Source organism: Pseudonocardia nantongensis (assembly GCF_046546495.1).
Classification (GTDB): Bacteria; Actinomycetota; Actinomycetes; order Mycobacteriales; family Pseudonocardiaceae; genus Pseudonocardia; species Pseudonocardia nantongensis.
Genome location: NZ_JBKGXT010000020.1, coordinates 56,908 through 99,442, shown reverse-complemented (window position 1 = coordinate 99,442; position 42,535 = coordinate 56,908). Strand labels below are relative to the sequence as shown.

The 42,535-nt window shown below is 73.1% G+C and carries 39 protein-coding genes and 3 tRNA genes (1 of these 42 cut by a window edge); 25 read left to right on the top strand and 17 right to left on the bottom strand.

The features are described 5' to 3' along the window. Positions 1–306: 306 nt before the first annotated feature. Entirely contained in the window at positions 307–1,050 is a 744-nt protein-coding gene (locus tag ACLFMI_RS21000) for an ANTAR domain-containing protein (protein ID WP_410949631.1), read from the top strand. Here ACLFMI_RS21000 and ACLFMI_RS20995 read toward each other — a convergent pair. Further along, positions 1,047–1,826, bottom strand: a complete 780-nt coding sequence (locus ACLFMI_RS20995; RefSeq protein WP_410949630.1) for an isocitrate lyase/PEP mutase family protein — start codon at positions 1,824–1,826, stop codon at positions 1,047–1,049. The genes ACLFMI_RS21000 and ACLFMI_RS20995 overlap by 4 nt on opposite strands. Positions 1,827–1,940: 114 nt before the next feature. Here ACLFMI_RS20995 and ACLFMI_RS20990 point away from each other — a divergent pair, with 114 nt between their 5' ends. The 4 genes from ACLFMI_RS20990 to ACLFMI_RS20975 all read left to right on the top strand — a co-directional run bounded on the left by ACLFMI_RS20990 (position 1,941) and on the right by ACLFMI_RS20975 (position 4,411). Further along, positions 1,941–2,354 (top strand): hypothetical protein, encoded by a 414-nt coding sequence (locus tag ACLFMI_RS20990; protein ID WP_410949629.1) that lies wholly within the window; start codon positions 1,941–1,943, stop codon positions 2,352–2,354. A 65-nt stretch (positions 2,355–2,419) separates the two neighbouring features. Continuing rightward, complete coding sequence (locus ACLFMI_RS20985; RefSeq protein WP_410949628.1) at positions 2,420–3,121, top strand: SDR family NAD(P)-dependent oxidoreductase; 702 nt, start codon at positions 2,420–2,422, stop codon at positions 3,119–3,121. Positions 3,122–3,164: 43 nt separating this feature from the next. Then, the gene (locus ACLFMI_RS20980; RefSeq protein WP_410949627.1) at positions 3,165–3,911 is read left to right on the top strand and encodes an SDR family oxidoreductase; all 747 of its coding nucleotides are present in this window, start codon (positions 3,165–3,167) and stop codon (positions 3,909–3,911) included. 104 nt (positions 3,912–4,015) lie between these two features. Further along, entirely contained in the window at positions 4,016–4,411 is a 396-nt protein-coding gene (locus ACLFMI_RS20975; protein WP_410949626.1) for a VOC family protein, read from the top strand. A gap of 6 nt (positions 4,412–4,417) precedes the next feature. Here the strand turns inward: ACLFMI_RS20975 and ACLFMI_RS20970 are convergent, their stop codons facing one another. Together ACLFMI_RS20970 and ACLFMI_RS20965 are read right to left on the bottom strand one after the other, a co-directional pair. After that, positions 4,418–6,028 carry a peptide chain release factor 3 gene (locus ACLFMI_RS20970; protein ID WP_410949625.1) on the bottom strand — a complete coding sequence of 537 codons (1,611 nt, stop codon included), beginning with the start codon at positions 6,026–6,028 and terminating at the stop codon, positions 4,418–4,420. 68 nt (positions 6,029–6,096) lie between these two features. After that, complete coding sequence (locus tag ACLFMI_RS20965; RefSeq protein ID WP_410949624.1) at positions 6,097–6,489, bottom strand: ankyrin repeat domain-containing protein; 393 nt, start codon at positions 6,487–6,489, stop codon at positions 6,097–6,099. A gap of 71 nt (positions 6,490–6,560) precedes the next feature. Here ACLFMI_RS20965 and ligA point away from each other — a divergent pair, with 71 nt between their 5' ends. Both ligA and ACLFMI_RS20955 read left to right on the top strand, forming a co-directional pair. Continuing rightward, the gene (ligA, locus tag ACLFMI_RS20960; protein WP_410949623.1) at positions 6,561–8,918 is read left to right on the top strand and encodes an NAD-dependent DNA ligase LigA; all 2,358 of its coding nucleotides are present in this window, start codon (positions 6,561–6,563) and stop codon (positions 8,916–8,918) included. Between the two features lie 205 nt (positions 8,919–9,123). After that, positions 9,124–9,843: a 3-keto-5-aminohexanoate cleavage protein gene (locus tag ACLFMI_RS20955; RefSeq protein ID WP_410949622.1), complete on the top strand. Its 720-nt coding sequence runs from the start codon at positions 9,124–9,126 to the stop codon at positions 9,841–9,843. 82 nt (positions 9,844–9,925) lie between these two features. Here the strand turns inward: ACLFMI_RS20955 and ACLFMI_RS20950 are convergent, their stop codons facing one another. After that, entirely contained in the window at positions 9,926–10,582 is a 657-nt protein-coding gene (locus tag ACLFMI_RS20950) for an ACT domain-containing protein (protein WP_410949621.1), read from the bottom strand. Between the two features lie 387 nt (positions 10,583–10,969). Between ACLFMI_RS20950 and gatC the strand changes: the two genes are divergently transcribed. The 3 genes from gatC to gatB are packed head-to-tail and all read left to right on the top strand — an operon-like array spanning position 10,970 to position 14,297. Beyond that, positions 10,970–11,293 carry an Asp-tRNA(Asn)/Glu-tRNA(Gln) amidotransferase subunit GatC gene (gene gatC, locus ACLFMI_RS20945; RefSeq protein ID WP_410949620.1) on the top strand — a complete coding sequence of 108 codons (324 nt, stop codon included), beginning with the start codon at positions 10,970–10,972 and terminating at the stop codon, positions 11,291–11,293. Continuing rightward, the gene (gene gatA, locus ACLFMI_RS20940) at positions 11,290–12,795 is read left to right on the top strand and encodes an Asp-tRNA(Asn)/Glu-tRNA(Gln) amidotransferase subunit GatA (RefSeq protein WP_410949619.1); all 1,506 of its coding nucleotides are present in this window, start codon (positions 11,290–11,292) and stop codon (positions 12,793–12,795) included. The genes gatC and gatA overlap by 4 nt, the downstream gene beginning before the upstream one ends. Beyond that, positions 12,792–14,297: an Asp-tRNA(Asn)/Glu-tRNA(Gln) amidotransferase subunit GatB gene (gene gatB / locus ACLFMI_RS20935; RefSeq protein WP_410949618.1), complete on the top strand. Its 1,506-nt coding sequence runs from the start codon at positions 12,792–12,794 to the stop codon at positions 14,295–14,297. The genes gatA and gatB overlap by 4 nt, the downstream gene beginning before the upstream one ends. Positions 14,298–14,329: 32 nt before the next feature. Here gatB and ACLFMI_RS20930 read toward each other — a convergent pair whose 3' ends face one another. Together ACLFMI_RS20930 and ACLFMI_RS20925 are read right to left on the bottom strand one after the other, a co-directional pair. Continuing rightward, complete coding sequence (locus tag ACLFMI_RS20930) at positions 14,330–15,325, bottom strand: hypothetical protein (RefSeq protein WP_410949617.1); 996 nt, start codon at positions 15,323–15,325, stop codon at positions 14,330–14,332. A 115-nt stretch (positions 15,326–15,440) separates the two neighbouring features. Continuing rightward, positions 15,441–16,562: a PQQ-dependent sugar dehydrogenase gene (locus ACLFMI_RS20925; protein ID WP_410949616.1), complete on the bottom strand. Its 1,122-nt coding sequence runs from the start codon at positions 16,560–16,562 to the stop codon at positions 15,441–15,443. 55 nt (positions 16,563–16,617) lie between these two features. On the opposite strand from ACLFMI_RS20925, the gene ACLFMI_RS20920 reads away from it, so the two are divergent. The 3 genes from ACLFMI_RS20920 (at position 16,618) to ACLFMI_RS20910 (ending at position 19,158) form a co-directional block, all read left to right on the top strand. Then, positions 16,618–17,553 (top strand): 2-hydroxyacid dehydrogenase, encoded by a 936-nt coding sequence (locus ACLFMI_RS20920; protein ID WP_410949615.1) that lies wholly within the window; start codon positions 16,618–16,620, stop codon positions 17,551–17,553. A 67-nt stretch (positions 17,554–17,620) separates the two neighbouring features. Further along, positions 17,621–18,232 carry a DoxX family protein gene (locus ACLFMI_RS20915; protein WP_410949614.1) on the top strand — a complete coding sequence of 204 codons (612 nt, stop codon included), beginning with the start codon at positions 17,621–17,623 and terminating at the stop codon, positions 18,230–18,232. Beyond that, positions 18,229–19,158, top strand: a complete 930-nt coding sequence (locus tag ACLFMI_RS20910; RefSeq protein WP_410949613.1) for a phosphotransferase — start codon at positions 18,229–18,231, stop codon at positions 19,156–19,158. Before ACLFMI_RS20915 ends, ACLFMI_RS20910 begins: the two co-directional genes overlap by 4 nt. A gap of 20 nt (positions 19,159–19,178) precedes the next feature. On the opposite strand, the gene ACLFMI_RS20905 is transcribed toward ACLFMI_RS20910, so the two are convergent. From ACLFMI_RS20905 to ACLFMI_RS20895, 3 genes are all read right to left on the bottom strand, one after another. After that, the gene (locus ACLFMI_RS20905) at positions 19,179–20,162 is read right to left on the bottom strand and encodes an aldo/keto reductase (protein ID WP_410949612.1); all 984 of its coding nucleotides are present in this window, start codon (positions 20,160–20,162) and stop codon (positions 19,179–19,181) included. Positions 20,163–20,250: 88 nt separating this feature from the next. Then, complete coding sequence (ilvD, locus tag ACLFMI_RS20900) at positions 20,251–22,092, bottom strand: dihydroxy-acid dehydratase (RefSeq protein WP_410949611.1); 1,842 nt, start codon at positions 22,090–22,092, stop codon at positions 20,251–20,253. A gap of 180 nt (positions 22,093–22,272) precedes the next feature. Further along, complete coding sequence (locus tag ACLFMI_RS20895) at positions 22,273–22,710, bottom strand: PH domain-containing protein (RefSeq protein ID WP_410949610.1); 438 nt, start codon at positions 22,708–22,710, stop codon at positions 22,273–22,275. 295 nt (positions 22,711–23,005) lie between these two features. Between ACLFMI_RS20895 and ACLFMI_RS20890 the strand changes: the two genes are divergently transcribed. Genes ACLFMI_RS20890 through ilvC form a run of 3 tightly spaced genes read left to right on the top strand, consistent with a single transcriptional unit; the run spans position 23,006 to position 26,513 of the window. Then, positions 23,006–24,958 (top strand): acetolactate synthase large subunit, encoded by a 1,953-nt coding sequence (locus tag ACLFMI_RS20890; RefSeq protein WP_410949609.1) that lies wholly within the window; start codon positions 23,006–23,008, stop codon positions 24,956–24,958. Beyond that, positions 24,955–25,464, top strand: coding sequence for an acetolactate synthase small subunit (ilvN, locus tag ACLFMI_RS20885; RefSeq protein ID WP_410949608.1), 510 nt, complete (start codon positions 24,955–24,957; stop codon positions 25,462–25,464). Before ACLFMI_RS20890 ends, ilvN begins: the two co-directional genes overlap by 4 nt. A 44-nt stretch (positions 25,465–25,508) precedes the next feature. Further along, on the top strand, positions 25,509–26,513 hold the full coding sequence (ilvC, locus tag ACLFMI_RS20880; RefSeq protein ID WP_410949607.1) for a ketol-acid reductoisomerase: 1,005 nt from the start codon (positions 25,509–25,511) through the stop codon (positions 26,511–26,513). 170 nt (positions 26,514–26,683) lie between these two features. On the opposite strand, the gene ACLFMI_RS20875 is transcribed toward ilvC, so the two are convergent. Continuing rightward, positions 26,684–27,037 (bottom strand): HepT-like ribonuclease domain-containing protein, encoded by a 354-nt coding sequence (locus tag ACLFMI_RS20875; protein WP_410949606.1) that lies wholly within the window; start codon positions 27,035–27,037, stop codon positions 26,684–26,686. Beyond that, entirely contained in the window at positions 27,015–27,320 is a 306-nt protein-coding gene (locus tag ACLFMI_RS20870) for a nucleotidyltransferase family protein (protein WP_410949605.1), read from the bottom strand. Before ACLFMI_RS20870 ends, ACLFMI_RS20875 begins: the two co-directional genes overlap by 23 nt. Positions 27,321–27,837: 517 nt before the next feature. Between ACLFMI_RS20870 and serA the strand changes: the two genes are divergently transcribed. After that, positions 27,838–29,451: a phosphoglycerate dehydrogenase gene (gene serA / locus ACLFMI_RS20865; protein WP_410949604.1), complete on the top strand. Its 1,614-nt coding sequence runs from the start codon at positions 27,838–27,840 to the stop codon at positions 29,449–29,451. A gap of 260 nt (positions 29,452–29,711) precedes the next feature. Continuing rightward, positions 29,712–30,758: a 3-isopropylmalate dehydrogenase gene (locus ACLFMI_RS20860; protein ID WP_410949603.1), complete on the top strand. Its 1,047-nt coding sequence runs from the start codon at positions 29,712–29,714 to the stop codon at positions 30,756–30,758. A 42-nt stretch (positions 30,759–30,800) separates the two neighbouring features. Here the strand turns inward: ACLFMI_RS20860 and ACLFMI_RS20855 are convergent, their stop codons facing one another. After that, positions 30,801–31,109, bottom strand: a complete 309-nt coding sequence (locus tag ACLFMI_RS20855; protein WP_410949602.1) for an EthD family reductase — start codon at positions 31,107–31,109, stop codon at positions 30,801–30,803. 124 nt (positions 31,110–31,233) lie between these two features. Here ACLFMI_RS20855 and gltX point away from each other — a divergent pair, with 124 nt between their 5' ends. The 4 genes from gltX (at position 31,234) to ACLFMI_RS20835 (ending at position 33,152) form a co-directional block, all read left to right on the top strand. After that, entirely contained in the window at positions 31,234–32,727 is a 1,494-nt protein-coding gene (gene gltX, locus ACLFMI_RS20850) for a glutamate--tRNA ligase (RefSeq protein ID WP_410949601.1), read from the top strand. Between the two features lie 81 nt (positions 32,728–32,808). Then, positions 32,809–32,880, top strand: a tRNA-Gln gene (locus tag ACLFMI_RS20845). Positions 32,881–32,936: 56 nt separating this feature from the next. Further along, positions 32,937–33,012, top strand: a tRNA-Glu gene (locus ACLFMI_RS20840). 67 nt (positions 33,013–33,079) lie between these two features. Beyond that, a tRNA-Glu gene (locus ACLFMI_RS20835) sits at positions 33,080–33,152 on the top strand. Between the two features lie 86 nt (positions 33,153–33,238). Here ACLFMI_RS20835 and ACLFMI_RS20830 read toward each other — a convergent pair. Both ACLFMI_RS20830 and ACLFMI_RS20825 read right to left on the bottom strand, forming a co-directional pair. After that, complete coding sequence (locus tag ACLFMI_RS20830; RefSeq protein WP_410949600.1) at positions 33,239–35,143, bottom strand: Hsp70 family protein; 1,905 nt, start codon at positions 35,141–35,143, stop codon at positions 33,239–33,241. A gap of 109 nt (positions 35,144–35,252) precedes the next feature. Then, positions 35,253–35,957, bottom strand: a complete 705-nt coding sequence (locus ACLFMI_RS20825; RefSeq protein ID WP_410949599.1) for an IclR family transcriptional regulator — start codon at positions 35,955–35,957, stop codon at positions 35,253–35,255. A 69-nt stretch (positions 35,958–36,026) separates the two neighbouring features. Here ACLFMI_RS20825 and leuC point away from each other — a divergent pair, with 69 nt between their 5' ends. The 3 genes from leuC (at position 36,027) to ACLFMI_RS20810 (ending at position 38,976) form a co-directional block, all read left to right on the top strand. Beyond that, complete coding sequence (gene leuC / locus ACLFMI_RS20820; RefSeq protein WP_410949598.1) at positions 36,027–37,457, top strand: 3-isopropylmalate dehydratase large subunit; 1,431 nt, start codon at positions 36,027–36,029, stop codon at positions 37,455–37,457. Then, positions 37,457–38,047, top strand: a complete 591-nt coding sequence (gene leuD / locus ACLFMI_RS20815) for a 3-isopropylmalate dehydratase small subunit (protein ID WP_410949597.1) — start codon at positions 37,457–37,459, stop codon at positions 38,045–38,047. Before leuC ends, leuD begins: the two co-directional genes overlap by 1 nt. Positions 38,048–38,184: 137 nt before the next feature. Then, positions 38,185–38,976, top strand: a complete 792-nt coding sequence (locus ACLFMI_RS20810) for an HU family DNA-binding protein (RefSeq protein WP_410949596.1) — start codon at positions 38,185–38,187, stop codon at positions 38,974–38,976. A gap of 66 nt (positions 38,977–39,042) precedes the next feature. Here ACLFMI_RS20810 and ACLFMI_RS20805 read toward each other — a convergent pair whose 3' ends face one another. From ACLFMI_RS20805 to ACLFMI_RS20795, 3 genes are all read right to left on the bottom strand, one after another. After that, on the bottom strand, positions 39,043–39,501 hold the full coding sequence (locus ACLFMI_RS20805; protein WP_410949595.1) for a hypothetical protein: 459 nt from the start codon (positions 39,499–39,501) through the stop codon (positions 39,043–39,045). 63 nt (positions 39,502–39,564) lie between these two features. Then, positions 39,565–40,533 (bottom strand): NUDIX hydrolase, encoded by a 969-nt coding sequence (locus ACLFMI_RS20800; RefSeq protein ID WP_410949594.1) that lies wholly within the window; start codon positions 40,531–40,533, stop codon positions 39,565–39,567. Continuing rightward, positions 40,533–42,535, bottom strand: partial view of an RNA degradosome polyphosphate kinase gene (locus ACLFMI_RS20795; RefSeq protein WP_410949593.1) — the 3' portion only. Its footprint extends 250 nt past the window's final position; the window shows 2,003 of its 2,253 coding nt (coding positions 251–2,253); its start codon lies beyond the right edge, outside the window — the gene reads right to left on this strand; its stop codon occupies positions 40,533–40,535. Before ACLFMI_RS20795 ends, ACLFMI_RS20800 begins: the two co-directional genes overlap by 1 nt.

Sequence of the window (42,535 nt, the reverse complement as noted above, 5' to 3'; positions counted from 1 at the left end):
GCGACGCCGGCGCCGGTGAGTCCTGCCGCGCGCAGGAAACGGCGCCGATCCATCGGGTTCTCGGCGGAGCGCTCGATCGAGTCGTTCAGGAACTTCTTGGTGAAACCGGGGAACACGAGTACTCCTCGTGCCGGGGCTCGTCGGGCGGCCGGGTCCGGGGCCGCCGGGGGACGAGCCGTCACTGAGGTGGCGACGACCGCCCCTCTGCTCCACTCAACGACACGCCGTACCGATCAGACATTGCTCCTTTCGGGTGGCATGGCGGAGGAGTGAACCGCGTCGTCATGGCAGCCGAACATCCCGCTGATGCGAGAACCAGCGACGGCGGGCATCGCGCCCGCGCTGCTCGACCTGAGCGTCGCGCCGCCCGGTCCGGGGGCGCCCCGCCGGGTCCTCGACGGGCTCGTCGACAGCACGTCCCGGCTGCTCGGCCTGCCCGCCGGCGCCGCCCTGATCGACGACGCCGGGGCCGTGCACGGCGTGACGGCCGCCGCCCCGGACGGTCTGCGGGACGCGCTCGCCGCCGGCTTCGGCCAGGGCCCGGGCGGGGACTGTGCGCGGAGCGGTCGCCCGATCCACTGCGACGACCTGAGCACCGTGCGGCCGCGCTGGCTCTCGTTCGTGGCGAAGGCGTCCGCAGCCGGAGTGTCCGGGGCGTGGGCGCTGCCGGTGCGCCGGGACGGCGACATGTTCGGCGCGCTGGTGCTGCTCGGCCCCTCCGGCACGACCCGGCCCGACCTGGGGACCGCGGGGTCGCTCGCCGAGGCCGCCGCGATCGCCGTGCGGCACGCCCGCTCGCTGCGCCTGGCCGAGGACGAGACCGAGCACCTGCGCGTCGCCCTGCGCAGCCGGGTCGTCATCGAGCAGGCGAAGGGCGCCCTGGCGCTGCACGCGGGTGTCGGCGTCGACGCGGCGTTCGACGCGCTGCGCGGGCACGCACGCCGGCGGGGCAGCCCGCTCGCCGAGATCGCCCGCGGCGTGGTCGACGGCGACCTGGATCCCGGCGCGGTGCTCCCGCCGCGGGAGCGCCGCGCCGCGAGCGGAGGTTAGTTCAACTTGCGGGTGTCGCCGGGCAGGCCGCCGCCGTGGTGGACGTCCTCGGCCAGCTTCGCCAGCGCGGTGAGAGCGACGTTCTGGCTCCACGGCCCGTAGGACACCCGGGCGACGCCGAGCTGCTGCGCGGTCTTCAGCGGGATCGACCCCGGGATGCCGATCAGGTTGACCTTCCGCTCGCCGAGGGCCTCGACCAGGCGTCCGACCTGGGTCTCGTCCAGCTTGCCGGGCACGAAGACGTTCGACGCCCCGGCGTCCAGGTAGGCCCGGCCACGCTCGATCGCGTCCGCCAGCACGGCCTCGGGGTCCCGGTCGCCGGCCCGGAGGAAGGCGTCGGTGCGGGCGTTCAGCACGAAGTCGACGCCGGCCCTCTCGCCCGCCGCGACGACCGCCTCGACGGCCGCCACGGACTCGGCGAGCGGCTTCATCTGGTCCTCGAGGTTGCAGCCGACGATCCCGGCGTCGATGGCCCGGGCCACCATGCCGCCCGGGTCGCCGTAGCCGGCCTCGAGATCCGCGGTCACCGGGAGGTCTCCGGCCGTCCGGGCGATCAGCCCGACCGCGGCGATCATCTCGTCGCGCGGGATGTTCTCCCCGTCGTCGTAGCCGTGCGCGGCGGCGATGCCGTGACTGGCCGTCGCGAGTGCCGTCGTCCCGGGGGTCTCGGCGACCACCTTCGCGGTGATCGCGTCCCACACGTTCACCACGAGCAGCAGCTCCGGCGCCGCGTGCAGCTCCTGCAGGGTCCTGGCCTTGTCGGCGGTGGAGGTCATGGGAGCACCGTAGGGCGGCCGGACGGTCGGGGCGCCGGCCGCGGTGTACCCACAAGTGAGGATCTCCGGCACTGCTGCGGGCGGCCGGGGTCCGCGCCCGGCGATGCTGGTGTGGTGGTCCGTATCCGTCCCGGTGTCTCCGGCCTCCCGTTGCCGTGCCGCGACCCCGGTGCGTCGGCGCTGGTCCTGGGTGGGATCGGCGCGCTGCTGGTCGTCGCGGCGACCGTCCTCACCGTGACGACGCGGTTCACGGTGAGCGGGCTCGTACTCGCGTCGACCGGGGTGGTGTTCGCCCTTGCGGGGCTGGCGCTCGGCACGACCGGGGCGATGCGCGGGTATCCGCGCGCGAGCCGGCTCGCGATCTCCGGTGCCGGGCTCGCAGTCGTCGGGCTGGCGGGGGGACTGGTGTGGATCGCCGCCTTCATCCTGACGACGATCACCGGGCCGCCGGTGGACCCCGGCTTCGCGCCGGTGGGGCCGGTGACCTCGCCGGCCTGCGCGACCGGCACCTGCCCCGGATCGCCCTGACCGACCGGCGTCGCGACTGAGCGACTCAGGATGCGGAGTGCGCCCGGGAACGGGACGATCACCCCGTGTCCGGACGACTCGGGGGGAAGCGGGTGCTCGTCACCCACGCCGACCGCTACATCGGGCCCCCGGTGGTGGACCTGTTCCGCCGCGAGGGCGCCGACGTGGTCGCGGACGAGACCGACTGCACGACGGGCCCGGAGGTGGCCGGCGAGGTGGTGGCCGCGGCCGGCGCCGTCGACGTGCTCGTCGCGAACTTCGCCGGGCCGCACCGGCGGATGCCGGTCACGAGCATGATCGGCGACGTCACGGCGTTCGCCGACGAGGAGTTCCAGGACTACCTCGACGAGCTGGTCTGGCCGCTGCTGCGGGTGGTGCGCGCGGCGCTCCCGGCGATGATCGAGCGAAGCTCGGGCAAGATCGTCGCGGCGACGAGTGCGACCCCGGAGCGGGCCATCCCGGGGTTGGCCGTCTACTCGGCGGCCCGGGGCGCGCAGAACGCGTTCGTCCAGGTCGCCGGGGCCGAGGCCGCACCGCACAACGTGCAGGTCAACGCGCTCGGACCGGCCCACATCAAGAACAACATGTACTACACCGACGCCATGCTGGCCGACGACGCGGTGCGCGAGTCGTTCGAGTCGCAGATCCCGGCCGGGCGGCTGGGCGAGGGCCGCGAGGCCGCCGAGCTGGCGCTCGCGCTGGCCTCTGGGGCGAGCGATTTCATGGCCGGCCAGGTCGTCCCGGTCTCGGGTGGCTGGGCGACCTGACCGTGACATGAGTCGGTTCCTCCCGGACGGGTAATCGAGTCGCGTGCAACCGATTCCCGACTCCGACGACGCCGAGCAACTCCAGCCGCACGAGGACGAGCACATCCGGCTGCCCGACTGGGGAGGGACCGTGCCGAGCGTGTTCGTTCTGGGAGCAGGCCCCGGGATCGGGGCCGCGGTGTCCCGGCGCTTCGCCGTCGACGGATTCGCCGTCGGGCTGCTCGCTCGGTCGTCGTCGACCGTCGAGCGGATCGCGGCGGAGCTGCCCGGGACCACGGCGACCGCCACGGCGAACGTCGCCGACGAGGACGGCTTGCGTACCGCGCTGGACGAGCTGGTGCACGCGCTCGGCGTGCCCGCCGTGCTCGTCTACAACGCCGGTATTGTCCGGACCGATGGGCCGGGGTCGCTGGACGCGGCCACCCTGCAGGCGACGCACGCGGTCAACGTCGGGGGTGCGCTGACCGCCGCAGCCGCGCTGCTGCCGCGGATGGCCGCCGCCGGCGGCGGCCGCTACCTGCTCACCGCCGGCATGCCCGCGCCGTTGCCGCAGCTGACCAGCCTGTCGCTGGGCAAGGCCGGGCTGCGCGCGCTCGCCGAGCTGCTGGACCGCCACTATGCCGGTGACGGCGTGCGGACCGCGACCGTCACGGTCTGCGGCCCGGTCGCGCCGGGCACCCGTTACGACCCGGACGACATCGCCGACCGGTACGCCGAGCTGCGCGATCGCCCGGACCCGGGCTGGGTCCACGACGTGCGGTTCGGCGATCCGGCCGACGCCGCCGGCTGACCGTGGCCCGGTCGTCGCCGGTTGACCGCCGCGGTGATCGGGAACCCCGCGCATGCACGCCGCGCCATGGGCGCGGCACGATTCGATCCCGACAGGAGACCGCCGTGCCGACCTTCCCCGCGATCCACCACCTGGCCCTCTCGGTCACCGACCTCGACGTCAGCGAGCCCTGGTACACGAGGCTGATCGGAGCCGAGCCGGCGATGACGCTGTCCGACGGGCCGTTCCAGCGGCGGGTGTTCGCGCTGCCGTCCGGCCAGCTGCTCGGCCTGACGCGGCACGACACCGTCGAGGCCGGGGACACGTTCACGCCGTCCCGGCCGGGGATGGACCACGTCGGGTTCGGCGTCGCGGACCGCGCCGAGATCGAGCAGTGGCGCGACCACCTCGACGCGGTCGGCGTCGGCCACTCCGGGGTCGTCGAGGCCGACTACGGCCTGGCCCTGTCGTTCAAGGACCCGGACGGCAACGCGCTGGAGTTCTTCGTGCTCTCCGCCTGAACAGCCTCAGGACACCGACGACCCGGCGGGCATGGCCTCCAGCCGCAGGTCCGGGAACTTGCGCGCGATGATGTCCATCCGCCACTTGTTCGAGAACAGCGCCAGGTACTCGCCGTCGGAGTCGCGGCGCAGCACCTCGCACTCGGACTGCGAGGACAGCAGCTCGACGGCCTCGGGGTCGGTGAGCCGGGCGACCTGGTAGGGCAGCCGGTCCAGGGTCACCGGCGCGCTGAACTCGGTCTCCAGCCGGCCGGTGACGACATCGAACTGCAGCGGCCCGACCGCCGCCAGCACCGGCGCCTGGTCACCGCGCAGGTCCGAGCGCAGGATCTGGATGACCGCCTCGTTGCCGAGCTGCGCGATACCCTTGCGGAACTGCTTGTACTTGCCGGCGTCCCGGGCGCGGACGACCGCGAAGTGCTCCGGCGCGAACGCCGGGATGGTCGGGAACTCGACCGGCCCGGACGCGTAGAGCGTGTCGCCGGGGCGCAGCGCGGTCGCGTTCACCAGGCCCACGATGTCGCCGGGGAACGCCTCCTCCACGGTGCTGCGCTCGTTGCCGAACACCGACTGGGCGTACTTGGTGGCGAACGGCTTTCCGGTGGTGGCGTGGGTGAGCACCATGCCGCGCTCGAACCGGCCCGAGCAGATCCGCAGGAACGCCATCCGGTCCCGGTGCGCCCTGTCCATCCCGGCCTGCACCTTGAACACCAGCCCGGAGGTGGGCGCGTCCAGCGGCCGGTCGTGCCCCTCGGTGTCCGGCCGCGGCGCCGGGGCGGGAGCCAGGTCGACCAGCGAGTCCAGCAACCGGGCGACGCCGATGTTGGACAGCGCCGCCCCGAAGAGCACCGGCGTCGCGATGCCGGCCAGGAAGTCCTTCTCGTCCCAGTCCGCGCCGATCTCGTCGAGCAGGCCCAGCTCGTCCTGCGCGGCCTGCCAGTACTGCGGCTCCTGCGCGGCGATGGTGTCCGCGTCCACCTCGGTGGCGGTGGCCTTGGTCGCGCCGCCGGCCGCTCGGCTGAACGCGGTGTAGGCGCCGGACTCGCGCTCGATCAGGCCCTTGAACTCGCCCGCGATCCCGAGCGGCCAGGTCAGCGGCATCGGCCGCAACCCGATGGTCTGCTCCACCTCGTCCAGCAGCTCGAGGGCCTCGCGGCCGGGCCGGTCCCACTTGTTCACGAAGGTGACGACCGGGACGCCGCGGGAGCGGCAGACGTCGAACAGCTTGAGGGTCTGCGGCTCGAGGCCCTTGGCCGCGTCCAGCAGCATCACCGCCGCGTCGACCGCGGCGAGCACCCGGTAGGTGTCCTCGGAGAAGTCACCGTGGCCCGGCGTGTCCAGCAGGTTGATCACGCAGTCCCGGTAGGCGAACTGCAGCACCGCCGAGGACACCGAGATCCCCCGGGCGCGCTCCATCTCCATCCAGTCGGACGTGACGCCCTTGCGGCCCGACTTGCCGTGCACCGCCCCCGCCGAGTCGATGACCTCGGCGTGCAGCGCGAGGGCCTCGGTGAGGGTGGACTTGCCGGCGTCCGGGTGCGAGATGACGGCGAAGGTGCGCCGGCGCGCGGTCTCGCCGAGTACGCGGGTGGCTCTGGCGTCCTGCGGGGCGGTCACGGTGTCCAGGATAGGTGCGACCCCCGACGGTTTCCGCCACGCCCGTGGTCCGGCTCCGGATCCGCAGCCTACCGGCCGGACGGCGCGTGCCGCTCCAGTACCTCTCGCATGTCCGGGAGGTCGAAGTGCTCGACGGTCGCCCACGCCGACGGGCTGCCGTGGTGCGGGTCGGCGCCGGCCTCGAGCAACGCGGTCACCGACTCGGCCGAGCGGGCGAACAGCGCGGCCGCGATCGCGGTCTGGCCGCGGTCGTTGGTCCGGTTCGGGTCGGCCCCGCGGGCGAGCAGGTCGGCGACGAGCGCGTCGTTGCCGTAGTAGGAGGCCAGGATCAGCAGGGTGTCGCCCTTCGGATCGGTGATCTCCACCGGAACGCCGGCCTCCAGGTAGGCGGTCAGCTCCGACGACCCGTCCCGGGCCAGGTCGAACATCCGGTGCGCGAGTTCCACCGTGGCGTCGTCCATGACCGTCACGGTAGGCGCGCGGGACCGTTCCCGCCCGGTCGCTGTCGGGGGTCGCGGCTAACCTCCCCGTCGTGAGTTCCCAGTCCGACCGGCAGGCCCGCGAGCGGCACGCCCAGCTGGCCGCCGAGGTGGCCGACCACCAGTTCCGGTACTACGTGCTGGACTCCCCGGTCGTCTCCGACGGCCAGTTCGACGAGCTGTGGCACGAGCTGCTGGCGCTGGAGGAGGCCCACCCGGACCTGGTGACGCCGGAGTCGCCGACCCAGCAGGTCGGCGGCACGTTCTCCACCGAGTTCACCGCGTACGACCACCTGGAGCGGATGCTCTCGCTGGACAACGCGTTCTCGGCCGAGGACCTGCGTACCTGGCAGGAGCGGGTGACCCGGGAGGCCGGGGAGAACCTGCACTACCTCTGCGAGCTCAAGATCGACGGCCTGGCGGTGAACCTGCTCTACGAGGACGGCACGCTCACCCGCGCGCTGACCCGGGGTGACGGGCGGACCGGCGAGGACATCACGCTCAACATGCGCACCCTGGACGAGGTGCCGGTCACGCTGACCGGGACCGACGAGTTCCCGGTCCCGAAGCTGGTCGAGGTGCGCGGCGAGGTCTACTTCCGGCTGGAGGACTTCGACCGGCTCAACGCCTCGCTGGTCGACGCCGGCAAGGAGCCGTTCGCGAACCCGCGCAACACCGCGGCGGGCTCGCTGCGGCAGAAGAACCCGCGGGTCACCGCCTCGCGCAACCTCAAGCTGATCTGTCACGGGTTCGGCAGGCGGGACGGGTTCACCCCGCGGACCCAGTCCCAGGCCTACGACGCGCTGGTCGCCTGGGGCCTGCCGATCTCCCCGCGGACGAGGGTGTTGCAGGGCATCGACAAGGTAATCGGGTTCGTCGGGCACTGGGGCGAGCAACGGCACGACGTCGAGCACGAGATCGACGGTGTCGTGGTGAAGGTGGACGAGGTCGCGCTGCAGCGCCGGCTCGGCGCCACGTCCCGGTTCCCGCGCTGGGCGATCGCCTACAAGTACCCGCCCGAGCAGGCCACCACCAGGTTGCTCGACATCCAGGTCAACGTGGGCCGCACCGGGCGGGTCACCCCGTTCGCGGTGATGGAGCCGGTCAAGGTGGCCGGGTCGACGGTCGAGATGGCGACCCTGCACAACGCCGACGAGGTCCGCCGTAAGGGCGTGCTGATCGGCGACCGGGTAGTCATCCGCAAGGCCGGCGACGTGATCCCGGAGGTGCTCGGCCCGGTCACCGACGTGCGGGACGGTTCCGAGCGCGCGTTCGTGATGCCCACGCACTGCCCGGAGTGCGGCACCGCGCTGGTACGGCAGAAGGCCGGTGACGTCGACCGGCGCTGCCCGAACGCGCGTTCCTGCCCCGCCCAGCTGCGGGAGCGGCTGTTCCACGTGGCCGGACGCGGCGCGTTCGACATCGAGGGCCTGGGATACGAGGCGGCCGTCGCGCTGCTCACCTCGGAGGTGCTCACCGACGAGGGCGACGTCTTCTCCCTCACCGAGGACGATCTCCTGCGGACCGAGCTGTTCCGCAACCAGAAGGGCGAGCTGACGGTCAACGGCCACAAGCTGCTGACCAACCTGGAGTCCGCGAAGGACCGGCCGCTGTGGCGGGTGCTGGTCGGGCTGTCGATCCGGCACGTCGGGCCGACCGCGGCGCAGGCACTGGGCCGGGAGTTCGGCTCGATGCAGGCGCTGGAGCAGGCGGCGGCGCGGGCCAGGGTGGGGACCGAGGCGGCCGGGGTGGAGATCGTCTCGGACGGGACGGCCGGCGAGGAGGACCCGGTGCCCGGCGTCGGCACCGCGCAGGAGGGTGCCGATGCCGCCGCGCAGGGGGACCGTGACGCCGAGGTGCAGGAGGATGCCGCCGCGCAGGGGGACACCGACGCCGCCGCCGGGGGGGATGCCGACGCCGCGGCGGCCGAGGCCGAGGCCGAGAAGCACGAGAAGGCCGCGGCCCGTGCACGGGCGAAGGCGGTGGCCGAGGCACTGGCCCCGATCGCAGGGGTGGACGGTGTCGGTCCGACGATCGCCGCCGCGGTGCGGGACTGGTTCAGCGTCGACTGGCACTGCGAGGTCGTCGAGAAGTGGCGGGCGTCCGGGGTCCGGATGGAGGACGAGGTCGACGAGTCCGTCCCGCGGTTCCTGGAGGGCATGTCCATCGTGATCACCGGGTCGATGGAGACCTGGTCCCGGGACGAGGCCAAGGAGGCGATCATGGCCCGCGGCGGGCGGGCCGCCGGGTCGGTGTCGAAGAAGACCGCGTTCGTGGTCGCGGGTGAGGCGCCGGGGTCGAAGTACGAGAAGGCGGTCGAGCTCGGCGTCCCGGTGTTGGACGAGGACGGCTTCCGGCTGCTGCTCGAGCGCGGCCCGGACGCGGCGCGGGAGCGGGCCGCGGCCGGGTGAGCCGGATGGGCGCGGCACGCCGCGCGTGACCGTCCGCTCACCGGGTGTGTCCCCGCCCGGCGCTGCCCGCGTGCCGGACGGCGATGCCCCGTCCGTGCGGGCGCGTCCGCCGCTCCCGCCCGGTCCGCACCGCCTACTCTCGTCGAATCGGGACCCGGCGCCGCCGGCCGTCCCGTACCGGACGGGTGCGAAGCGGAGGAACACGGTGCTGCAGGCGGTGCTGAACGGGTCACGACCGGCGGATGCGCACCCCGCCCTCCCGGTTCTGCCCCGGCACCTGGCTCGCGATGCGCGCGCCGTCGCCCGGCTCGGCGTCGCCTCGGTGCACGTGCACCCGCGCGACGACGACGGCCAGGAGACGATCGAGCCCGCCGTGGTCGGGGACGTGGTGGCGCTGATCCGGCAGGATGCGCCGGGTGTCGAGATCGGTGTCCCGACCGGGCGGTGGATCCAGCCGGACCCGCACGAGCGCATCCAGACCGTCCTGGCCTGGGGGCGGCTCGGCTCCGGCAAGCCGGATGTCTGCGGGGTGAACGTGCACGAGCAGGGTTGGACCGACGTGTGCGCCGCGGCCTGGTCGGTCGGTATCGCGGTCGAGCTCGGCGTCTGGACCAGCGGCGACGCCGTCACCCTGCGCCAGAACGGGTTGCCGCCGGGTACCCGCCGGGTGCTGGCCGAGTCGACCGTGACCGACCCGGAGACCGCCGTCGCCGAGGGCATCCGGATTCTGCGCGCGCTCGGCCAGCCGCCGGTTCCCGTGCTGCTGCACGGTGAGGAGGAAGGCGCCTGGTCGGTGCTCGAGTACGCGACCCGGGTCAACATCGACACCCGGATCGGCTTCGAGGACGTCCTGGTCCGCCCGGACGGCTGGCTCGCCACCGGCAACGACGACCTCGTCCGCACCGCCCTCGGCATCCGCGTCTGACACTCCGCGTCCGCCCCCTCACACCCGTCCGTCCCACCCCCGATTTCGCGTTCCGGCTCCACAACGCGGCTGGGGCGTGGGGTCAGGCCTTCAGGACCGTGGCGACTATCCCGGCGAGGTGGGCCAGGCGGGCCAGTTCGGAGGGACGGAAGACGGGGCCGCCCGGGCGTCCCACCACCAGGGTCTTCGGCGGGGTGCCGGTCCCGAACGGTGCGGCGGCCAGCTCGGTGTCCATCGCCCGCCACGGCTCGGGCACCCAGTGCGTCTCGTCCAGCGCGGCGGCGCGGTCCAGCGGCAGCCACGGCAGGTCGCCGGTGCGGGTCTCCGGCGCGGCGGTCGACTCGGCGATCCGGTAGGAGCGCCCGTCCTCGCTGACCGCGACCAGCGCCCAGCCGGCTCGGAACAACCGCGGGACCTCCTCGGCGAGCAGGTCCAGACCGCGCCCGGGGTGGCCCGAGATCTCGTCGAGCAGCTCCAGCTCGCGGTGGGTGTCGAGCTGTCCGGTGTGCGGACGCACCGACTCGACGCTCACCCCGGGCACCGACTCGGCCGCGGTGATCAGCACGTCCGGCGGGCGCCCGGCCGGCAGCTCCACCGCCAGGTCGTCGATCGCCTGCCCGTCCCCGCGCTCGACGACGTCGACGCTGAGGATGTCCGCACCGGCCCCGCCGAGTGCCGAGGCGACGGCGCCGAGGTTTCCGGGCTTGTCCGGGAGGATGACCCGGAGCAGGAACGACACGGGCGGTTCCTCTCACTGGCGGACGGCTGACTGGCAGACGGCTCATTGACGGACGGTGGGGACGCGATGGACGGCGCGGCTCGGCGCCGGACACGACGCCGACGGTGTGTGCGGCCGCGTCCGGTCCGGGCGGGAACCGTGATCCTGCCACCCCCGCACCCCGAGGGTCATCAGCTCCCCGGCGACGGGTGGTGGCGCGCCGGGGCCGGACGGCCCCGGGCGGCGGCCGGGCCCGGGACCGGCGGGAATAGACTGGCCCCACACCGGTGCACACACCCCGTCGTGGGTGTCGGGCCGGTGTGTCGAGCGGGCCGGCGCCGGCCGCCGGAGGTCGTCGACGACCGCAGCCGCCGGGCCCGCAGCGAGCCGAACCACCCGAGGAGGGGCATGACCGCCGATTCCCCCGCTTCCGGCGGGGTCATCACCCGGGACGAGGTCGCACACCTCGCCCGGTTGGCCCGGCTGGCCGTCACCGAGGAGGAGCTGGACACCTTCGCGGGCCAGCTCGACGTGATCATCGGGTCGGTGGCCCGGGTCGGGGAGGTCGCCGCGGGCGACATCCCGCCGACCTCGCACGCCGTCCCACTGGAGAACGTCTTCCGGCCCGACGAGCGCCGCCCCGGCCTCGACCAGTCCCAGGCGCTGGCCGGTGCGCCGGCCGCCGAGGAGGGCCGGTTCCGGGTGCCGCGGATCCTGGGGGAGGGACAGTGAGCAGAGCAGAGCTGACCCGGCTGGGCGCCGCCGACCTCGCGGAGAAGATCCGCGCGCGCGAGGTCTCCGCGGTCGAGGCCGCGCAGGCCCACCTGGACCGGATCGCCGCCGTCGACACGAGGGTGCACGCGTTCCTGCACGTCGGCGCCGAGTCCGCGCTGGCCTCGGCCGCCGCGGTCGACGAGCGGATCGCGGCCGGGGAGCGGCCCGCGTCGTCGTTGGCCGGCGTGCCGCTGGCACTCAAGGACGTCTTCACCACCTCGGACATGCCCACCACCTGCGGCTCGAGGATCCTCGAGGGCTGGCGGCCGCCGTACGACGCGACCGTGACCGAGCGGCTGCGCGCCGCCGGAATCACGATCCTCGGCAAGACCAACATGGACGAGTTCGCGATGGGCTCCTCCACCGAGCACTCGGCGTACGGGGTCACCCGCAACCCGTGGGACACCACCCGGGTGCCGGGCGGTTCCGGCGGCGGCTCCGCGGCCGCGCTGGCCGCCTACGAGGCGCCGCTGGCGATCGGCACCGACACCGGCGGCTCAATCCGGCAGCCGGCCGCGTTCACCGGCACCGTCGGCGTCAAGCCGACCTACGGCGGGGTCTCCCGCTACGGGCTGGTGGCCTGCGCGTCGTCGCTGGACCAGGCCGGGCCGTGCGCGCGCACCGTGCTGGACGCGGCCCTGCTGCACGAGGTGATCGGCGGCCACGACCCGCGGGACTCGACCTCGATCGACCGGCCGGTCGCCGACGTCGTCGCGGCGGCGCGGCAGGGCGCGACCGGTGACCTGTCCGGGCTGAAGGTCGGTGTCGTGCGTGAGCTGGGTGGCGAGGGGTACCAGCCGGGCGTGCGTGCCGCCTACGAGGCGTCGCTGCGCAGCCTGGAGAAGCTCGGCGCGGAGCTGGTCGAGGTGAGCTGCCCGCACTTCGAGTACGGGATGGCCGCCTACTACCTGATCCTGCCCAGCGAGGTGTCGTCGAACCTGGCCCGGTTCGACGCCATGCGCTACGGCCTGCGCGCCGCGGAGGGGCGCTCGGCCGAGGAGGTCATGGCGAACACCCGCGAGCAGGGCTTCGGCCCCGAGGTGAAGCGCCGGATCATGCTCGGCACCTACGCGCTGTCGTCCGGCTACTACGACGCCTACTACGGCCAGGCGCAGAAGGTCCGCACGCTGATCAGCCGGGACTTCGCGGCGGCGTTCTCCCAGGTCGACGTGCTGGTGTCGCCGACGACGCCGACTTCTGCCTTCCCGATCGGGGACAAGGTCGACGATCCGCTGGCGATGTACCTCAACGACCTGGCCACGATCCCGACCAACCTGGCCGGGGTGGCCGGGATGTCGGTGCCGTCCGGGCTGTCCGACGGTCTCCCGACCGGGCTGCAGGTGATGGCGCCGGCACTCGGCGAGGCCGTGATGTACCGCGTCGGGGCGGCGTTCGAGGCCGCCCGCGACGCCGACGAGGGCGGTCCGCTGATCGCCCGCGTTCCGGAGGTGACGGCATGACCGCGTCCGTGGAGCTGGTCGAGTTCGACGACGTCGTGGCCCGGTTCGACCCGGTGCTGGGCATCGAGGTGCACGTGGAGCTGTCCACGAACACCAAGATGTTCTGCGGCTGCCCGACGGAGTTCGGCGCCGAGCCGAACACCCAGGTCTGCCCGGTCTGCCTGGGCCTGCCGGGAGCGCTGCCGGTGGTCAACCGGGCCGCGGTGGAGTCGGCGATGCGGATCGGCCTGGCGCTGAACTGCTCGATCGCCCCCTGGGGCCGGTTCGCCCGGAAGAACTACTTCTACCCGGACATGCCGAAGAACTTCCAGACCAGCCAGTACGACGAGCCGATCGCCGTCGACGGGTTCCTGGACCTGACCCTGGACGACGGCGAGGTCGTCCGGATCGGCATCGAGCGCGCGCACATGGAGGAGGACACCGGCAAGTCACTGCACGTCGGCGGCGCCGACGGCCGGATCCACGGTGCCGACCACTCGCTGCTCGACTACAACCGGGCCGGCGTGCCGCTGATCGAGATCGTCACGAAGATGGTCCCGGACACCGGTGCCCGCGCCCCGGAGGTGGCCCGCGCCTACGTCACCGCGCTCCGGGACCTGATCAAGTCCCTGGGTGTCTCGGACGTCCGGATGGACCAGGGTTCGATGCGCGCCGACGTGAACCTCTCGCTCTCCCCGTCGGGGTCCGGGCAGCTGGGCACCCGCACCGAGACCAAGAACGTGAACTCGCTGCGGTCGGTCGAGCGCGCGGTCCGGCACGAGATGAGCCGGCAGGCCGGTGTGCTCGACGCCGGGGGCGAGATCGTCCAGGAGACCCGGCACTTCGACGAGCAGACCGGGCACACCCGGGCGGGGCGTCGCAAGGAGACCTCCGAGGACTACCGGTACTTCCCGGAGCCCGACCTGGTCCCGATCGCGCCGTCGCAGGAGTGGGTCGAGGAGCTGCGCGGCACCCTGCCGGAGCTGCCTTGGGAGCGGCGACGCCGGATCCAGGACGAGTGGGGGATCTCCGACGAGGAGATCCGCGACCTGGTCAACGCCGGTGCACTCGACCTGGTCGAGGCCACCGTCGCGGCGGGCGCCCCGTCCCAGGAGGCCCGCTCCTGGTGGGTCGCCTACCTCGCCCAGCAGGCCAACACCCGTGAGCTCGAGCTCGCCGACCTGCCGATCACCGCGCCGCAGGTCGCGCGGGTGATCGAGCTGGTCGCGTCCGGGGAGCTGACCAACAAGCTCGCCCGCCAGGTCGTCGACGGAGTGCTGGACGGCGAGGGTTCGCCGGACGAGGTCGTCGCCACCCGCGGCCTGAAGGTCGTCTCCGACGAGGGCGAGCTGATCGCCGCCGTGGACGCCGCCCTGGCCGAGCAGCCCGACGTCGTCGAGAAGATCCGCGGCGGGAAGACCCAGGCCGCCGGCGCGATCGTCGGTGCGGTCATGAAGGCGACGCGCGGGCAGGCCGACGCCAAGCGCGTGAAGGAGCTGGTGGTGCAGCGAAGCTGCCCGTGAGCGGTTATCGCGGTCCTGACCGCGATAACCACTCACGGGGGGCCACAGGCCGCGCAAGCGGCCGGTGGCCCGTACCACCCCAGCCGCCGCATGACCCGGGCGACGTCCTCGGCGGCGGCGCACGGATCGGCCGAGAGATCCCGCCACCCGAACGTGAGCCGTGCTCGCCCGGCCAGCTCGGCCGCGTTGTCCCGGCGGCGGTCGCGGAAGGCCACGTTGCTCCGAAGGTGGGTGCGGCCGTCGAGCCGCACGGTGAGGGGCAGCCCGGCCCGGTCGTAGGTGACGTCCTCCCAGAGGGTCTGCCCGTCCACCGAGAACGGCACCTGACGTTCGCCGGCCGGGAGGCCGTGTGCCTCCTCGACGGAGGTGAGGTACAGCTCCTCGAGCGCCGAGTGCACCCCGTCCCGGACCAACGCGATCGCTCCGAGGAGCGCGCGCCTGTAACGGCGGGGCGGCCGCTCGACGAGCCGCCGCTCGACGTCCGCGAGACGGAGCCGCGAGTCGGTCAGCAACCGGAACAGCACGAGTCGCGCGGCCACGGCGTCGTCCTCCTCGACGGCCAGGTCGATCGCGGTGTCCGCGGAGGAGGTCCGCGGCGGAACCGTCGCGACCACGATGTGCCGGTGCGCGCGGGACCGGTGCACGACGACGAGACCGTGCTGACTGGTCGCCGACGACGTGTACGGCACCGTGACGTGGACCGGGCCACCGGGCTCGGCCGGGACCAAGCCCCATTCCTCGGCGGCCGTCCGGTGGCTCAGGATCGCGGCCGGACCGCCGTACAGCAACGCGCCGGAGATCGTCGACTCGCGGGGGAGCGGGCCGGTGAAGGTTGCGTAGACCGAGCGGACGAACCCGTTCCACCGGTTCCCCTCCACCTGGGCAAGGGTCGCCGCCCAGGTCACGCCGAACTCGGCCAGCTGGTTCACGTGCACCATGCCCGCCTGGACGTCGACGAGCCGGAACCAGTCGTCGATGCGGCCGTCCTCGACGATCCGTGGCGGAACTGCCCTGCGGTCGGTGCGCATCCTCAGAGGGTCGTGCCGTTTCGCGGCCGCGGACCCGCGAGTTCGTTGTCTGTGGATGGTTGAGTGGCTTGTGAGTGGTTTTCGAGGCCAGAACCGCGATAACCACTCACGGGCGCTACGCCGCCGAACCGCCGCCGCCGGTGGGGGGCTGGATCCGGATCACCCGGTCGTCGGTGGGACCGGGGGAGACGGTGTCCCGGTTCACGGTGCCCAGCCAGAGCAGGCCGTCCGGGGCCAGGGTGGCGGAGCCGATCGCGCCGTAGGTGTCCTGAAGCACCGGTTTCGGGTCTCCGGTGAAGCCGCCGTCCCGCCCCGGCGTCAGCATGAACAGCGCCTTCCCGCTGCTCTGCGCGACCACCACGGTCCCCGGCAGCACCGTGCAGCCGCCGACCCCCGGACGCTCCGGCCAGGTCCAGGCGGGCGCCCCGAGCGAGCCGGGGCCGACCTTGTAGAGCAGGTCGCGGCCCGGGGCGCGGTCGGTCACCCAGGTCGTCCGGCTCGCGGGGTCGACGCACACCCCGCCCGGCGCGGTCAGCCCGCGGGCCAGCACCGGCGAGGCCGGGTCCGGGTTCCCGGCGGCGGGCCGGCCGAGGGTGTCGATCCGCAGCACCGCGCCGGCCAGCGGGCCCTGCCCGGCGCCGGTCGCGACCAGCAAGGACGAGCCGTCGGTGTCGACGGCGAGGGCACCCACCGGAGGCAGCCCGCCGAGCACCGGTTTCGGCGGCTCGCCGGGGGCCAGCCGCAGCACCTGCCCGCCCTGCGGGGTTCCGGCCAGCGCGTAGACGAGGCGGTCCTCGGCGTACCCGGGGGAGAGCACCAGGCCGGTGATCCCGGTGCTCGGGTCGACCGGCACCGTCGTCACCGGCTGCGGGTCCTTGCCGCGCTCGACCTGCAGCACCCGGCCGGTGCGGCGCTCGGCGACCAGCGCCCGGTCGCCCTGGGGCAGCACCGCCACCGCGCCGACCGGCCCCAGGCAGGAGGCGACGACCTGCGGGTCCGGGTCCTCGCACGGGGCGGGCGGGGCGTCGCCGCCCGGCTGCTGCGGCGCGGGCTGCTGCGGTGGCGGCTGCGGCTCCTCGCGGGGCGGCGCGATCTGCGGGGGGCCGCCGAGCTCGCCCTCGCCCTCGGCCTGCGGCCGCCAGTCCCGCGGCCCCTCGTCCGGGAACGTCGCGCAGCCACCCGCGAGCACCAGCAGAGCCGCCAGTGCGGCGAGCCGGACGAGCAGGCGGGCCTTCACGATCGTCCAGGCTAGGGGCCGCGGGGTGAGTGCCCGGTGAGTACGGTCCGGAAGCGTGAGCACCGACGGAGCGAACGCACCCGTGACCGTCCTCGTCCCGCACGACGAGGGAGCCGCCATCCTGTCCGAGGTGGACGGCCTGCGACCGGTCGTCTACGACCCGGACCGGCCGCTGCCGGACGAGGCGGGGACCGCCCGGGCACTGGTCCCGCCGTTCCTGGCGAACTCGGATGCGCTGAAGCTGACCGGCGGGATGCCGGAGCTGGAGCTGGTCCAGTTGCTCACCGCGGGTGCCGAGGCGTGGATCGGGAACCTGCCCGCGGGCGTCGCACTGTCCGACGGCCGCGGCGCGCACGGCGGCGCGACCGCGGAGTGGGTGGTGTCGGTGCTGCTCGCGGTCTACCGACACCTGGACCGGTTCGTCCGGGCCCAGGACCGGGGGGCCTGGGACTACCACCAGACCGAGGAGCTGGCCGGGAAGAAGATCCTCATCGTCGGGGCCGGGGACGTCGGCGAGAAGACGAAGGCCCGGCTGGAGCCGTTCGACGTCGAGATCACGATGGTCGGCCGGACCGCGCGGGCGGGAGTGCACGGCTGGGACGAGCTGCCCGCGCTGCTCCCGGGGCACGACGCGACGGTGCTGATCGTCCCGCTCACCGACGAGACCCGCGGCATGGTCGACGCCGGGTTCCTGGCCGCGATGCCGGACGGGTCGGTGCTGGTCAACGGTGCGCGCGGCCCGGTCTGCGACACCGACGCGCTGCTCGCGGAGCTGCAGTCCGGCCGGATCCGGGCGGCCGTCGACGTCACCGACCCGGAGCCGCTGCCGCCGGCGCACCCGCTGTTCTCCGCGCCGGGCCTGCTGCTCACCCCGCACGTGGGTGGCAGCGTGCCGCTGGCGATGCGGCGGGCGTACCGGGTCGCGGCCGAACAACTCGCCGTGTTCGTCCAGGGGGAGCAGCCCCCGAACCTGGTGACCGGCGCCTACTGAGATCCCGGGGGACGCGCCCGGGGAGACCCGCAGGGCACACCGTCTCCCGCCGCTAGGGTTCGGGGTCATGAGCGGGCCCACGCAGCAGTACGACTGGGGCAGCATCTCCGGCGACGAACCTCCCGAGCGGACGACGCGGTCCGAGCGCCTCCCGGTCCCGGCGCACATCTCGTCGGACATCGGGTTGCTGATCCTGCGGGTGGTGATCGGCGGGGTGTTCGCCGCGCACGGCGCGCAGAAGGTGTTCGGGCTGCTCGGCGGGCTCGGCCCGGCCGGCACCGCGGACGCGCTGGCCGGGCTGGGGTTCACGGCCTTCGCGACGCCACTGGCCTGGGTGCTCGGCGTCGGGCAGCTGGTACTCGGCGCGCTGCTGGTGCTGGGGCTGCTGACGCCGTTCGCTGCGGCGGGACTGCTCGCCACGAAGATCGTCGCCATCGCACTGTCGCTGGGCCCGGCCGGGCAGCCGGCGGTGCCGCTGTTCGCCGCGGACGGCCCGAACTCGCTCGAGCTGCACGTGCTGCTCGCCGGTGGCGTCGCCGCCCTGGTGTTCGCCGGGGCCGGCCGGATCGCGCTCGACGCCGGCCGCACCTACCAGCGCCGGCCGCTGCCGTGGGCGTTGCTCGCGCTGGTCGTCGGGGTGGCCGTCGCGTTGCTCGTAGTGTTCGTGCTGCGCCGGTGACCCGGGTTCCCGACGACGCCTGGTTGCGGCCCCTGCGCAAGCGGCTGCGCCACGAGGTCGGGGTGACCGGCCGCGAGCCGCTGGCGGGCGGGTACGGCTCCGGCGGTACCGAACGCATCGACCTGGACGACGGCTCGGCCGTGGTGCTCAAGCGCACCGGCCCGACCGAGGCCGCGGCGATGCGGGCCGCGGCCGTGGTGAACGGCCCGGTCCGGTTGCCGCGGATGCTCGCCTCCGGTGACGGCTGGGTGCTGCTCGAGCACGTCCCGGGCGGTCCGCTCCCCGGTGGGGCACCCGTGCCGGACGAGGTGTGGCGCACCCTGGCGCTGGTGCACGCGCACTGGCGGCGCAACCGCCCGCGCGGCGTCCCGGTCGTCGATCCGGCCTGGTGGGCGCGGTTGTGCGACGTCGCCTCGGACGCGCTGCGGGCGGCCGCGGACCGGAGCGGGACCGACGCCGACGCCGGACCGGCGCTTCTCGATGCCGATGCCGCCGTCCGGGCCTGGGCGGACGACGACCGGATCGCCACCGCGCTCGGCGCGCTGCCCCGCACGCTCTGCCACGGCGACGCCCACCGCGGGAACATCCACACCGGACCGCATGGTGCGGTGCTGCTGGACTGGGGGAACGCGCGCGTCGCGCCCGGCTCGCTGGACTGCGTCGTGCTGGGTGCCCCGCCCGCCGACGGCCCGGCCGACGCGCCCGCCGGCGCCGTCCCGGACCTCTACCGGGAGACCCTGCACGCCGCGCTCGGCGCACCCGACCCGCCCCGGATGATCGCCGCCGAGGCGGCGTGGGCCCGGGTGCAGGCACACGTGCAGTACCTGCCGTTCGCTGCCGAGCACCAGGGCCCGGACCGGGTGGCGTCCATGGTCCGGGTCGTGTCCGCGGCGCTCGACGAGCTGGGTGGGGCGCTGGGCCGGTGACCGAGGGACCAGGCGCCGGGTCAGCGGCCGACGTTGCGCTGCAGGTGCGCCGAGTACCGCTCGCCGGCCACCGCGGACGCGGGCGCGGCCGCCTCGATCTCGGTCAGCTCGTCGTCGGTGAGCTCCAGGGACGCGGCGGCGACGTTCTCGTCCAGGTAGCGGCGCCGCTTCGTCCCCGGGATCGGCACCACGTGCTCGCCGCGGCTCTGCACCCAGGCCAGCGCGAGCTGCCCGGCCGTCACCCCGCGGCGCTCGGCGATCGCGGTCAGCGCCTCGACGATCGCGAGGTTCGCGGCCAGGTTGTCGTCGGAGAACCGGGGGAGGCTCTTACGCATGTCGCCCTCGCCGAGCTGTCCGGCCGACGTGATCGCCCCGGTGAGGAACCCGCGCCCGAGCGGGGAGAACGGCACGATCCCGATACCCAGCTCAGCGCACACCGGGGCGACGGAGTCCTCGATGCCGCGGGTCCACAGCGACCACTCCGACTGCACCGCGGCCGGCGGGCGCACCGCGTGCGCGCGTCGCACGGTCTCCGCGCCGCACTCGGACAGGCCGTAGTGCCGGATCCTGCCCTCGTCGATCAGGTCGGCGAGCGCGCCGACGGTCTCCTCGATCGGCGTGTCCGGGTCCACCCGGTGCTGGTAGTAGAGGTCGATGTGGTCGACACCGAGCCGGCGCAGGGACTCCTCGACGCACTGCCGTACGTACTCCCGGTCGCCCCGGGCGGCCTGGTTCCCGGAGGCGTCGCGGACGATGCCGAACTTGGTCGCCAGCACCACCCGGTCGCGGCGGTCGGCGATCGCCCGGCCGACGAGCTCCTCGTTGGCGCCGTCGCCGTAGACGTTCGCGGTGTCCAGCAGCGTGACGCCGAGCTCGAGAGCCCGGTGGATCGTCGCGATCGACTCGGACTCGTCGGCGGCCCCGTAGCTCTGCGACATTCCCATGCAGCCGAGCCCCTGCGCCGAGACGGTCAGTGACCCGAGCGTGCGCGTTCCGATGCCCATGCCCCGAACCTAACGCCTCACATCCCTTCGCTGCTCCGCACACCTGCTGTAACGGGTGCGAGGAGCAGCGAAGGGGTGTGAAGCACGTTCAGGGGAGGCGGCGGACGGCGCCGGTGTCGGCGCTGGTCGCCATGTGGGCGTAGGCGCGCAGGGCCTTCGACACCGTGCGCTGGCGGTCCTTCGGCTGCCACGGGCGCTCGGAGGCCTCCATCTTGGCGCGGCGGTCGGCGAGGACCTCGGGCTCGACCAGCAGCTCCAGCGACCGGGCGCGGACGTCGAGGCGGACCCGGTCCCCGTTCTCCACCAGACCGATGGCGCCGCCGTCGGCGGCCTCCGGGGAGATGTGCCCGACCGAGATGCCGGACGAGCCGCCGGAGAACCGGCCGTCGGTGATCAGCGCGCAGGCCTTGCCCAGGCCGGCGCCCTTGAGGAACGCCGTCGGGTGCAGCATCTCCTGCATCCCCGGCCCGCCGGACGGGCCCTCGTAGCGGATGACCAGCACGTCGCCCGGCGTGATCTCCTTGCGCAGGATCGCCGAGACGGCGTCCTCCTGGCTCTCCAGGACCACGGCCGGGCCCTCGAACTCCCAGATGTCCTCCGGGATGCCGGCGGTCTTGATCACCGCGCCGTCGGTGGAGAGGTTCCCGCGCAGCACGGCGAGGCCGCCGTCGGCGGAGTAGGCGTGCTCGAGGTCCCGGATGCACCCACCGACGGCGTCGGTGTCCAGCGACGACCAGCGGTTCTCGGTGGAGAACGCCTGCGTGGTCCGGACCCCGCCCGGCGCGGCGTGGTACAGCTCGACCGCGGTCTGCGAGGGACCCGAGGAGCGGACGTCCCACTCGGTGAGCCACTGCTCCATGGACGGGGAGTGCACCGTGTGCACGTCGGAGTTGAGCAGCCCGGCCCGCCACAGCTCGCCCAGGATGGCCGGGATTCCACCGGCCCGGTGCACGTCCTCCATGTGGTAGTCCGAGTTCGGCGCGACCTTGGACAGGCACGGCACCCGGCGCGAGACGGCGTCGATGGCGGCGAGGTCGAAGTCGATCTCGCCCTCCTGCGCCGCGGCGAGGATGTGCAGCACGGTGTTGGTCGAGCCGCCCATGGCGACGTCGAGGGCCATCGCGTTCTCGAACGCCTCGCGGGTCGCGATGTTGCGCGGCAGCGCGGACGCGTCGTCGTCCCGGTACCAGCGGGTTGCCAGGTCCATCACGGTATGCCCGGCGTTCAGGAACAGCTCGCGGCGCGCGGCGTGCGTGGCCAGCGTGGAGCCGTTGCCGGGGAGGGAGAGTCCCAGTGCCTCGGTGAGGCAGTTCATCGAGTTCGCGGTGAACATGCCCGAGCACGACCCGCAGGTCGGGCAGGCCGAACGCTCCACCTCGGACAGACCGGCCTCGTCCACCTCGGACGACGCGGACGCCGAGATCGCGGTGATCAGGTCGGTGGGCGCCTGCGCGACCCCGCCGACGACGACCGCCTTGCCGGCCTCCATCGGCCCGCCGGAGACGAACACGGTCGGGATGTTCAGCCGCATCGCGGCGTTCAGCATCCCGGGCGTGATCTTGTCGCAGTTCGAGATGCAGACCAGCGCGTCGGCGGCGTGCCCGTTGACCATGTACTCGACGGAGTCGGCGATGATCTCGCGCGAGGGCAGCGAGTAGAGCATCCCGCCGTGCCCCATGGCGATGCCGTCGTCCACGGCGATCGTGTTGAACTCCTTGGCGACCCCGCCCGACTCGGTGATGGCACCGGCGACCAGGTCGCCCATGTCCTTGAGGTGCACGTGGCCTGGCACGAACTGGGTGTAGGAGTTGGCGATCGCGACGATCGGCTTGCCGAAGTCGTCGTCGCCCATGCCGGTCGCGCGCCAGAGCGAACGCGCTCCGGCGGCGTTGCGACCATGGGTGGTGACGCGGGAACGCAGGGCGGGCATGTGGTCGGTTCTCCAGCCGGTGTCGGACGGATGCGTGCTGACGGACCGGGTGGGCGCGTCGCGGAGGTGGTGGGCGCGGGCCCCGGCTCAGCAGGCGGTGCCGGCGGGGTGGGTCGCGCCCCCGGGGACGACCGCGTGCTGGTTGTCCACAACCGTACGCGCCCTCGTGATCCGGAACGTTCAGACGTCCCCGGCCGGGTCGGCGAAGCGTCCGCCGCTGGCGGCGGCCAGCACCGGCAGGTCCCGCACGTGCACGGCGGGCAGCACGACCTCACCGTCGTCGGCGAGCACCGCGCTGACCGACGACCGCCTGCCCAGCTTCAGCCCCCGGACGTCGTCCCAGGCCAGGGTGCGTGAGCCGGTCGCGGACCGGATCGTCACGGCGTCCGGATCCACGGTCGTGCGCACCCGCAGCACCCATCCGATCACCGCGAGCGGGAGCAGCAGGGCCAGCCAGAAGAACGGCACGGTGAGCAGCAGCGGCAGCGCGCCCACGCAGACGACGAGCGTCGCCGCGATGTTCAGCCGGGACGGCTTGAACACCAGCCGTCGCCGGCCGTCGTGGACCTGACGGCCCTCGTCCCGGACCGGTGGGGTGGAGTCGTCGATGCTGCGCACAGCCCCCAGTGTGACACCGCCGGGCGGTGCGATCCCGGCCACGCAGGGGTCGGACCGATTGACGTCGCGCGACCGCTGCGTGCTAGCGTCACGGCATGTCCGTCGTTCGACTCCTCGTAATTCCCGGGCGCGCCGCCGCCTGAGTCTCCAGTACTCGGACGACGACGCGCTCACCCTCGCACGAGCCCGGAGCACCGGGCGGCGGGGGCTTTTTTATGTCCAACACAGCACAGTGTGTTCAGCACAGCTCATGTCCGGCATCTGATCGACACCATCTCCAGCGAGGCAGACCCAGATGACCACCGTCCCCTCCCGATCCGGCACCGCCGGTCCCAAGCCGGGCCCGCCGCCCGGGCGGACCGCGGCGCCGTCCCGGAACGACTCCCCGGCCGCGGCGCGCACCGATGCGACCGTGCCCGGCCCGCGGATCGTCGACGAGCCGATGACCGGCGCCCAGTCCCTGGTGCGCTCGCTCGAGGAGATCGGCTGCGAGGTGGTGTTCGGTCTTCCGGGCGGGACGATCCTCCCGGCCTACGACCCGCTGCTGGACTCGACGAAGGTCCGGCACATCCTGGTCCGGCACGAGCAGGGCGCCGGGCACGCCGCGACCGGCTACGCGCAGGCCACCGGCAAGGTCGGGGTCTGCATGGCGACGTCCGGGCCGGGGGCCACGAACCTGGTCACCCCGATCGCGGACGCCCACATGGACTCGGTGCCGCTGGTGGCCATCACCGGCCAGCAGACCCGCGCGCTGATCGGCACCGACGCCTTCCAGGAGGCCGACATCACCGGCATCACCCTGCCGGTGACCAAGCACAACGTGCTGGTGACCGACCCGACGGAGATCCCGCGGGCGATCGCCGAGGCCTTCCACCTGGCGTCCACCGGACGGCCCGGCCCGGTCCTGGTGGACATCCCGAAGGACGTGCTGACCGAGCAGACCACGTTCTCCTGGCCCCCGGAGCTTCAGCTCCCCGGCTACCGGCCGACGACCCGGCCGCACGGGAAGCAGATCCGCGAGGCCGCCCGGCTGATCCGCGAGTCGTCGAAGCCGGTGCTCTACGTCGGTGGTGGCGTCCTCAAGGCGGAGGCCGCCGGGGAGCTGCGCGAGCTGGCCGAGCTGACCGGCGCTCCGGTGGTCACCACGCTGATGGCGCGCGGCGTGTTCCCGGACAGCCACCCGCAGCACCTGGGCATGCCCGGGATGCACGGGACGGTCGCGGCCGTCGCCTCGATGCAGCGCTCCGACCTGCTGATCGCGCTCGGTTCCCGGTTCGACGACCGGGTGACCGGCCGGCTGGAGAGCTTCGCGCCCGACGCGAAGATCGTGCACGCGGACATCGACCCGGCCGAGATCTCCAAGAACCGGCGCGCCGACGTGCCGATCGTCGGTGACTGCAAGGAGGTCCTCACCGAGCTGGTCGAGGCCGTCCGGGCCGACCGCGCCGAGTTCGGCGCGCCGGACCTGTCCGGGTGGTGGAAGCAGATGGGCGGGCTGCGTGACCGCTACCCGCTCGGCTGGACCGAGCCGGTCGACGGCGCGCTGTCGCCGGAGTACGTGATCGAGCGGATCGGCGCGATCGCCGGCCCGGACGCGATCTACGCCGCGGGTGTCGGGCAGCACCAGATGTGGGCGGCGCAGTTCGTCCGCTACGAAAAGCCGCGGACCTGGCTGAACTCCGGCGGGCTCGGGACCATGGGTTACGCGGTCCCGGCCGCGATGGGCGCCAAGGTCGGCGAGCCGGACACCGTCGTGTGGTGCATCGACGGCGACGGCTGCTTCCAGATGACCAACCAGGAACTGGCCACCTGCGCCATCGAGGGCATCCCGATCAAGGTCGCCGTGATCAACAACGGCAACCTGGGCATGGTCCGGCAGTGGCAGAACCTGTTCTACGGCGAGCGGTACTCCAACACCGACCTCAACACCCACAAGCTGCGCATCCCGGACTTCCCGATGCTGGCCGAGGCCATGGGCTGCGCGGGCCTGCGGGTCGAGTCCAAGGAGGACGTCGACCGGGTCGTCCGGCAGGCCATGGAGATCGACGACCGGCCGGTGGTGGTCGAGTTCGTGGTCGGTGCGGACGCCCAGGTGTGGCCGATGGTGGCCGCCGGCACCAGCAACGACGAGATCAAGGTCGCCCGGGACATCCGGCCCGAGTTCGACAACGACGACCTCGCCGCGTCGATCGACGACGTCGCGGACGTGACCGAGCAGGCACTGTCCGATTCGGAGGACGACACGTGAGCGAGCTGCACACCCTCTCGGTCCTGGTCGAGGACAAGCCGGGGGTCCTCGCCCGGGTGTCCGGGCTGTTCTCCCGCCGCGGGTTCAACATCAACTCGCTGGCGGTCGGGCCGACCGAGCACCCGGACGTCTCCCGGATGACGATCGTCGTCGAGGTCGACGAGCTCCCGATGGAACAGGTCACCAAGCAGCTGAACAAGCTGGTGCATGTGATCAAGATCGTGGAGCTGGAGCCCTCGGTCTCGGTGCAGCGCGAGCTGCTGCTGGTCAAGGTCCGGGCCGACGCCACCGTGCGCAGCCAGGTGCTCGAGACCGTCCAGCTGTTCCGCGCCAAGGTCGTCGACGTCTCCCCGGAGGCGGTCACGGTCGAGGCCACCGGCACCGCGGACAAGCTCAACGCCCTGCTGCGGATGCTCGAGCCCTACGGGGTCCGCGAGATGGTCCAGTCCGGGATGGTCGCGGTCGGGCGTGGCCCCCGCTCCATCACGGCCGCGGCCGTCCGTTAGACAGACCTCGCCATCCAACCCCCGAGAGGAACGTTCCTGCAGTCATGAGTGTCAACATCTACTACGACGCCGACGCCGACCTGTCGATCATCCAGGGCCGCAAGGTCGCCGTGATCGGTTACGGCTCGCAGGGACACGCGCACTCGCTGTCCCTGCGTGACTCCGGGGTCGAGGTCAAGATCGGTCTGCCGGAGGGCTCCAAGTCCCGGCAGAAGGCCGCCGACGAGGGCCTCGAGGTCGTCACCCCGGCCGAGGCGTCCGCCTGGGCCGACCTGATCATGGTCCTCGCGCCCGACACCAAGCAGCGCTTCATCTACGCCGAGGACATCGCGCCGAACCTGAAGCCCGGGGACGCGCTGTTCTTCGGTCACGGCTTCAACATCCGATACGACCTCATCCAGCCGCCGGCGGACATCGACGTCGCGATGGTCGCCCCGAAGGGCCCGGGCCACCTGGTCCGCCGCCAGTTCGTGGACGGCAAGGGCGTCCCGGCGCTGATCGCGGTCGAGCAGGACGCCTCCGGCAGCGCCAAGGCGCTCGCCCTCTCCTACGCGGCCGGGATCGGCGGCGCCCGCGCGGGCGTCATCGAGACCACCTTCACCGAGGAGGCCGAGACCGACCTCTTCGGCGAGCAGGCGGTGCTCTGCGGCGGCACGTCGGCGCTGGTGCAGTACGCGTTCGAGACGCTGGTCGAGGCCGGGTACGCCCCGGAGATCGCCTACTTCGAGTGCCTGCACGAGCTGAAGCTGATCGTCGACCTCATGTACGAGGGCGGCATCTCCAACCAGCGCTTCTCCTGCTCGGACACCGCCGAGTACGGCGACCTCACCCGGGGTCCGCGGGTGATCTCCCCGGCGGTGAAGGACAACATGCGGGCGATCCTGAAGGAGGTCCAGGACGGGACCTTCGCCCGCGAGTGGGTCGCCGAGGACGAGGCGGGCCGTCCGAACTTCACCAAGCTGCAGCGGGCCGGTCAGGAGCACCAGATCGAGCAGGTCGGTGAGAAGCTGCGCGGCCTGATGAGCTGGGTCGGAGAGAAGGCCACGTGATCCGAGCCCCCCGGAACGACTCCGGGAGCTGATCTTCCGCCGGGCGCGCCCGGCTGGACGAGGCTCGCGGGCCGAGATGGCCCGCGGACGCCTGACCCCGGGCGCACCCCCTCGGGCGCAGGCAACGTGAAACCCCCGCACCGGCACACCGGGCGGGGGTTTCGCGCATCTCAGTGCTCCGCGAGCAGTCCGTCCAGACGCCGGATGAGGCCGGGCAAGCGGCGGGTCGCGGCGTCCCACACGATGGTGTCGTCGACCACTGCGTAGCCGTGGATCAGGATGTTTCGGAAGGCGACCAGCCGTGGCAGGTCGGGAACGCGGTCTGCCAGATCTGGAGACTGCCTGGACAGCCGATTCAACGCTTCGCCGATGATCTCGAACTGCCGCTCGACAGCTGATCGGAGCAGCACGTCGTCGCGGTAGTCGTCCAGGGCGTGGTCACGGACGAAATCCTCGACGAGGCCGGCTGCGCGTCGGGCGTCCCACAGGAGCGCCCGCGGTTCACGCGCCGTAGACGGCGACACGTTGCTGGTCCATCGCCCGGCGGACGTACGGGTTGACGACGGCGTCGTCGACGAGGAGATCGACCGGACGGCCGAGCAGCCTCTCCAACCCGTCCTTCAGATCGAAGTAAACATCGAACCGCTCCGGGACAGCCGGACCGAGATCGACGACGACGTCGACGTCGCTGTGCGCGGGGTCGAAGTCGGGACCGGTGGCCGATCCGAACAGCTCCAACCGGCGGACGCCGAGGCGGGAGCACAGAGCCTCGATGTCCGGGCGGACTCGCTCGATGGACGGGTGCACGGTCACCTCCTCGACACAGTGTGCCGTGCGGACCCCGTCCGGTCAGCCAGTCTCCCGCATGAGAGATCGCGGGCCGGTTCCGGCCCGGCGTCGCCCGGCACCGGGGCGAGCGCGAACCTTCCCGGGCGAGGAACGCGAAGATCGCGAGGAAGGCGACGTCGCCGCCCATGAGCCCCAACTCGCTGCGCCGGAACCTCCTCGTGGCGGCGCCGGCCATCACCAGCATGAGGTCGCAGGCCGCGAGCCGTGAGAGCACCACGGCGATGCCGATGAGCGGAGGCACGATCAGGCCGACGGGCGGACTGCAACACGGGCTTCCGTTGCGCGAACTCGGCAGTTCGATGACGTGGGCACCCGTGCCGGGGCGAGACATGGTCCGACGGGCCGGCCATTCTCCGTGGGCGCGGTGCGAAGGCGGAATCCTCTGGCCCTGGCGACGACGCCGGACAGCTCTAGGATGGGCGGGAGCCCGACACCCTGTAGGACCACCACCCGATCCCGGGAGCACCTTCACACCGTGAGCACCGTCGCCACCGACCAGCCCCGTCCCGTCGTCCTGCTCGCCGAGAAGCTCGCGTCCTCAGCGGTCGAGCTGCTGGGCGACGGCGTCGAGATCCGCCAGGTGGACGGCACCGACCGCCCGGCGCTGCTCAGGGCGCTCTCCGACGCCGACGCCCTGATGGTGCGCTCGGCGACCCAGGTCGACGCCGAGGCGCTCGCCGCGTCCACCCGGCTCAAGGTCGTCGCCCGGGCTGGGGTCGGGCTGGACAACGTGGACGTACCGGCCGCCACGTCCCGTGGGGTCATGGTCGTGAACGCGCCGACGTCGAACATCGTCTCGGCCGCGGAGCACGCGGTCGCGCTGCTGCTGGCCACAGCGCGGCACATCCCGGCCGCGGACGCCAGCCTGCGCCTGGGCCAGTGGAAGCGCTCCGCCTACGGCGGCGTCGAGCTGAACGGCAAGACGCTCGGCGTCGTCGGGCTCGGCAAGATCGGCCAGCTGGTCGCGCAGCGGCTCGCCGCGTTCGGCGTGAAGCTGGTCGCCTACGACCCCTACATCGCGCCGTCCCGGGCCGCCCAGCTGGGCATCGAGCTGCTGGAGCTCGACGAGCTGCTGCGCACCGCGGACCTCATCTCGATCCACCTGCCGAAGACGCCGGAGACCCTCGGCCTGATCGGCAAGGACCAGCTGGCGATCACCAAGCCGGGCGTGCTGATCGTCAACGCCGCCCGCGGCGGCCTGATCGACGAGGACGCGCTGGCCGAGGCGGTGCGCTCCGGGCACGTCGGCGGGGCCGGCGTGGACGTCTACGTCACCGAGCCGACCACCGCCAGCCCGCTGTTCGAACTGGAGCGTGTCGTCGTCACCCCGCACCTGGGCGCCTCCACCGCCGAGGCGCAGGACCGGGCCGGCACCGACGTCGCGCGGTCGGTGCAGCTCGCGCTGGCCGGCGAGTTCGTGCCGGACGCGGTGAACGTGCAGATCCACGGCGCGGTCGGCGAGGAGGTCCGGCCGTGGCTGCCGCTGGTGCAGAAGCTGGGTACGACGCTGCACGCCGTCGCCGGGCGCACACCCACCTCGATCACCGTGGACGTGGCCGGTGAGCTGGCCGGCGAGGACATCGCGGTGCTCGGTCTGGCCGCGCTGCGTGGCGTGTTCACACACGTCGTCGAGGACCAGGTCACGTTCGTCAACGTCCCGCAGCTGGCCGAGGAGCGCGGCGTCACCGTCGAGCTGACGACCACTCCGGAGAGCGCGAACCACCGCAGCGTCGTGCAGCTGCGCGGCGCGATGCCGGACGGCGAGTCGGTCACCGTCTCCGGCACGCTGACCGGCCGGGCCGAGGTGCAGAAGCTGGTCGAGATCAACAGCCGGCACTTCGACCTGCGCGCCGAGGGCGAGGTCGTGCTGCTGGAGTACACCGACCGGCCGGGCGTCATGGGCCGGGTCGGGTCGCTGCTCGGCGAGGCCGCGGTGAACATCGAGGCCGCGCAGATCTCGCAGACCACCGAGGGCACCGACGCGCTGATGCTGCTGCGCGTGGACCGGCACATCGACCCGGCCGTGCTGGAGCCGATCGGCGCCTCGGTCGGTGCCCGCACCACCCGCCTGATCTCGTTCGACGGCTGACACTCACCCTCCACACCGCGTAAGGGGTGTGTGGGGGTGGCTGGGCAACGCGGGCGTCACCGGAACGGGTGGCGGCCGTCCGCGGGGTCGCGAGTGAGTGGCACGGGCGGAAACGGCCCCGAGCCGGGGGGTGCGGGCCGGTTCGACCGCGCCGGGCACACGCCTCACCCGACCGTGAACCCCCCACCGGGTGGCCAGGCGATGACCCAGCGTCGGCAGGCGGTAGCGTGCGGCCAGCAATACGACGAGAGGACGAGGTCATGCGCCTTGCGGTCATCCCCGGTGACGGCATCGGCCCGGAAGTCATCAACGAGGCGCTGAAGGTCCTCGGCGAGGTCGCCCGAGACGTGGAGACCGTCGAGTACGACCTCGGCGCGGCCCGGTGGCACTCCACCGGCGAGCTGCTCCCCGAGTCGGTGCTGACCGAGGTCAAGCAGCACGACGCGATCCTGCTGGGCGCGGTCGGCGACCCCTCGGTTCCGAGCGGCATCCTGGAGCGCGGGTTGCTGCTGCGCCTGCGGTTCGAGCTCGATCACCACGTGAACCTGCGCCCGGCGCGGCTCTACCCGGGGGTGCGCGGTCCGCTGGCCGGCAATCCCGAGATCGACATGGTGGTCGTGCGGGAGGGCACCGAGGGCCCCTACGTGGGTACCGGCGGGCTGCTCCGCAAGGACACCCCGCACGAGATCGCCACCGAGGTCAGCCAGAACACCGCGTTCGGCATCGAGCGGGTCGTGCGGGACGCGTTCGCCCGTGCCCAGCGCCGCCCGCGCCGGCACCTGACGCTGGTGCACAAGACCAACGTGCTGACCTACGCCGGCGCGCTGTGGTCGCGGATCGTGGAGGAGGTGTCGCTGGAGTACCCCGAGGTCTCGGTCGCCTACCAGCACATCGACTCGACCACGATCCACATGGTCACCGACCCGGGCCGCTACGACGTGATCGTCACCGACAACCTGTTCGGCGACATCCTCACCGACCTCGCGGCCGCGGTCACCGGCGGGATCGGGCTGGCGGCCAGCGGCAACCTGGACGCGAGCCGGGTCAACCCGTCGATGTTCGAGCCGGTGCACGGCTCCGCGCCGGACATCGCCGGGCAGGGGATCTCCGACCCGACGGCCGCGGTGCTCTCGGTGGCGCTGCTGCTCGACCACCTCGGCCACACCGACTCGGCCCGGCGGATCGAGGCCGCGGTGGCCTTCGATCTCGCCACCCGCGACCACTCGGCGACCGGGAACACGTCGTCGATCGGCGACCGCCTGGCCGCGCTGGTGTCCTCGCGCGAGGTGGGCGCTGCGCGCCCGTGAGTGGTTATCGCGGTCCAGGCCGCGATAACCACTCACGGGTCGTCAGACCTGCTCCGACTGGCCGGTCAGCATCGTCACGCCGGCGCCCGCGAAGTTCTCCATGTCCGCGACGGCGGCCTGGCCCTCCGCGCCGGCCATGCCGGCCTGGAAGGCGGCGGCGTCGGCGAACTCCAGCACCGCGACCAGGTGGTAGGCGGGCTTCGCGCCGTCCGGGCCGGGGGCGGGGCGGCTCACCGTGAACCGCTGCAGGCCCGGCAGCTTCTTCGCCAGCGGCGCGTGCACCTCGTCGTAGTGCTTGTCGAAGGCCGCCGGGTCCTCGGGGTGGTTGTACAGGGCGGTCAGCTGGAACACGTGGGTCCCTTTCTGTGGTGAGTCTCGCGGCGCCTCGCTGCGCCGCGACGGGAATCCCACCTTGGCCCATCGGGCACCGGCGCGTACAGGGCGCCGGGAGCGGGGCCGATAGGCTGGGCCCACCATGAGTACTCCAGCCCAGGTCCGGGTGCGGTTCTCCCCGTCACCGACCGGTACCCCGCACGTCGGACTGATCCGCACCGCGCTGTTCAACTGGGCGCACGCCCGCCATCACGGTGGCCGGCTGGTGTTCCGGATCGAGGACACCGACTCCTCCCGCGACTCCGACGAGTCGTACAGCGCCCTGCTCGACGCGCTGGGCTGGCTCGGCCTGGACTGGGACGAGGGTGTCGAGAAGGGCGGTCCGCACGGGCCGTACCGGCAGAGCGAGCGCGGCGCGATCTACGCCGACGCGCTGCGGAAGCTGATCGACGCCGGCGAGGTCTACGAGTCGTTCTCCTCCGCGGAGGAGAACGAGGCCCGGCACCGGGCGGCCGGCCGCGACCCGAAGCTCGGCTACGACAACGCCGATCGCGACCTCACCGACGAGCAGAAGGCCGCGTTCCGGGCCGAGGGCCGCGCCCCGGTATACCGGCTGCGGATGCCCGACCGCGACATCACCTTCACCGACCTGGTCCGCGGTGAGATCACCTTCCGGGCCGGCCAGGTGCCCGACTTCGTGCTGGCCCGCGGCGACGGCACCCCGCTCTACCCGCTGACCAACCCGGTCGACGACGCCCTGATGGAGATCACGCACGTGTTGCGCGGCGAGGACCTGCTGGCCTCGACGCCGCGGCAGATCGCGCTGCTCGAGGCGCTCGCGCGGGTCGGCATCGGTCACGGGCCCTTCACCTACGCGCACCTGCCGCTGGTCACCGGGGAGGGCAACCGCAAGCTCTCCAAGCGGGACCCGCAGTCGAACCTGTTCCACTACCGCGACCGCGGCTTCGTCCCGGAGGGCCTGCTCAACTACCTGGCGCTGCTGGGCTGGTCGATCGCCGACGACCGGGACGTGTTCTCCCTCGACGAGATGGTCGGCGCGTTCGACGTCTCCCGGGTCTCCGGCAACGCGGCCCGGTTCGACGCCAAGAAGGCGGAGGCGATCAACGCCGCGCACCTGCGGCTGCTGGAGCCGGGTGACTTCGCGGCCCGTCTGTTGCCCTACCTGCACGCCGAGGGCGTGGTGGGCGACGCACCCACACCGGAGCAGCAGGCACTGGTGGCGGAGGCGGCCCCGCTGGTGCAGGAGCGCAGCCAGGTGCTCTCCGACGCCGCGCGGATGCTGGCCTTCCTGCTCCGCGACGAGGAGAGCTTCGCCCCGGACGAGGACGCGGCGGCCAAGAACCTGACCGCCGACGCCGAGCCGGTGCTGCGGGCCGCCCTCGACGGGCTGACCGAGCTGCCCGGCTGGACGGCCACCGCCGTCGAGGAGTCGCTGAAGGCCTCGCTGGTCGACGGGCTGGGCCTCAAGCCGCGCAAGGCGTTCGCCCCGATCCGGGTCGCCATCAGTGGCCGGACGGTCTCCCCGCCGCTCTACGAGAGCATGGAACTGCTGGGCCGCGACCGGTCGCTGGCCCGGCTGGGGGCCGGTGTCCGACGTGCTCAGGGCATGGGTTAGAGTACTGGCATCACGGAGATCGAGGTCCGCTCCGAGCAGGTGGTCGACAGTACTTGCTCGACTGCGGGGCTCGATTTTCGATGGGGTATGGTGTAATCGGCAGCACGGCTGATTCTGGTTCAGTTAGTCTAGGTTCGAGTCCTGGTACCCCAGCGGAAACCGTTGACCATCGTGTCACCGTTTTCTGACATCGGCATCATCTCGTTCTCGGTCCCGTCGTCTAGCGGCCTAGGACGCCGCCCTCTCAAGGCGGTAGCGCGGGTTCAAATCCCGTCGGGACTACCACGCGAGATGCCATCGCGTTCCGGATCGCGGCCAGTGATCCGGATTCGGGATCGATGCCGGTCGTCCTGGTCCCGTCGTCTAGCGGCCTAGGACGCCGCCCTCTCAAGGCGGTAGCGCGGGTTCAAATCCCGTCGGGACTACTTACGAAGGCCCCTGCTCCACTCGGAGCAGGGGCCTTCGTCGTGCGTGGGGACGTGGACCGGGTGGCACGCCCACGGCCTGGGGGTCAGGGCGGGGGGCCGGGTTTGGGAGTCGAAGTCTTCGAGGAAGTACTGGAGGGAGAGGTCGTCGGCGGCGGGTCGTCGCTCGGCGTCGTCGGCGGCGGGTCGTCGCTCGAGGTCGACGGCGGCGGGGTCGTCGGCGTCTCCACCGGCGGCGGAGGCGGCGGGGGCGGGACGACCTCGGAGGTCGTCCGCGGTGTGCTGGTCCGCTCCCGCGTCGTCTCCGGGGTCCTGGTCTCCGGGGCGGAGGTCTCGGTGGTGGGTGGCGCCTCCGAGGTCGTCGGCATCGCCGGCAGCTCGGGCGTCGCGTTGCCCGCCGTGCGCTCGGTCGGCCAGAAGACCATGGCACCGACCACGGCGAGCGCCGCGACGACCCCGCCCGCGCCGATCAGCAATGCCGGCGACCGGCCGGCGGGCTGCCGGTGGGGGGAGACGGCGGTGGCGTCGTCGTAGTCCGGGTAGGCGTACACGGCCGTCCCCGGTTGCCCGCCGTAGGGGCCCGGGACGACCGGCAGCCGATCGGTCGGTGGATCGGCGTGCGGGCCGCCGGTATCGAGGTACGCGGTGCGCGGGTCGCCCGCGGCGAGCCGGTCGGTCGCCGGCTCGCCGGTCTCCCAGGGCAGCGGGCCCGGGTCCGGGGCCAGCGTCGGACCGCTCCCGGCGACGCCACCGGCGGCAGCAGCGCCACCCGCAGCAGCGCCACCCGCGGCGAGACCGCCGGCGGCCGCAGCGCCGGTCCCCGGACCGTGCTGACCGGTGCCCGGGGGGGCCGCGACCGGGGCGGCCGGGCCGAGCGCGAGCACCGCGCCCTTGGCGATGGCGTTCTTCGGGTCGGCGTCGACCTGCACCGGGCGGCCGAGCTCGGCCGACACCAGCTGCGCGACCAGCGGCACCCGTGACGAACCGCCGACCAGCAGGACCACCGACGGCCCGGACCCGGCGAGCCCGGCCGAGGCGATCGTGCGCTGCAGCGCCTCCACCGACTCGTCCAGCCGGGGCCTGATCCGCTCCTCGAAGTCGCTGCGGTGCAGCCGGACCGTCGTCCGCACCTCGCCGAGCCACACCGGGATCGACACCTCGGTGTCGGCGGAGAGCGCCTCCTTGGCCTCGCGGCAGTCCCGGCGCAGCCGGGCCATCGCCGTCCAGGCGTCGGGGTCGTTGTCGGCCAGCTCCGAGAACGCCTGCGGGGCCGCCTCCCGCACGTGGTCCAGGACTGCCTGGTCGAAGTCCGCGCCGCCCAGCTGTTCGACGCCGTCCGGCCGGCCGAGCAGGGTGAACAGCGTCCCGCCGATCACCGTGCCGCCGGTGTCCACCGAGCCCGCGGCCTCCTTGCTGACGACCGCGGCGTCGAAGGTGCCGCCGCCCAGGTCGTAGACCGCGACCGTGGCGCCCGGCTCGACCCGCTCGTTCGAGGCGTAGTGCAGCGCGGCGGCCTGCGGCTCGGCCAGGAACCTGACGGTCAGACCGCGGGCGGCCAGCGCCCCGGCGACCAGGTCCTGCTTGTGCCCGCCCCAGGACGCCGGACGGGTCACCGCCACCCGGTCCGGCGGGCCGCCCTCGACCCGGCCGACGAGCTCGACGATGTGCTCGGTGAGCAGCGCGCACAGCTCCTCGGGGGTGAAGGAGTGCTCGCCCATCGAGATCGGGGTGGGGTCACCGATCCGGCGCTTGAACTCCCGCGCCACCCGGTCCGGCTCGGTCAACGCGCGGCGCTCGGCGGCGTCGCCGAACAGCAGCGACCCGTCCGCCGCCACGTAGACCACCGACGGGATGTCGACCGACCGGTCACTGAGCGTGACCATCTCCGGATGGCCGTGGCTGCCGGTCCGGCTGACCGCCGCCGCCGTTCTCGTCGTGCCGACGTCGATCCCGAGCAGGTAGCCCATCGTCTCCCCGGTAGTGATGCTCACACCGCTGGCGCTGTTCCCGGTGTGCGCTGCATGCGTCCCCCGCACCCGGCGAGATGCCGGACCCCTCCACGGTAGTGGCCCGTCCCGGGGCCCGGACCACCGACCGGGGTCAACCGAGCCGGTGCTGCAGCGCGTCCGCGGCGGCGAGGAGGTCCGCCGCCCAGCGCACGCCCGGCCGGCGGCCGATCCGCTCCACCGGGCCGGACACCGACACCGCCGCGACGACCTGGCTCGCCGCGTCCCGGACCGGGGCGGACACGCTGGCCACCCCGGCCTCCCGCTCGGCGACGCTCTGCGCCCAGCCGCGGCGGCGGACGTCGATCAGCACGCGCTCGGAGTAGCTCGCGTCGGTGAGGATCTGGCGCTGGGTCGCCGCGTCGCACCAGGCGGCGAGCACCTTCGCCCCGGACCCGGCGGTCATCGGCAGCCGGGTCCCGACCGGCACGGTGTCCCGCAGGCCGGACGGCGGCTCGGCGTGCGCGATGCAGATCCGGTGGACGCCGTCGCGCCGGTAGAGCTGGACGCTCTCACCGGTGATGTCGCGCAGCCGCGGCAGGACGGCGGTGGCCGCGTCGAGCAGCGGGTCCGGACGCCCGCCGGCGAGCTGGCCGAGCGTCGGGCCGGGGTGCCAGCGGCCGTCCGGCGTGCGCAGCAGCATCCCGTGCGCCTCCAGACCGACCGCGAGCCGGTGCGCGGTGGCGCGGGGCAGCCCGGTCCGCTCGCAGAGCTCGGACAGGCCACAGGGGCCCTCCGCCGTCGCGCGGAGAACCCCCACCGCCTTGTCGAGTACGCCGATCCCGCTAGACTGTCCCACGTTCCGATACTAACTTCCCATGATCTGGGACGTGAAGTGAACCCCACCACCGCGAAGAAGGAGGCGAGCGTGACCACCGGCACCGCACACCCACGCACGCTGGCCGAGAAGGTCTGGGACCGGCACCTGGTCCGCAGGGGCACCGGCGACGAGCCCGACCTGCTCTACATCGACCTGCACCTGGTGCACGAGGTCACCAGCCCGCAGGCCTTCGACGGGCTCCGGCTGGCCGGCCGGAAGGTCCGCCGCCCGGACCTGACCCTGGCCACCGAGGACCACAACGTCCCGACCCTGGACGTGCTCGCGCCGATCGCCGACGAGGTCTCCCGCACCCAGGTGGAGACGCTGCGCCGCAACTGCGACGAGTTCGGCGTCCGGCTCTACCCGATGAACCACGCCGAGCAGGGCATCGTGCACGTCGTCGGGCCGCAGCTGGGCCTGACCCAGCCGGGGACGACCGTCGTCTGCGGCGACTCGCACACCTCCACGCACGGCGCGTTCGGCGCGATGGCGTTCGGCATCGGCACCTCCGAGGTCGAGCACGTGCTGGCCACCCAGACGCTGCCGCTCAAGCCGTTCAAGACGATGGCGATCAACGTCAACTCCGCGGACGGGACCCTGCGCCCGGGCGTCACCAGCAAGGACGTCATCCTCGCGGTGATCGCCGAGATCGGTACCGGCGGCGGGCAGGGGTACGTGCTGGAGTACCGGGGCAACGTCGTCGAGAACCTCTCGATGGAAGCCCGGATGACGATCTGCAACATGTCCATCGAGGCGGGCGCGCGGGCCGGGATGATCGCCCCGGACGCGACGACGTTCGACTACCTCTCCGGCCGCGACCACGCGCCTGCGGGCGCGGACTGGGACGCCGCCGTCGAGGACTGGAAGAGCCTGTGGACCGACGAGGCCGCGGAGTTCGACCGGGTCGTCGACATCGACGCCGACACGTTGACCCCGTTCGTCACCTGGGGCACCAATCCCGGTCAGGGGCTGCCGCTGAGCGGGTCCGTCCCGGACCCGGCCGCGATCACCGACGAGGGCGAGCGCTTCTCGGTGCAGAAGGCCCTGGACTACATGGCCCTGGCCGGCGGCACACCGCTGCGCGAGGTCGCGGTGGACGCGGTGTTCGTCGGCTCCTGCACCAACGGCCGGATCGAGGACCTGCGGTCGGTGGCCGGGATCCTGGACGGGCGCACGATCGCCGACGGGATCCGGATGCTGGTCGTCCCGGGCTCGATGCGGGTGCGGCTCCAGGCCGAGGAGGAGGGCCTGGACCGGATCTTCACCACGGCCGGTGCCGAGTGGCGCTCCGCCGGGTGTTCGATGTGCCTGGGCATGAACCCGGACATCCTCGCCCCCGGTGAGCGGTGCGCGTCCACCTCGAACCGCAACTTCGAGGGCCGGCAGGGCAAGGGCGGGCGTACCCACCTGGTCTCGCCGCTGGTCGCCGCCGCCACGGCCGTCCGCGGCACCCTGAGCTCCCCGGAGGATCTGAACTGATGGAGAAGTTCGAGACGCACACCGGCATCGGCGTGCCGCTGCGCTGGTCCAACGTGGACACAGACCAGATCATCCCGGCCGTCTACCTCAAGCGGGTCACCCGCACCGGCTTCGAGGACGGGCTGTTCTCGGCCTGGCGGCAGGACCCGACGTTCGTGCTCAACAACGAACCCTACGACCGCGGGTCGGTGCTCGTCGCGGGCCCGGACTTCGGTACCGGGTCGTCGCGCGAGCACGCCGTCTGGGCGCTGATGGACTACGGGTTCCGGGTCGTGATCTCGTCCCGGTTCGCCGACATCTTCCGGGGCAACTCGGCCAAGGCCGGTCTCGTCGCCGCGCAGGTGGCCCAGCCGGACGTCGAGCTGCTGTGGAAGAAGCTGGAGAACGAGCCGGGCACCGAGGTGACCGTCGACCTGGTCGAGAAGACCGTGCAGGCCGGCGACCTGACCGTCGCGTTCGACATCGACGACTACGCGCGGTGGCGGCTGCTGGAAGGGCTCGACGACATCGGTCTCACCCTGCGGCACGAGGACGCGATCACCGCGTTCGAGGTCACCCGTCCCGAGCGGATGCCCCGTACGACGGTCTGAGGTCGCCCCGGGTGGTCGTCGGAGGCCGCGGCCGCGCCGACGACCACCCGAACGGACCTGTCCCGCCGGACGGTATGCGACCCGGACTCCCAGCCGGATCTGGTGCGCGCCACGGCGTACCCCTACCGTTCGTGACCATGAACAAGGCTCAGCTCGTCGATGCGCTGACCGCCCGCCTCGGTGACCGCCGCTCCGCCGCGGCCGCGGTCGACGCGATGGTCGACGTGATCGTGGACGCCGTCGGTGCCGGGGACTCGGTCACGCTCACCGGGTTCGGGGTGTTCGAGGCCCGTCGACGGGCGCCGCGCACCGCCCGCAACCCGCGGACCGGGGAGACGGTGCCGGTCGCCGAGACCGTCGTGCCGTCGTTCCGGCCGGGGGCCGCGTTCAAGGAGCGGATCGCCGACAGCGACGCCGCCGCAGCCGGGGCGACCAGCTCCCCGAAACGGGTTCCGCGCTCCGCCGCGCAGGCCCCCGCCGCGCAGGACCCCGCGGCGCCGGCGTCCGCGGCCCGCAACAGCACCCGCCGGTCCGCCACGGGCGCGCGGGCGAAGTCCGACACGGCATCCGGTGGTACGGCGAGCGGATCGGCGAAGGCCGCCGCGAAGAAACCGACCGCTGCGAAGTCCGGCACCGCGAAGCCCCCCGCCGCGAAGCCCACGGCCGCGAAGTCAGGTGCTGCGAAGTCCGGCGCTGCGGGGTCCGACGCGGCGAAGTCGGGTGCTGCGAAGTCGGGTGCTGCGAAGTCCGGCAAGGCGAAGCCTGCGACCGGCAGGGCAGCCACGTCGACGTCGGCCGCAGCGGATGCCGGCGCCGCCCCCGCCCGCCGCACCGCCACGAAGAAGGCGATCCCGCCGGACACCTCCGCACCGGGCGCCACCGACACCCCCGCCGAGCCCGCCCGCAGACGCACCGCCGCCGAGAAGTAGCTCCGACCGGCCCAGACCGTCCCGCGGCGACCAGGGGCACACCAGCGCTGTTCGATCACCCTGGGCTCAGGGGGTCGTCGCCTCCGGGGTCACCACGAGATCGCGGCGGAGCAGCCGCAGCGTGTGCCGGCCCAGGGCGGACGTCATCAGGTCACGGTGCCGGTCGAGCGCATCGTCGTGCTCCTCGCCGTCGTACTCGATGGCGAGCATCGCCTCGGGGTAGGCCAGATCGAACCGGACGAACTCCTGCCCGAGCGCGACGACGCTATCCAGTCCGCGCGCGCCCCGGGCGCCCGGCAGCTCGGAACGGCGCCGCAACAGTTCGGCCGGGTCGAACCCTGGGCAGGGGCCCCACCTGCGCGACAGTGCGATCAGCGACTGCGGCACCGGGACGCCCGGCGGGTGCGGTACGAACGTCGGCCGCTTCCGGCCGTCGTGCGAGCGGACCCGGGACGGGGCGAGCCCGGGCAGGCATCCGTCCGTGACCAGCCCGCGAGCCACCGCGACCGGCGGCGCGCACGGCACGGCGGCGAGGCGCGCGGTGGGGCGAGGAGCGACGGGTGGGCGTCGGGACGGCGCGTGGGTAGGTCAGGCTGGCGGGCGGCGGTAGTAGTCGGAGAAGAGCAGCGCGCCGCGGGCGTCGAAACCCAGGACCCAGGTGCTGGCCTTGTGCGAGGGCACCCCGCCGGCGTCGACCCCGGCGTCGTCCAGGAGCGTCTCGACGACGTCCGGGATCACGCCGCCCTGGCTGCACAGGACGGACACGCCGGAGACCGCGGCGAGCTCGCGGAAGCGGCGCAGCCCGGCGTCCGGGTCCTCCCAGTAACGGTGCTCGCCCAGCAGCGGCTCGGGGACGGGTTCGCCGAGCCCGGTCTTGTCGGCCAGCGGGCCGATCGTCTGTGCGCACCGCAGCGGTGGCGCGGTGACGAGCCGGTCCGGCCCGAAGCGGGGCAGGAACCCGGCCAGCCGGTCGGCCTGGCTGTGCCCGGTCCCGGAGAGCGGGCGGAGGTCGTCGTCCCCGGTCCAGGACCTCCGGCTGCCGGCCTTGGCGTGTCGCACCAGCACCACCGTCGACGCCGGCGCCCCCACCTCGGCGAGCCGGGTGACCAGCTCGGCGTCGTGTGGGTAGTCCAGCAGCGACGCCGCGTCGCCGGGGGCGAGCCAGCGCAGCTCGTCGGTCTCGTCGCCGGTGGCGGCCGGGTCGTAGCCGTGGTCGTGCACGACCTCGGCGGCCCAGTAGTGCACCACCTTGAGCCCGCCCTTGCCGGGCACCTCGTAGGACACGTGCCCGAGCCGGCCGCCGAGCCGGCAGTCCAGCCGTGTCTCCTCGGCGGTCTCCCGCAGCGCGGTCCGGGTCAGCGGCTCGCCCGGGTCCTGGTGGCCCTTGGGCAGCGACCAGTCGTCGTAGCGGGGACGGTGCACCAGGGCCACCTCGAGCGCGCCGGCGGTCGTCCGGCGGTAAGGCACCGTCCCGCCCGCGACGACGTCGGCGAGCCCCGCGGGATCGACCTCGGCACCGTCGGTGCGGACGGCGCCCGACCCGCTGAGCAGGGCCATCAGTCCTCCGCCGGGCCGCGTCGGGAGTTCATCATCTCGACCTGGTGGTCGCGCACCCGGACGTTCTCGGAGCCGGCGGCGGGCGAGGGCTGCCAGCTGCCGTCCGGTCCCAGCGTCCAGCACCGGGTGGCCGGGTCCAGGCAGGAGTCGAACATCCCGCCGAGCTGCTCGGCCAGGGCCGGGTCGGCCACCCGCAGCATCACCTCGACCCGGCGGTCCAGGTTGCGGTGCATCATGTCCGCACTGCCGATCCAGTACTCGTCCGCGGCGGCGAAGTGCAGCACCCGGGAGTGCTCCAGGAACGGCCCGAGGATCGACCGGACGGTGATGTTCTCGGACAGCCCCGGCCGGCCGGGGACGAGCGCGCAGATCCCGCGGACGACGATGTCGACCGGCACCCCCGCCTGCGACGCCCGGTAGCAGGCGTCGATGATCGCCTCGTCGACCAGCGAGTTGGCCTTGATCTGCACCCGCGCCCCGGCCTCGCCGGAACGGTGCGCCTCGATCTCGTCGTCGATCCGGCGCACGATGCCGCGCCGCACGCCGTACGGGGCGACCAGCAGGCTCCGGTAGGAGGTCTGCCGGGAGTACCCGGTCAGCGAGTTGAACAGGTCGGTGAGGTCCGCGCCGATCGTCGGGTCGGCGGTGAGCACGCCGATGTCCTCGTAGAGCCGGGCCGTCTTCGGGTTGTAGTTGCCGGTGCCGACGTGGCAGTACCGGCGGATCTCCGAACCCTCCTGGCGGACCACCAGCGCCGTCTTGCAGTGCGTCTTCAGACCGACCAGCCCGTAGACGACGTGCACGCCGGCCTTCTCCAGCTGGCGCGCCCAGCGGATGTTGGCCTGCTCGTCGAACCGGGCCTTGATCTCGACGAGCGCGACGACCTGCTTGCCGGCCTCGGCGGCGTCGATCAGGGCGTTCACGATCGGCGAGTCACCCGACGTCCGGTACAGCGTCTGCTTGATCGCCAGCACGTTCGGGTCCGCGGCGGCCTGCTCGATGAACCGCTGCACGCTGGTGGAGAACGAGTCGTAGGGGTGGTGCACCAACACGTCGCCCTCGCGCAGGGTGGCGAACACGCTGCGCGGGGTCTCCCGCTCGGCGAACGCCGGGTGCGTGGCCGGGCGGAACGGCTCGTCCTTGAGGTCCGGCCGGTTCACCCCGTGCACCTGCCACAGGCCGGTGAGGTCCAGCGGCCCGGGCACGGTCACGACGTCGTTCGGGTCCACGTCCAGCTCGCGCAGCAGCAGTTCCAGCACGTGCTCGGACATCGAGTCCAGCACCTCGAGCCGGACCGGCGGGCCGAACCGGCGGCGGGCCAGCTCGCGTTCGAGTGCCTGCAGCAGGTCCTCGTCGCGGTCCTCCTCGACCTCCAGGTCGGCGTTGCGGGTGACCCGGAACGGGTGCACCTCGGTGACCTCCATCCCGGTGAACAGGTCGCCGAGGTGTGCGGAGATCAGGCCCTCGATCGGCAGGAACGTGACGTGCCTGTTGCCCGCGCGCGCGTCGGTCTCCGGCGGATCGACGGTCACCAGCCGCGGCACGTTGTTCGGCACCTTCACCCGGGCGAACCGCTCGGTGCGCCCCTCCGGGTCGCGGACGGTCACGGCCAGGTTCAGCGACAGCCCGGAGATGTAGGGGAACGGGTGCGCCGGGTCCACCGCGAGCGGGGTGAGCACCGGGAACACGTGCTCGGTGAAGTAGTCGGACAGCCGCAGCCGCTCGGCGTCGGTCAGGTCGTCCCAGGAGCGGATGTGGATGCCGGCCGCATCCAGCTCGGGGCGCAGCTCGTCGGCGAAGACGTCGGCGTGCGCGCGGGCCAGCGCCCGCGAGCGTTCGGCGATCCGGGCCAGCTGCTGGCGCGGGGTGAGCCCGTCGGCGCTGCGCACGGTCAGCCCGGCCTCGTCGCGACGCTTCAGGCCGGCGACCCGGACCATGTAGAACTCGTCCAGGTTCGAGGCGAAGATCGCCAGGAACTTGGCCCGCTCCAGCAGCGGCTGGC

Bases quoted from the DNA above. Each gene is read 5' to 3' on its own strand.
- ACLFMI_RS21000 (WP_410949631.1), top strand. From the start codon at position 307: ATGCGAGAACCAGCGACGGCGGGCATCGCGCCCGCGCTGCTCGACCTG.
- ACLFMI_RS20995 (WP_410949630.1), bottom strand. From the start codon at position 1,826: ATGACCTCCACCGCCGACAAGGCCAGGACCCTGCAGGAGCTGCACGCG.
- ACLFMI_RS20965 (WP_410949624.1), bottom strand. From the start codon at position 6,489: ATGGACGACGCCACGGTGGAACTCGCGCACCGGATGTTCGACCTGGCC.
- gatC (WP_410949620.1), top strand. From the start codon at position 10,970: ATGACCGCCGATTCCCCCGCTTCCGGCGGGGTCATCACCCGGGACGAG.
- gatB (WP_410949618.1), top strand. From the start codon at position 12,792: ATGACCGCGTCCGTGGAGCTGGTCGAGTTCGACGACGTCGTGGCCCGG.
- ACLFMI_RS20930 (WP_410949617.1), bottom strand. From the start codon at position 15,325: ATGCGCACCGACCGCAGGGCAGTTCCGCCACGGATCGTCGAGGACGGC.
- ACLFMI_RS20915 (WP_410949614.1), top strand. From the start codon at position 17,621: ATGAGCGGGCCCACGCAGCAGTACGACTGGGGCAGCATCTCCGGCGAC.
- ACLFMI_RS20905 (WP_410949612.1), bottom strand. From the start codon at position 20,162: ATGGGCATCGGAACGCGCACGCTCGGGTCACTGACCGTCTCGGCGCAG.
- ilvD (WP_410949611.1), bottom strand. From the start codon at position 22,092: ATGCCCGCCCTGCGTTCCCGCGTCACCACCCATGGTCGCAACGCCGCC.
- ACLFMI_RS20890 (WP_410949609.1), top strand. From the start codon at position 23,006: ATGACCACCGTCCCCTCCCGATCCGGCACCGCCGGTCCCAAGCCGGGC.
- ilvC (WP_410949607.1), top strand. From the start codon at position 25,509: ATGAGTGTCAACATCTACTACGACGCCGACGCCGACCTGTCGATCATC.
- ACLFMI_RS20860 (WP_410949603.1), top strand. From the start codon at position 29,712: ATGCGCCTTGCGGTCATCCCCGGTGACGGCATCGGCCCGGAAGTCATC.
- gltX (WP_410949601.1), top strand. From the start codon at position 31,234: ATGAGTACTCCAGCCCAGGTCCGGGTGCGGTTCTCCCCGTCACCGACC.
- leuD (WP_410949597.1), top strand. From the start codon at position 37,457: ATGGAGAAGTTCGAGACGCACACCGGCATCGGCGTGCCGCTGCGCTGG.
- ACLFMI_RS20810 (WP_410949596.1), top strand. From the start codon at position 38,185: ATGAACAAGGCTCAGCTCGTCGATGCGCTGACCGCCCGCCTCGGTGAC.
- ACLFMI_RS20800 (WP_410949594.1), bottom strand. From the start codon at position 40,533: ATGGCCCTGCTCAGCGGGTCGGGCGCCGTCCGCACCGACGGTGCCGAG.